At 68.9% G+C, this 55,718-nt stretch carries 50 protein-coding genes (1 of these 50 running past the window's edge); 24 read left to right on the top strand and 26 right to left on the bottom strand.

The genetic code is table 11. From position 1 onward, the window contains the following. The 5 genes from AruCF_RS22660 to AruCF_RS22640 form a co-directional block, all read left to right on the top strand. Nucleotides 1-1,116 carry the 3' portion of an ABC transporter substrate-binding protein gene (locus tag AruCF_RS22660; RefSeq protein ID WP_144419167.1) on the top strand. 108 nt of this gene lie to the left of the window's left edge, so the window shows 1,116 of its 1,224 coding nt (coding positions 109-1,224); its start codon lies beyond the left edge, outside the window; the stop codon is at nucleotides 1,114-1,116. Between the two features lie 10 nt (nucleotides 1,117-1,126). Beyond that, nucleotides 1,127-2,041: a beta-keto acid cleavage family enzyme gene (locus AruCF_RS22655; RefSeq protein WP_049076344.1), complete on the top strand. Its 915-nt coding sequence runs from the start codon at nucleotides 1,127-1,129 to the stop codon at nucleotides 2,039-2,041. 34 nt (nucleotides 2,042-2,075) lie between these two features. Continuing rightward, a complete protein-coding gene (locus AruCF_RS22650) occupies nucleotides 2,076-2,852 on the top strand; it encodes an SDR family oxidoreductase (protein ID WP_049076342.1) in 777 nt (258 codons plus the stop codon). Nucleotides 2,853-3,210: 358 nt separating this feature from the next. Then, a complete protein-coding gene (locus AruCF_RS22645) occupies nucleotides 3,211-4,518 on the top strand; it encodes an ATP-binding protein (protein ID WP_049076339.1) in 1,308 nt (435 codons plus the stop codon). A 150-nt stretch (nucleotides 4,519-4,668) separates the two neighbouring features. Next, entirely contained in the window at nucleotides 4,669-6,207 is a 1,539-nt protein-coding gene (locus AruCF_RS22640; RefSeq protein WP_049076337.1) for an argininosuccinate lyase, read from the top strand. Nucleotides 6,208-6,256: 49 nt separating this feature from the next. Here AruCF_RS22640 and AruCF_RS22635 read toward each other — a convergent pair whose 3' ends face one another. The 4 genes from AruCF_RS22635 to AruCF_RS22620 all read right to left on the bottom strand — a co-directional run bounded on the left by AruCF_RS22635 (nucleotide 6,257) and on the right by AruCF_RS22620 (nucleotide 12,909). Beyond that, nucleotides 6,257-8,209 carry a WD40 repeat domain-containing protein gene (locus tag AruCF_RS22635; RefSeq protein ID WP_049076335.1) on the bottom strand — a complete coding sequence of 651 codons (1,953 nt, stop codon included), beginning with the start codon at nucleotides 8,207-8,209 and terminating at the stop codon, nucleotides 6,257-6,259. 125 nt (nucleotides 8,210-8,334) lie between these two features. After that, nucleotides 8,335-9,519: a 2-methylaconitate cis-trans isomerase PrpF gene (gene prpF, locus AruCF_RS22630; RefSeq protein ID WP_049076332.1), complete on the bottom strand. Its 1,185-nt coding sequence runs from the start codon at nucleotides 9,517-9,519 to the stop codon at nucleotides 8,335-8,337. Nucleotides 9,520-9,583: 64 nt separating this feature from the next. Then, on the bottom strand, nucleotides 9,584-12,202 hold the full coding sequence (gene acnD, locus AruCF_RS22625) for a Fe/S-dependent 2-methylisocitrate dehydratase AcnD (protein WP_049076330.1): 2,619 nt from the start codon (nucleotides 12,200-12,202) through the stop codon (nucleotides 9,584-9,586). Beyond that, nucleotides 12,199-12,909: a GntR family transcriptional regulator gene (locus AruCF_RS22620; protein WP_049076328.1), complete on the bottom strand. Its 711-nt coding sequence runs from the start codon at nucleotides 12,907-12,909 to the stop codon at nucleotides 12,199-12,201. Before AruCF_RS22620 ends, acnD begins: the two co-directional genes overlap by 4 nt. A gap of 207 nt (nucleotides 12,910-13,116) precedes the next feature. On the opposite strand from AruCF_RS22620, the gene ykgO reads away from it, so the two are divergent. After that, complete coding sequence (gene ykgO / locus AruCF_RS22615) at nucleotides 13,117-13,257, top strand: type B 50S ribosomal protein L36 (protein WP_049076326.1); 141 nt, start codon at nucleotides 13,117-13,119, stop codon at nucleotides 13,255-13,257. 30 nt (nucleotides 13,258-13,287) lie between these two features. After that, nucleotides 13,288-13,548, top strand: coding sequence for a hypothetical protein (locus AruCF_RS22610; RefSeq protein WP_231891502.1), 261 nt, complete (start codon nucleotides 13,288-13,290; stop codon nucleotides 13,546-13,548). Here the strand turns inward: AruCF_RS22610 and AruCF_RS22605 are convergent. From AruCF_RS22605 to AruCF_RS22590, 4 genes are all read right to left on the bottom strand, one after another. Then, nucleotides 13,527-13,694, bottom strand: a complete 168-nt coding sequence (locus tag AruCF_RS22605; RefSeq protein WP_100505612.1) for a hypothetical protein — start codon at nucleotides 13,692-13,694, stop codon at nucleotides 13,527-13,529. The genes AruCF_RS22610 and AruCF_RS22605 overlap by 22 nt on opposite strands. Before the next feature lie 106 nt (nucleotides 13,695-13,800). Then, complete coding sequence (locus AruCF_RS22600) at nucleotides 13,801-14,853, bottom strand: alginate lyase family protein (protein WP_080977495.1); 1,053 nt, start codon at nucleotides 14,851-14,853, stop codon at nucleotides 13,801-13,803. Between the two features lie 161 nt (nucleotides 14,854-15,014). Then, the gene (locus AruCF_RS22595; RefSeq protein WP_049076321.1) at nucleotides 15,015-16,826 is read right to left on the bottom strand and encodes a M48 family metallopeptidase; all 1,812 of its coding nucleotides are present in this window, start codon (nucleotides 16,824-16,826) and stop codon (nucleotides 15,015-15,017) included. Beyond that, entirely contained in the window at nucleotides 16,816-17,673 is an 858-nt protein-coding gene (locus AruCF_RS22590) for an alpha/beta hydrolase (RefSeq protein WP_049076319.1), read from the bottom strand. Before AruCF_RS22590 ends, AruCF_RS22595 begins: the two co-directional genes overlap by 11 nt. Nucleotides 17,674-17,791: 118 nt before the next feature. Here AruCF_RS22590 and AruCF_RS22585 point away from each other — a divergent pair, with 118 nt between their 5' ends. Next, a complete protein-coding gene (locus AruCF_RS22585; RefSeq protein WP_049076318.1) occupies nucleotides 17,792-18,232 on the top strand; it encodes a hypothetical protein in 441 nt (146 codons plus the stop codon). On the opposite strand, the gene ertE is transcribed toward AruCF_RS22585, so the two are convergent. Together ertE and ertD are read right to left on the bottom strand one after the other, a co-directional pair. Beyond that, entirely contained in the window at nucleotides 18,229-19,491 is a 1,263-nt protein-coding gene (gene ertE, locus AruCF_RS22580; protein ID WP_049076316.1) for an N-carbamyl-l-glutamate amidohydrolase ErtE, read from the bottom strand. The two genes, AruCF_RS22585 and ertE, sit on opposite strands and share 4 nt — an antisense overlap. A gap of 5 nt (nucleotides 19,492-19,496) precedes the next feature. Then, a complete protein-coding gene (gene ertD, locus AruCF_RS22575; protein WP_049076315.1) occupies nucleotides 19,497-20,852 on the bottom strand; it encodes a hydantoin-5-propionate amidohydrolase in 1,356 nt (451 codons plus the stop codon). 101 nt (nucleotides 20,853-20,953) lie between these two features. Here ertD and AruCF_RS22570 point away from each other — a divergent pair, with 101 nt between their 5' ends. The 10 genes from AruCF_RS22570 (at nucleotide 20,954) to AruCF_RS22525 (ending at nucleotide 32,933) form a co-directional block, all read left to right on the top strand. Beyond that, nucleotides 20,954-21,850 (top strand): LysR family transcriptional regulator, encoded by an 897-nt coding sequence (locus tag AruCF_RS22570; protein WP_049076313.1) that lies wholly within the window; start codon nucleotides 20,954-20,956, stop codon nucleotides 21,848-21,850. Between the two features lie 213 nt (nucleotides 21,851-22,063). Further along, nucleotides 22,064-23,203 (top strand): thiohydantoin desulfurase, encoded by a 1,140-nt coding sequence (ertC, locus tag AruCF_RS22565; protein WP_049076311.1) that lies wholly within the window; start codon nucleotides 22,064-22,066, stop codon nucleotides 23,201-23,203. 50 nt (nucleotides 23,204-23,253) lie between these two features. Further along, nucleotides 23,254-24,594, top strand: coding sequence for an MFS transporter (locus AruCF_RS22560; protein ID WP_080977494.1), 1,341 nt, complete (start codon nucleotides 23,254-23,256; stop codon nucleotides 24,592-24,594). 279 nt (nucleotides 24,595-24,873) lie between these two features. After that, on the top strand, nucleotides 24,874-25,572 hold the full coding sequence (locus tag AruCF_RS22555) for a glutathione S-transferase N-terminal domain-containing protein (RefSeq protein WP_049076309.1): 699 nt from the start codon (nucleotides 24,874-24,876) through the stop codon (nucleotides 25,570-25,572). A 255-nt stretch (nucleotides 25,573-25,827) separates the two neighbouring features. Continuing rightward, nucleotides 25,828-27,180 carry a c-type cytochrome gene (locus AruCF_RS22550; RefSeq protein ID WP_049076306.1) on the top strand — a complete coding sequence of 451 codons (1,353 nt, stop codon included), beginning with the start codon at nucleotides 25,828-25,830 and terminating at the stop codon, nucleotides 27,178-27,180. After that, on the top strand, nucleotides 27,173-28,072 hold the full coding sequence (locus tag AruCF_RS22545; protein WP_049076305.1) for a c-type cytochrome: 900 nt from the start codon (nucleotides 27,173-27,175) through the stop codon (nucleotides 28,070-28,072). The genes AruCF_RS22550 and AruCF_RS22545 overlap by 8 nt, the downstream gene beginning before the upstream one ends. A gap of 120 nt (nucleotides 28,073-28,192) precedes the next feature. Then, the gene (locus tag AruCF_RS22540) at nucleotides 28,193-29,119 is read left to right on the top strand and encodes a LysR family transcriptional regulator (RefSeq protein ID WP_083036886.1); all 927 of its coding nucleotides are present in this window, start codon (nucleotides 28,193-28,195) and stop codon (nucleotides 29,117-29,119) included. Between the two features lie 145 nt (nucleotides 29,120-29,264). Then, nucleotides 29,265-30,680: an FAD-dependent tricarballylate dehydrogenase TcuA gene (gene tcuA / locus AruCF_RS22535; protein WP_049076301.1), complete on the top strand. Its 1,416-nt coding sequence runs from the start codon at nucleotides 29,265-29,267 to the stop codon at nucleotides 30,678-30,680. Beyond that, nucleotides 30,667-31,869, top strand: a complete 1,203-nt coding sequence (gene tcuB, locus AruCF_RS22530; RefSeq protein WP_049078120.1) for a tricarballylate utilization 4Fe-4S protein TcuB — start codon at nucleotides 30,667-30,669, stop codon at nucleotides 31,867-31,869. Before tcuA ends, tcuB begins: the two co-directional genes overlap by 14 nt. 86 nt (nucleotides 31,870-31,955) lie before the next feature. Then, complete coding sequence (locus AruCF_RS22525; protein ID WP_049076300.1) at nucleotides 31,956-32,933, top strand: Bug family tripartite tricarboxylate transporter substrate binding protein; 978 nt, start codon at nucleotides 31,956-31,958, stop codon at nucleotides 32,931-32,933. Between the two features lie 39 nt (nucleotides 32,934-32,972). Here AruCF_RS22525 and AruCF_RS22520 read toward each other — a convergent pair whose 3' ends face one another. The 13 genes from AruCF_RS22520 to AruCF_RS22460 all read right to left on the bottom strand — a co-directional run bounded on the left by AruCF_RS22520 (nucleotide 32,973) and on the right by AruCF_RS22460 (nucleotide 47,925). After that, a complete protein-coding gene (locus AruCF_RS22520) occupies nucleotides 32,973-33,449 on the bottom strand; it encodes a hypothetical protein (RefSeq protein WP_049076298.1) in 477 nt (158 codons plus the stop codon). 53 nt (nucleotides 33,450-33,502) lie between these two features. Further along, on the bottom strand, nucleotides 33,503-34,222 hold the full coding sequence (locus AruCF_RS22515; protein WP_049076297.1) for a hypothetical protein: 720 nt from the start codon (nucleotides 34,220-34,222) through the stop codon (nucleotides 33,503-33,505). A 106-nt stretch (nucleotides 34,223-34,328) separates the two neighbouring features. Further along, entirely contained in the window at nucleotides 34,329-35,738 is a 1,410-nt protein-coding gene (locus tag AruCF_RS22510; protein ID WP_049076296.1) for an aminotransferase-like domain-containing protein, read from the bottom strand. A gap of 25 nt (nucleotides 35,739-35,763) precedes the next feature. After that, nucleotides 35,764-35,904: a DUF2474 family protein gene (locus tag AruCF_RS22505; protein WP_080977493.1), complete on the bottom strand. Its 141-nt coding sequence runs from the start codon at nucleotides 35,902-35,904 to the stop codon at nucleotides 35,764-35,766. Further along, entirely contained in the window at nucleotides 35,904-36,911 is a 1,008-nt protein-coding gene (gene cydB / locus AruCF_RS22500) for a cytochrome d ubiquinol oxidase subunit II (RefSeq protein ID WP_049076295.1), read from the bottom strand. The genes AruCF_RS22505 and cydB overlap by 1 nt, the downstream gene beginning before the upstream one ends. 4 nt (nucleotides 36,912-36,915) lie before the next feature. After that, nucleotides 36,916-38,352, bottom strand: coding sequence for a cytochrome ubiquinol oxidase subunit I (locus AruCF_RS22495; RefSeq protein WP_049076294.1), 1,437 nt, complete (start codon nucleotides 38,350-38,352; stop codon nucleotides 36,916-36,918). 354 nt (nucleotides 38,353-38,706) lie between these two features. Next, nucleotides 38,707-39,453 carry an acetoacetyl-CoA reductase gene (gene phbB / locus AruCF_RS22490; protein ID WP_049076293.1) on the bottom strand — a complete coding sequence of 249 codons (747 nt, stop codon included), beginning with the start codon at nucleotides 39,451-39,453 and terminating at the stop codon, nucleotides 38,707-38,709. Further along, a complete protein-coding gene (locus tag AruCF_RS22485) occupies nucleotides 39,443-39,916 on the bottom strand; it encodes a hypothetical protein (protein WP_372363347.1) in 474 nt (157 codons plus the stop codon). Before AruCF_RS22485 ends, phbB begins: the two co-directional genes overlap by 11 nt. 44 nt (nucleotides 39,917-39,960) lie before the next feature. Beyond that, complete coding sequence (locus tag AruCF_RS22480) at nucleotides 39,961-41,088, bottom strand: ABC transporter permease (protein ID WP_049076288.1); 1,128 nt, start codon at nucleotides 41,086-41,088, stop codon at nucleotides 39,961-39,963. A 3-nt stretch (nucleotides 41,089-41,091) separates the two neighbouring features. Next, nucleotides 41,092-43,845 (bottom strand): ribosome-associated ATPase/putative transporter RbbA, encoded by a 2,754-nt coding sequence (gene rbbA, locus AruCF_RS22475; protein WP_049076286.1) that lies wholly within the window; start codon nucleotides 43,843-43,845, stop codon nucleotides 41,092-41,094. Then, nucleotides 43,845-44,912 (bottom strand): HlyD family secretion protein, encoded by a 1,068-nt coding sequence (locus tag AruCF_RS22470; RefSeq protein WP_049076285.1) that lies wholly within the window; start codon nucleotides 44,910-44,912, stop codon nucleotides 43,845-43,847. Before AruCF_RS22470 ends, rbbA begins: the two co-directional genes overlap by 1 nt. Further along, complete coding sequence (locus AruCF_RS22465; protein WP_049076282.1) at nucleotides 44,909-46,402, bottom strand: efflux transporter outer membrane subunit; 1,494 nt, start codon at nucleotides 46,400-46,402, stop codon at nucleotides 44,909-44,911. The genes AruCF_RS22470 and AruCF_RS22465 overlap by 4 nt, the downstream gene beginning before the upstream one ends. A 2-nt stretch (nucleotides 46,403-46,404) precedes the next feature. After that, nucleotides 46,405-47,925 (bottom strand): PHA/PHB synthase family protein, encoded by a 1,521-nt coding sequence (locus AruCF_RS22460; RefSeq protein ID WP_053086026.1) that lies wholly within the window; start codon nucleotides 47,923-47,925, stop codon nucleotides 46,405-46,407. A 227-nt stretch (nucleotides 47,926-48,152) separates the two neighbouring features. Between AruCF_RS22460 and AruCF_RS22455 the strand changes: the two genes are divergently transcribed. Next, nucleotides 48,153-48,755, top strand: a complete 603-nt coding sequence (locus AruCF_RS22455; protein WP_049076280.1) for a TetR/AcrR family transcriptional regulator — start codon at nucleotides 48,153-48,155, stop codon at nucleotides 48,753-48,755. 132 nt (nucleotides 48,756-48,887) lie between these two features. Further along, on the top strand, nucleotides 48,888-50,456 hold the full coding sequence (locus AruCF_RS22450; protein WP_049076279.1) for an EAL domain-containing protein: 1,569 nt from the start codon (nucleotides 48,888-48,890) through the stop codon (nucleotides 50,454-50,456). A 4-nt stretch (nucleotides 50,457-50,460) separates the two neighbouring features. On the opposite strand, the gene AruCF_RS22445 is transcribed toward AruCF_RS22450, so the two are convergent. Beyond that, nucleotides 50,461-50,703 (bottom strand): hypothetical protein, encoded by a 243-nt coding sequence (locus AruCF_RS22445; protein WP_049076277.1) that lies wholly within the window; start codon nucleotides 50,701-50,703, stop codon nucleotides 50,461-50,463. Between the two features lie 96 nt (nucleotides 50,704-50,799). Here AruCF_RS22445 and AruCF_RS22440 point away from each other — a divergent pair, with 96 nt between their 5' ends. The 3 genes from AruCF_RS22440 (at nucleotide 50,800) to AruCF_RS22430 (ending at nucleotide 52,157) form a co-directional block, all read left to right on the top strand. Then, entirely contained in the window at nucleotides 50,800-51,453 is a 654-nt protein-coding gene (locus AruCF_RS22440) for a hypothetical protein (RefSeq protein ID WP_049076275.1), read from the top strand. Then, entirely contained in the window at nucleotides 51,453-51,686 is a 234-nt protein-coding gene (locus AruCF_RS22435) for a helix-turn-helix domain-containing protein (RefSeq protein ID WP_049076273.1), read from the top strand. Before AruCF_RS22440 ends, AruCF_RS22435 begins: the two co-directional genes overlap by 1 nt. 90 nt (nucleotides 51,687-51,776) lie before the next feature. Continuing rightward, nucleotides 51,777-52,157, top strand: a complete 381-nt coding sequence (locus tag AruCF_RS22430; RefSeq protein ID WP_049076271.1) for a DUF4156 domain-containing protein — start codon at nucleotides 51,777-51,779, stop codon at nucleotides 52,155-52,157. A gap of 33 nt (nucleotides 52,158-52,190) precedes the next feature. Here AruCF_RS22430 and kch read toward each other — a convergent pair whose 3' ends face one another. Together kch and AruCF_RS22420 are read right to left on the bottom strand one after the other, a co-directional pair. Next, nucleotides 52,191-53,390, bottom strand: coding sequence for a voltage-gated potassium channel protein (gene kch, locus AruCF_RS22425; protein WP_372363346.1), 1,200 nt, complete (start codon nucleotides 53,388-53,390; stop codon nucleotides 52,191-52,193). A 435-nt stretch (nucleotides 53,391-53,825) separates the two neighbouring features. Continuing rightward, the gene (locus AruCF_RS22420; RefSeq protein WP_049076269.1) at nucleotides 53,826-54,641 is read right to left on the bottom strand and encodes a winged helix-turn-helix domain-containing protein; all 816 of its coding nucleotides are present in this window, start codon (nucleotides 54,639-54,641) and stop codon (nucleotides 53,826-53,828) included. A 732-nt stretch (nucleotides 54,642-55,373) separates the two neighbouring features. On the opposite strand from AruCF_RS22420, the gene AruCF_RS22415 reads away from it, so the two are divergent. Continuing rightward, a complete protein-coding gene (locus tag AruCF_RS22415) occupies nucleotides 55,374-55,715 on the top strand; it encodes a helix-turn-helix domain-containing protein (RefSeq protein ID WP_049076267.1) in 342 nt (113 codons plus the stop codon). The last annotated feature ends 3 nt before the right edge of the window (nucleotides 55,716-55,718 follow it).

Here is a 55,718-nt window from a genome sequence, read left to right as displayed (position 1 = left end):
CGGATCGGCTTCATCACCGACATGTCGGGCGTCTATTCGGGGCCGGACGGCCCGGGCGGGGCCGAAGCCATCAAGATGGCCATCGAGGAGATGGGCGGCGAGATCAATGGCAAGAAGATCGAACTGCTGACGGCGGACCACCAGAACAAGGCGGATATTGCCTCGGCCAAGGCGCGCGAATGGTTCGACCAGCGCGGCCTGGACATGCTGATCGGCGGCACCAATTCGAGCACGGCGCTGGCCATGTCGAAGGTGGCCGCCGACAAGAAGAAGCCCATCATCGTGGTGGGCGCGGGCGCGCCGGCCCTGACCAACGAGCAGTGCACCCCATACACGCTGAACTATGCCTACGACACCGTGGCGCAGGCGCGCGGCACGGGCGCGGCGGTGGTGAAGGCGGGCGGCAAGAGCTGGTACATCCTGACGGCGGACTACGCCTTCGGCCATGCGCTGCAGGCCGATACCACCAAGGTGGTAGAGGCGGGCGGCGGCAAGGTGATAGGGTCGGTCAAGCATCCGCTGTCGACCAGCGATTTCTCGTCGTTCCTGTTGCAGGCGCAGGCCAGCAAGGCCGAGATCCTGGCGCTGGCCAATGCCGGCGCGGACGCCACCAATGCGATCAAGGCGGCCAACGAATTCGGCCTGACCAAGACGATGCGGCTGGCCGGCATGATCATGTTCATCAACGACATCCACGCCATGGGCCTGGAGACGGCCAAGGGCATGTACCTGACCGACAGTTGGTACTGGAACGCGTCGGACGAGACGCGGGCCTGGGCGCGGAAGTTCTACGAGCGCCGCAACGCCATGCCGTCGTCGCTGCAGGCGGCCGACTATTCGGCCGCCATCCAGTACCTGCGCGCGGTCAAGGCCACCGGCACGGACGACGCCGACAAGGTGCTGGCGTATCTGCGCGAGAACAAGCTCGACGACGTGTACATCAAGAACGGCGTGGTGCGTCCGGATGGCCGCGTGGTGCACGACATGTATCTGCTGCAGGTCAAGACGCCCGAGGAATCGAAGGCGCCCTGGGACTACTTCAAGGTGGTCCAGACCATCGATGGCAACGAGGCCTTCACCACCAAGGCCGAGACCCGCTGCGCCCTTTGGAAATAAGAGAATCGCCATGGCAAAACGCAAAGTGATCGTGACCATTGCTCCCACCGGGGGCATGGCGTTCAAGAGCCAGAACCCGCATCTGCCGACCCAGCCGGCCGAGATCGCCGAGGACGTCTACCGCTGCTACAACGCCGGGGCCAGCGTGGTCGCGCTGCACGCGCGCCGCCCCGACGACCAAGCCACCTGCGACGCGGCCATCTACCGCGACATGAACCAGCGCATCCGCGAGCGCTGCGACATCGTGCTGAACAATTCCACGGGAGGCGGCGTGCACGGCGACATGGTCAGGGAAACCACGCCGGGCACCTGGGAGATCCTGTGGGAAGAGCGGCTCAAGGGCATGGACGCCGGCGCCGAGATGTGCACGCTGGACGCCACCACGCTCAATCTGGCCTTCGGCGACCGCGAATACCTGATGAACACGCCCTTGTCCCGCGCCCGTGAACTAGCGGCCGGCATGAAGGCGCGCGGCATCAAGCCGGAGTGGGAGGTGTTCAGCCCGACCCATATCCTGCAGGACGCGACCACGTTGATCAACGAAGGGCTGGATGAGGAGCCGCATTTCATCAACCTGGTGATGAATGTGCACCGCAATTTCCAGAACGCGATGCCGTTCTCGCCGCGCCATTTGCAGATGATGGTGGACCTGCTGCCCAGGAACAGCATCTTCTGCGTCAGCGGCATCGGGCCGTCGCAGCTCGAAGCCAACATCAGCGCGCTGCTGCTGGGCGGGCATGCGCGGGTGGGGCTGGAGGACAACCTGTATTACCGCCATGGCGAGCTGGCGACCAACGTGCAACTGACCGAGCGCATCGTGCGCATCATCCGCGAACTGGACATGGAGCCCGCGACGCCCGCCGAGGCGCGCGAGATCATGGGCCTGCCGCTGCGGGGCGGCGTGCGGCCGGCATTCGCGTTGTGAGACCCATGCGGCATTTTTCAAAGGACGAAGCCTGATGATCGAATCGTTGCAAGGCAAGCGGGTCCTGGTTACCGCGGGCGCCGGGGGAATCGGGCTGGCGATCGCGCGCAAGTTCCTGGCGTCGGGGGCGCAGGTGCATATCTGTGATGTGGCGGCAGAGGCGGTGCAGGCCGCCGTGCGGGCGCATCCGGGCCTGAGCGGCAGCGTCACGGATGTATCCGATGAGGCCCAGGTGCTGGCCATGTTCACGGACCTGGCCGCGCGCTGGGGCCGGCTCGATGCGCTGGTGAACAACGCTGGCGTGTCGGGCCCCACCAGCCGGCTGGAGGAGACGGACCTGGCGGCGTGGCGCGCCACGCTCGACGTCAACCTGACCGGCGCGTTCCTGTGCGCGCGCAGCGCGGTGCCGCTGCTGCGCGAGGCGGGCGGCGGGGCGATCATCAATATCTCGTCGGTCGCGGGGAGGCTGGGTTTTTCGCTGCGCAGTCCCTACAGCGCCAGCAAGTTCGGGCTGGCCGGACTGACGCAGACCTGGGCGATGGAGCTGGGGCCGTCGAACATCCGCGTCAATTCCGTGCTGCCGGGCGTGGTGGCGGGCGAGCGGGTCGAGCGCATCATCGCCGCGCGCGCGGCGGCGGGCGGCGTCGGCAACGACGTCTTGCGCGCGCAACTGGTGGAAAAGGTGTCGCTGCGCAGGATGACGCAGCCCGAGGATATCGCCAATCAGGTCGCGTTTCTGTGCTCGGACGAGGGGGCGATGATCAGCGGCCAGAGCATCTCGGTGTGCGGCAACGTCGAATACCTGGGGTGACAGGGCATGGCGGGCGCGGCGCCCGCCATGGCCGCGTGTTTCAGGCTTCCCGCGGGGTCGCCGGCGTCCAGGATCGCGACCTGCCATGATATCGAAGCGGACCGTACTGGCCGCCTGATCCGCGACATGGCCGCGCGGGTCGAGCGCCGCGACGGCACGTGGCGCCACTGCCCGCCCGCGTTTCACGCTTCTTCACAAATCCCACACAAAAGGCGGCGGAACGGCCGCGGGCTTGTTTTCTATCATCCCGAGGCGCGCGTCCGCTGCGGCCCGCACGATCCGCCCTCGGGCCATCCGCCCGTTTCCGTCCTCCCTCTCCGCCCGCCCTCGCCGCGCGCCGCCGGCCCGAAGGCTACTGATGCTCAGATTTCTCATTCGTATTGTTGTCGTGGTGCTGATCAGCCTCGGGCTGGCCTATCTGTTCGTGGACAAGGGGCTGGGGGCGCTGCTCAAGCCCATGGTGGAAGAGGTTGCCTTCCAATCGCTGCGCGGCCAGTTCCACGAGTTGCATGAGCGGCTGGATGCGGTGCCGCCGGCGCGGCGCGAAAGCGTGCTGCGCGACCAGGTGCAGCCGCATTACGGCATCGCGATGCGCTTGCTGCAAGCGCATCAGGTCCGCCTGACCGAGGACGAGCGCGAGCAATCGCAGACCCTGGGCGTCGTGATGCGCGACGATTTCGACACCTACCTGTTGCCGTTGCCGGGCGAGCCCGCGCAGTGGCTGGAGTTGCGCCTGCCCAACGTGTTCGACGCCGTGGTCGCCCTGTCCGTATGGCTCTGCCTGGGGATCATGATGGCGATCGGCCTGCTGGCGCTGTGGGCGCTGCCGATGTGGCGCGACATGGACGCGCTGCGCAATGCCGCGCTGCGCATGGGGCACGGGGAACTTAGCATGCGCGTGCGGCTGTCACGCATCGCCGGGATCCGTCACGTCGGCGAGAGTTTCAACCATATGGCCGAGCGCATCGCCGCTTTGATCGAGAATCAGCGCAGCCTGACCAACGCCGTCTCGCATGAGCTGCGCACGCCGCTGGCGCGGCTGTCGTTCGAGGTGGACCAGCTCGGGCGCGGCGGCCTGCCGCCCGCGCATCAGCCGGTCTTGCGCGACATGCGCGCGGACATTTCGGAGCTGGAGAGCATGGTGGCGGAGCTGCTGGTGTATGCGCGGCTGGAACGGCCCACCGAAGAGGCCGTGCGGCTGGAAACCGTGGACACGCGCGACTGGCTGGGGGAGGCCCTGGCGCAGGTGGCGCACCAGGCCCAGGCGCGTAACGTGCGCTGCGTCGTGGCGGAGGGCCATCCGCCCCACGTGTGCCTGCATCCGCGCTATATGAGCCGGGCCTTGCTGAACCTGGTGCAGAACGCGGTGCGCTATGCGCGCGGCCGCGTCGAAGTCGCGCTGACGCATACGTCGGCGGGGCACTTCGAGCTGATCGTGGACGACGACGGCCCGGGCATTCCGGTGGCCGATCGCGAACGGATTTTCGAACCCTTCATCCGGCTGGACGAAAGCCGCGATCGCGGCACGGGCGGCGCCGGGCTGGGGCTGGCGATCGCGCAGCGCGTCGCGGCCGGACACCGTGGCGCCATCAGTGTCACGGACAGCCCCATGGGCGGGGCGCGCTTCGTGTTGCGCTGGGCGGTGCCCGCGTCGACGGCGGCATAGCATTCAGCTGGCCGCCAGGCATACGGGTCAACCCGCAGGCGCGGGCGGTCGCGCCCGGCCTGGTGCGGGCCAGATTGCATTTTGTGGCACACGGGGCGCAAAAATGGTGTTTGATACAGGGGTTTGATTTCCCCTCATAACGAGAACACCATGAGACATTTCCTGCCCGCCCTGGGCGCAGCCCTCGTTTTGTCCCTCGGCGCCCATGCCGCCTCGGCCCAGCAGGCGCCCGCCGCCGCCAAGCCGCCGCACGATCCCTTCTTCTGGCTGGGCGAGATCAACAAGGCCACGGCCGTGATCAACACCGAGCAGGGACTGCTCGACAAGGCCATGGCGCCGCGCCTGGCGGCGGGCGTGGCCAAGGTGATCAATGACGGCAACCAGCCCGGCGCCAAGCGGCCGGCCAGCGTCATCACCTTCGAGCCGCTGCTGATCAAGGCCGCGGGCGAGGACGTGACGCTGCTGCATGCCGGCCGTTCCAGCCAGGACATGCACGCCACCTACCGCAGCGCCATCCTGCGCGACAAGCTGCTGGAACTGGCGGACCAGCTCAATGCCACGTCGACGACGCTGGTGGAGCTGGCCGCCAAGCACAGCGCCACCATTGTGCCCAACTACACCAACGGCGTGGCGGCCCAGCCGAACAGCTATGGCCACTACCTGCTGGGACAGGCCGCCGGCCTGGCGCGCGACGCCCAACGCATCCGCGAAGCCTACGCGCGCATCGACCGCTCGCCCATGGGCACCACCGTGCTCAACGGCACCAGCTGGCCGCTGGACCGCAAGCGCATGGCGCAGTACCTGGGCTTCACCGCGCTGGTGGACAACGCCTATGACGCCTCGCAGATCTCGTCGATGGACCAGCCGGTGGAAGTGGCGTCGATCGTCACCAGCATCGCGCTGCGCACCGGCAACTTCGTCGAGGACGTGATGACGCAGTATGCGCAGTCGCGGCCCTGGATCCTGCTGGAAGAGGGCGGCGGCAACACCTATGTGTCCAGCGCCATGCCGCAAAAGCGCAATCCGGGCCTGCTCAACGACACCCGCAGCGACGCGTCGACGGCGGTGACGCTGGCCATGGGGCCGGTGATCCAGACGCACAACATCACGCCAGGCATGAGCGATCCCAAGGACGTCAAGCAGAACTCGGCCATGGTCGACGCCGGCATCTCCGCGCTCAAGCGCTGGGATCGCGTGCTCAAGGCCATGGTGATCAGCCCGGACCGCGCGCTGGAGGAACTGAACAGCGACTGGACCGCTTCGCAGGAACTGGCCGACGTGCTGATGCGCAAGTACAAGCTGCCGTTCCGCGACGGCCACCACTTCGCCTCCGAGGTGGTGAGCTACGCCAAGGCCAACAACATCAAGCCGCTGGACTTCCCGTATGACCAGGCGCGCCGCATCTACGCCGAGGCGATGAAGGGTTCCAAGTACCCGAACGAACTGCCGATGAGCGAGGCCGAGTTCCGTTCGACGCTGGACCCGGTCGCCATCGTCAAGAACCGCGCCACCAGTGGCGGCCCGCAACCGGCGGAAATGGAGCGCATGATCAAGGAGGCGCGCGAGCAACTGGCCTCGCAGGACAAGTGGATCAAGGAACGCCGCGCCCACATCGCCGATTCGCTGGCCGCGCTGGACAAGGATTTTGACGCGCTGGTGGCCAGCGCGCCGAAGGACAAGGCCCAGTAGGCGGCCGCCCGGCCGCGCGATGCCGGGCGGCGCGCCGCGCCGGCCGGGGTCAGCGGCACGCCATCGAGTAGTCGCAGCGGATCTGGTCGGGCAGGTCGCGGCCCCGCGCGGGGTCGACCGCTCCGGCCGGCGCATCCCAGGCGATCAGTTGCGCCGCGTCGTTGTTGCCCACCGGCCGGGCGTAGATCCACAGCCGGTCTCCCGCCCACGAGAAGGCCAGCGCGCTGACGCTGTATTCCTTGGGCACGCGCAGGTTGGCCAGCAGCCGGCCCTGCGTCATGTCCAGGACAATCACCGTGCTGTCGGCGCCACTGACCGCCAACAGGCGGCCGTGGGCGCTGCGGGCCGCCGCCGAGGTGTAGTACACGGCGGGGGTTTCCAGGTCGAAGCGGGCCAGGCCCGTGCGCAGGTCGATGGCGCGCAGGCGCCGCCCATCGGGTGTTTCCGCCACGGCCAGGGCCCATTCCCCGCGCCGGCTGCCGAACAATAGCTTGGGGGTGGCGGTCGGGAAGCTGGCGACCACGCGGGCGCCACCGGGATCGATGCCGTAGCCGTCGCGGTCGGCGGCCCAGAACAGGCCGTCGCCGAACTGGATGGCGTCGCTCGGCACCCAGGGCAGGGCATGCTCCAGGGTGTCGACGGCGTCGCGGCGCAGCGCGCCGTTCCAGGACCGTTGGCTCCAGCGCCCTTGCGGCGTCACGGTGTACAGCTCGTCGCCGACGCGCAGCGCCACGCCGCCGGCGGCGGGCAGGGTCCAGTCGTCAATGTAGCGGTCCGGAAAGCGGGCGCTCAGCGGGTGGACGACCACGCCGCGCTGGCCGGGGCGCCATGCCAGCAGCGTGCGGGCGCCGTCCTCGCGCAGGCCCTGCGCCCAGACCTGGCCGTCGGCGGTGATCTTGAGCGCGCCCGCCAGGCCAAAGCCCGCGGCGGCCTCGCGGTCGACGGCGGTTACCGTGTTCTGGCCGGACCGCGGCGCGCCCTCGGCGGCGGGCGTGGTGCGCGGCACGAAGCGCTGCGTCGCCGCGCCGGAAGCGAGCAGGCTGCCGTCGGGCAGCGCCAGCAGGCGCCAGCTGTCGTTGTCGTAGCGCCGCAGGTCGGATTCGTCGGCGGGAAGGCGGATGCCGGACACGCTCGTCTGCGGCAGCGTGGCCGCCGCCACGGTGGGCGCGGCCGACGCGGTGGCGGTGGCGCGGCCGCGCGCGTACGCATCGAAGTAAGCCTGCATCACGCGGTCGGCATCGGCCTCGGGCAGGGCCTGCAGGCGTTGCGCCAAACCGTCAAGGTAACGGTCGAGCGCGGCGTCGGTGTGCTCGATGCGCTGCCTGTCGTACTCGAAATGCGGGTCGGGAAAACAGGTCACGCCGACCATGCAGCTTGTCATGCGGAAATGGCGTGTGACGGTGGTGTCGGCGCCGCCGTGCCAGACCAGCGTCAGCGCCTCGCGGCCGGTCACGCCGGAGAGATCCATGACGGTGCCGTAGTCGGCCTGCGTGCGGCGCGCTTTGCCGCGTTCGCGCTGGAAAGACCAGCGCGCCACCGGTTGCGAGAAGAACGGCAGCGACTTGATGTGTTCCTGGGCGTAGTCGGGCTGGCTCGCGATGGCCGCGCGGAACGCGTCGCGCTCCTGCGGGCTGACGGCGCCGGCCGCCAGGGCCTTGGCCAGGACCGGGTCCGCGGCCTGGCTGGCCTGCTGTTCCAGCGCCTGTTTCAGCGCGGGCAGATGGCGGGCGCCGATCTCGGCCCAGTAGAACTCCATGGCCGACAGCGGCCCGCTGTCGTCGCGGCCGTCGAAGCCGCCCAGGTCCTTGCCGGCAAGGCCTTGCTCGATGTCGGCCTTGACCTGCGCATAGGGTTGGGGAATCAGGTAGTAGCGGCCCGGCGTGTAGGGGGCGCCGGGCAGCGGTTGCATCAGGATCGGGGTGGCCGCGGCGCTGGCGGACAGCAGCAGGGCTGAGACGGCCAGGATGCGCTTGAATCGGCGTGGGGCGCCGGGGTGTGCCATGGACGGTTCCGTCGAGAAAGGAAGGGGCTGCGGCAGAGAATACCGCAGCCCGCGCCCGTCGGCGGCGGCTGCCTCGGATGCCCGTCGGCGACGGGCGCCCCGGGACCCGGTCGGCGGCGGTCGCCTCAGAAGCCGGTGGGCGGCACGTGCACCCGGCCTTCCATCAGCACGCGCGCGCTGCGGCTCATGATGGCCTTGGTGACGGTCCATTCGCCGTCGATCAGCTGGGCCTGGGCGCCGACGCGCAGCGTGCCCGAGGGGTGGCCGAAGTTGACCTGGTCGCGCTGGCCGCCGCCGGCCGCCAGGTTGACCAGCGTGCCCGGCACGGCCGCGGCGGTGGCGATGGCGACCGAGGCGGTGCCCATCATGGCGTGGTGCAGCTTGCCCATGGACAGGGCGCGCACCAGCACGTCGATGTCGCCGGCGCCGATCTGCTTGCCGCTGGAGGATGTGTAGGCCTTGGGACGGGCCACGAAGGCCACCTTGGGCGTGTGCTGGCGCGCGGCGGCTTCTTCCAGTTTCTGGATCAGGCCCATGCGCAGCGCGCCGTGGGCGCGGATGGTCTCGAAGCGCGCCAGCGCGGCGGCGTCGCCGTTGATGTCGTCCTGCAGCTCGGTGCCGGTGTAGCCCAGCGCCTCGGCGTCCAGGAAGATGGTGGGGATGCCGGAGTTGATCATGGTGGCCTTGAAGGTGCCGATGCCGGGCACTTCCAGGTCGTCCACCAGGTTGCCGGTGGGGAACATCGAGCCGCCGTCGCCTTCCTCGGCCGGGTTCATGAATTCCAGCTGCAGTTCGGCGGCCGGGAAGGTCACGCCGTCCAGCTCGAAGTCGCCGGTTTCCTGCACCGCGCCGTCGGTGATCGGCACGTGGGCGATGATGGTCTTCTGGATGTTGGCCTGCCAGATGCGCACCACGGCGATGCCGTTGCGCGGCACGCGGGCCGGGTCCACCAGGCCATTGGTGATGGCGAAGGGGCCGACGGCGGCCGACAGGTTGCCGCAGTTGCCGCTCCAGTCGACGAAGGCCTGGTCGATCGAGACCTGGCCGAACAGGTAGTCGACGTCATGTTCGGGGCGGCTGCTCTTGCCGATGATGACGGTCTTGCTGGTGCTGGAGGTGGCCGCGCCCATGCCGTCGATCTGCTTGCCATAGGGGTCGGGGCTGCCAATCACGCGCATCAGCAGCGCGTCGCGGGCCGGGCCCGGCACGCGGGCGGATTCGGGCAGGTCGTCGAGCTTGAAGAACACGCCTTTGCTGGTGCCGCCGCGCATGTAGGTGGCGGGAATCTTGATCTGGGGGGCATGGGCCATGGGGCAGTCCTGATGTCTTGGGTGGGGAAGGCGGGCGCCGCGGCGCCCGCCATGCTGTAGGGTGTCAGCTGGCCTTCTTGGCCGAACCGGCGGCCGATTCGGCTTCCAGGAAGTCCTGCGCGAAGCGTTGCAGCACGCCGCCGGCTTCGTAGATGGACACTTCCTCGGCGGTGTCGAGGCGACAGGTCATCGGCACTTCCAGGGTCTCGCCGTCGCGGCGGTGGATCACCAGCGTCAGGTCGGCGCGCGGCTTGCGCTCGCCCACCACGTCGTAGGTCTCGGTGCCGTCCAGGCCCAGCGTCTTGCGGTTCACGCCGGGCTTGAATTCCAGCGGCAGCACGCCCATGCCGATGAGGTTGGTGCGGTGGATGCGCTCGAAGCCTTCGGCGGCAATGGCCTCGACGCCGGCCAGGCGCACGCCCTTGGCGGCCCAGTCGCGCGACGAGCCCTGGCCGTAGTCGGCGCCGGCCACGATGATCAGCGGCTGCTTGCGGTCCATGTAGGTCTCGATGGCTTCCCACATGCGCATCTCCTTGCCTTCCGGTTCGACGCGGGCCAGCGAGCCCTGCTTGACCGTGCCGTCGGCGTTCCTGACCATCTCGTTGAACAGCTTGGGATTGGCGAAGGTGGCGCGCTGCGCGGTCAGGTGGTCGCCGCGGTGGGTGGCGTAGGAGTTGAAGTCCTCTTCCGGCAGGCCCATCTTGTGCAGGTACTCGCCGGCGGCGCTGTCCATCAGGATGGCGTTGGACGGCGACAGGTGGTCGGTGGTGATGTTGTCGCCCAGCACGGCCAGCGGTCGCATGCCGCGCAGCGTGCGCTCGCCGGCCAGCGCGCCTTCCCAGTACGGCGGACGGCGGATGTAGGTGCTCTGCGGGCGCCACGCGTACAGCGGCTCGACCGCGGCGTCGCGTTCGTTGCGCAGGCCGAACATGGGCGCGTAGACCTTGCGGAACTGTTCCGGCTTGACGGCGGCCTTGACCATGGCGTCGATCTCTTCGTCGCTCGGCCAGATGTCCTTCAGGCGGATCTCGCGGCCGCTGGCGTCGGTGCCAAGCACGTCGCGTTCGATGTCGAAGCGGATGGTGCCGGCGATGGCGTAGGCCACCACCAGCGGCGGCGAGGCCAGGAAGGCCTGCTTGGCGTAGGGGTGGATGCGGCCGTCGAAATTGCGGTTGCCGGACAGCACGGCGGTGGCGTACAGATCGCGGTCGATGATCTCCTGCTGGATCACGGGATCGAGCGCGCCCGACATGCCGTTGCAGGTGGTACAGGCAAACGCCACGACGCCGAAGCCGAGTTTCTCCAGGTCTTCGGTCAGGCCGGCTTCGTCCAGGTACAGGGCCACGGCCTTGGAGCCGGGCGCCAGCGAGCTCTTGACCCACGGCTTGCGCGTCAGGCCGGCGCGGTTGGCGTTGCGCGCCAGCAGGCCGGCGGCGATGACGTTGCGCGGATTGCTGGTGTTGGTGCAGCTGGTGATGGCGGCGATGATGACGGCGCCGTCGGGCATCAGGCCCGGCTGGTTCTCGACCGTGCCGGCGATGCCGCGTTCGGCCAGGTCGGCCACCGGCAGGCGGCGGTGCGGGTTGGACGGGCCGGCCAGGGTGCGCACCACGGTCGACAGGTCAAAGCGCAGCACGCGCTCGTATTCGGCGGTCTTGAGGCTGTCGGCCCACAGGCCGGCGGTCTTGGCGTAGGTTTCCACCAGCGCGATCTGCTCGTCCTCGCGGCCGGTCAGGCGCAGGTAGTCGATGGTCTGCTGGTCGATGGCGAACATCGCGGCGGTGGCGCCGTACTCGGGCGCCATGTTCGAGATGGTGGCGCGGTCGCCCAGCGTCAGGCTGGCGGCGCCTTCGCCGTGGAACTCCAGGTAGGCGCCCACGACTTTTTCCTTGCGCAGGAATTCGGTCAGCGTCAGCACCACGTCGGTGGCGGTGATGCCGGGGCCGGCGCGGCCGGTCAGTTCGACGCCGATGATGTCGGGCAGGCGCATCCACGAGGCGCGGCCCAGCATCACGTTCTCGGCTTCCAGGCCGCCCACGCCGATGGCGATGACGCCCAGCGCGTCCACGTGGGGGGTGTGGCTGTCGGTGCCGACCAGCGTGTCGGGGAAGGCCACGCCATCCTGCGTGTAGATCACCGGCGACATCCGCTCCAGGTTGATCTGGTGCATGATGCCGTTGCCCGGGGGCACTACTTCGATGTTGCGGAAGGCCTGCTTGGTCCAGTCGATGAAGTGGAAGCGGTCTTCGTTGCGGCGGTCTTCCACCGCGCGGTTCTTGGCGAAGGCGTCGGGGTCGTTGCCGCCGTATTCCACGGCCAGCGAGTGGTCGACGATCAACTGCACCGGCACCACCGGGTTGACCTTGGCGGGGTCGCCGCCCTTCTCGGCGATGGCGTCGCGCAGGCCGGCCAGGTCGACCAGCGCGGTCTGGCCGAGGATGTCATGACAGACCACGCGCGCCGGATACCACGGGAAGTCCAGGTCGCGGCGGCGTTCGATCAGTTGCTTGAGCGCGTCGGTCAGCATTGCCGGATCGCAGCGGCGCACCAGGTTCTCGGCGTGCACGCGCGAGGTGTAGGGCAGGCGGTCGTAGGCGCCGGGGGCGATGGCGTCCACGGCGGCGCGCGCGTCGAAATAGTCCAGGCGGGTGCCTTGCAGGGGCTTGCGATAGGATTTGTTCATGCCTCGGTGCGCTTCAGGTTGCCCTGAGCGATCTGTTTTTCAATGTTGAGACGGGATGCGCGGATGTGGCGGCGCATCAGGAGTTCAGCCAGCTCGCCATCGCGGTCGGCGATGGCGTCGAGAATGCGGTGATGCTCGGCATACGACTGCCGCGGGCGGTTGGGAGTGGTCGAGTACTGGATACGGTACATCCGCGCCAGTTGGTAGAGCTCGTCGCACAGCATGCGGAACAGCATCTGGTTGCCGCTGCCTTTGACGATACGGTAGTGGAAATCGTAGTCGCCCTCCTGCTGGTAATAGCCGGTGCCGGCCTGGAAGGCCTCGTCCTTTTCGTGGGCGTGCAGCACCTGGCGCACCTGCTCGACTTCGGCCGGCGCCATGCGCTCGGCCGCCAGGCGGCAGGCCATGCCTTCGAGCGATTCGCGGATTTCGTAGAGTTCGGCCAGTTCCTGCGGGCTGAGCGAGACCACGCGGGCGCCGGCGTGCGGCACGCGCACCAGCAGCCGTTGGCCTTCGAGCCGGTGCAGGGCCTCGCGCAGCGGGCCGCGGCTGACGCCGTGGATGCGCGCCAGTTCCGGTTCGGAGATCTTGCTGCCGGGGGCGATTTCGCCCTTGACGATGGCGGACTGGATCTTGCGGAAGATGTGTTCCGCCAGGGTCTCGCTATCGCCGGAGGCGGCGCCGGGAAGCGTCAGCACTTTGCTCATTGTGTCAACAATCTGATGATTTTTCCGGTGAAAAACCGATTCAAATCGCGCTTTGGCGATTGATTGTCAACAATTTACCTTCCGTCTGATCCTGGCGCAAGCGTCACTGCCTGGCTTTGCGTGACAAAGGTAATGTTATTACATATCATTTGCGTTGACCCGCGCTGCGCGCGGTCGGTTTTCCCTTTGCCCATTGCCGGAGTCCGCATGAAAGTCCTTTCCTCCCTCAAAGACGCCAAGACCCGCCACCGCGACTGCCAGGTGGTCAAGCGCCGCGGACGCATCTATGTGATCTGCAAATCCAATCCGCGCTTCAAGGCGCGCCAGGGCTGGGCCAAGCACAAATAGGCGCGCGCCTTCATCCGATGACCCGGAGCAATGAGCGTGATCCCTGACACCTACGCGCAATGGCATCGCTGCATCACGGTCGACTGCGGCATTGCGCTGACCCCGACCTTCATCGCGCAGCGCCTGGCGGCGATGGCGGACCCGAAGACCGAAGAGAATCTGCGCTTTCGCCGCCTTTACGGCGACGCGCATTGGCAGCGCGTGCAACGCTGGTTCAGGCTGGCGAACGATCCGGCGGCCGCGTTGGGCGTGGCCGCCGGCCAGGGCGCTCAGGGACCGGTGTCGGGATAGTTCGGGCCGGCGTCGCGGAAGCCGCCGCTGCTGTAGGGGTTGGCCGCGCCCGGGTGCGGCGGGCCGCCGGGGCCCAGGGAGGAACAGCCGCCCAGTATCAGCAAGGCGGCCAGCAAGGCGAATGCGCGAGTGGCGGTGGTACGCATGGTGATCTCCGGCGGCTGCCCCTCGGCGGCCGCATGCAGCATATGGGTATGAATCGAGTTTACGCCTGACGCGGCCCGGCGGCATCCTCCACCGGGCGGGTCGGTATCAGTGCCGCGGCACGATGCCCTGGGCGGCCATCAGGGTCAGGTTGCCGCCCAGGCGGGGATCGTCGAAGGGGCCGGCGGCATGCAGGGCGGCGAAGGCCGGCGTGTCGGGTGCGTGCAGGCGGTAGAACTCGATCCAGCCGCTGAAGCCATGCGGTTGGCGGTCCTGTTGCGCCACGCCGGCCCGTTGGGCGAACCAGGCGCTGTCGCGGTAGCCGTCGGCCACGCGCCGCGCCAGCCGGCCCAGCACGCCTTCGCGGTACGCATACCAGTCCTGGCCGCTTTCATTGGCGAGCTGCGCCATCATCACCAGCGGCGCGGCGGCGTAGTCGTGATAGTGCAGCGCGCGGGCGCCGCGCGCCATTTCCATGGGCAGGCTGCCGTCGGCCTGGATGTCATCGACGCCTTTGCGGTAGATCGCCTGCGCGCTGTGGCGCAGGCCGGCGTCGTTGTTGGCGATGGCGGTGGCCAGGATGCCGACGCCGGTCCAGTAGTAGTGGTTGTTACGTTTGTGCCGGGGGTCGTCCCAGTAAGCGAGGTTGGCGCGCGACAGCTGTTCGAGCCAGGGCCCGATGATGCCGCGTTGCGCCGGCGTGGCCAGCGGCAGCGTCTTCAGATAGGCCAGCGCGGCGGCGCCGTGGGTCCATTGGCGCAGGTAGTCGGCCTGGTCGTTGTTGCCGTGGATCATGCGGCCGAGCATGGCACCGTCGCCGGCCCACGCCGCCAGCCAGGTCAGCGCGCAGCGGCCGGCGGCGGTATCGCCGTCGGCCAGGTAGGCGTCCGACAGGTCGGCGATGCGCCGGGCGTAGTCGTTCAGGGGCCGGGTCTGGGCCTGGTTGCGGGCCTGCAGCGCGGGGTCGATCTTCGAGTGGGCGGCGTCGGTGTAGTAGCCGGTGCCTTCCAGATCGCGCGGGCCGGGCGGCGGCGTGTCGCACTGCCGCGGCGCGGCCAGCGCCTGGGCGCACAGCAGCATCAGCGGCAGGCAGGCGGCGTAGCGCCAGCGCGCGGCGGCGGGCAGGGCGCCGCCACGGAAGGGGGAGGAAAGAGAACGCATCGCGGGTGCCTTTCGCTGGTCGGCCGATTGCCGTTCACGCGTCTGCCGGGGGGGGCGGTGGCGACCGCCGGCCTGCCGGAGGGCGTGGTGTGGTGAATCGACCGCGCGCCGGGCGGAAAGTTGCAGGGCGCGCCGCGTGTCAGTCGGGCTTCAGGTGGACGTCAGGCGGGACGGCGCACGCGCGCCTGCTCGACGCACCACGCCAGCCGGGGATCGCCGGCGGCCATGATGTCGGCCTCCACGTCCAGGCGCAGGCGCGGCAGCAGCCGGCCCAGCAGTTGTTCGCAGTCGCGCCGCAGGTAGCTGGGTTCGCCGGTGAGGCGGCCGATGAGGCGCAGCAGGGCGGCCTCGCGCGCCAGCACCAGCAGCCGATAGCGGCCGCCGACGGCCGGGCGCAGCAGCCAGGCGCCGGTGGCGATGCGCAGCAACGGGTCGAGCGTGTCGGCCAGCTTGCCGAGCTCGGCGGGCGACAGGTCGTGCGGATGGTAGCCGTCCGCCGCGTCCGCGCGCGGGGGGGATTGCTGCAGGGCGTCGGCCCGGCGGCGGTAGTCCTCGGCCAGTGCATGGTCGCCCGCGCGCAGGGCCGCCAGGCTGAGCTGGCGCAGGCTGGGCAATTGTTCCGGGCCGGCGTGGTCCGCGACGCGAAGCCAGAGGTCCGCGGCTTCCCGTGGATGCCCCTCGCGCTGGCGGCAGCGCGCCAGTTGGGCCAGCAGGCCGGGATGGCCGGGCGCCAGCCGCAGGCCGTCTTCGGCCAGCAGGGCGGCGCCCGCGACGTCGTCGTCCAGGGTGCACCGCAACCAGGCGCAGCGCGCGGTCTCGTCGGCCGACAAGGCGCGGATGCGGCGTTTGCGCAGCAGGTCGTGGTACTGGGCGGTGAGCGCTTCCCGCTCCTGGCGGACCTGCGCGGCCTCGTCAGCCGATTGCGCCGCGCAGCACGCGTCGAGCCGGGCCGCCAGGGACGCGCGCTGGCCGGACAACCAGGCCTGCGCGGCGGTGGGGGCGGCGCGGCGCCACGGCAACGGCCGGGCCGGATCGGCCGCCAGCGCGGCCAGGCGATGCGCCAGTGACGGGTGTGTATCGCCGTCGCCGGTCGTGGCGCAGAGGGCGGCGTGCAGCCAGACGCGGGCTTCGGCTTCGTCGGCAGGCGCGGCCAGCGCGTCCCGCGCCGCCAACGCCGCGTAGGGCCGCGGCGGATCGCTGGCGGCGAGCAGCGCCGGCCAGGCGTCGCGCAACGCCCGCCATTGCAGCGCCATGGCCGACAGCGCCTCGGCCATGGCGGGCTGGCCGCAGACGCGCGCGGCTTCGGCATCGGCCTGGACTTCGCACTGCCGGGCGAAGTCCAGGCTGACCGCCAGGAAGCGCGGCGCGTACCAGGCCACGAACAGCCGCAGCGGCGCGCTGGACAGGCGCCGGCGCCGGTCCAGCCGGCGGGCGACTTCCTGCCATTGCAGACGCGCGAAATACACGCGGCTGGCGTAGCGGCCATGACGTTGCGCGATGTGGGCGTATTCATGTGCCAGGATGGCGCGGCAGGCCGATGGCGACAGCATGTCGAGCAGCGGCAGCCCCAGCCACAGGACGTTGCGGGTCTTGCCGCCCAGCCTGCGGTGTTGGCGGATGGCGGCGTTGAATTCGCCGTCGAGATAGATCGCATCCAGCGGCGGCGCGGCCATCGCGTCGCGGATGCCGTCGAGCGCTTCGAACAGGCCGGGCGCGTCGTCACGCCGCAGCGGCAGGCCTTCCTCGCGGGTGTCAGGGGCGGCGCTGAACGGCGTCCTGAGCATGATGACGCCGGACACGAGCGCGGGCAGCGTGAGCGCCACGCCCGCCAGGGCGGCCGCGCCCGGCAGCAGCGCCCAGGCCAGCAGCGGCAGCGCGCACAGCGCCGCGCCGCCGGCCAGCAGCACGCCGTCGCCCAAGGCCAGCCAGGCGCCGATGCGCCAGCGTTGCGGGTTTGCCCGTCTATTGTCCATGGGTGTCCGCGCGGGCGGGCTGGCGCCGCAATTGCGCATCGATAAATGCGATGATCGCCCGGGTCTGTTCGTTGTCGCTGCCGACATCGGTATTGATTTGTCCGTGATTGCGCGCCACCGGCAGCACCTGCGCCTGGCCGCCGTGCTCGATCAACCGCTGCGCATAGTCGCGCGAACGCTGGCACGACTGCGGCCGCAAGGACGAGCAGACCAGCAGCGTCGGCGGATTGGGGCCGCTCAGTTGCGCGGCGGGCGAGGCGGCGCGCCAATAGGCCGGATCGCTGCCGAATGCCTTGTCATAGAACGGCGCGTGCTCGGCGGCCATGATGCGCGGCAGGTCGAAGGGCGTGCCGTCCAGGATGATGTTGGCCAGCCAGGGCCGGGCGCCGGTGCGTTCGCGCAGCGGGGCGTCGGCCGCCAGCAGGGCCAGCAGATGGCCGCCCGAGGAGTGGCCCATGAGCAGGATGCGCGCCGGATCGGCCCGCCAGGCGGCGGCCAGGCGCTGGATCCAGGCGAGGGCCAGGCCCAGGTCCCCGGCCTGTTCCCGCGGCTCCGCGTCGGGCAGCAGGCGGGTATTGACGGAGACGACCACGAAGCCCAGCGGCAGCCAGCGCGCCAGCTTGTCCCGGATGAAATCGGGTTCTGCCTTGTCGCCCTGCAGCCAGGAGCCGCCATGCACCAGCACCAGGATCGGGGCAAGCGGCGCGCCGGGCGCGGCGGGCAGATAGACGTCGGCCAGTTGCGCGGCGTCCGGACCATAACGCTGGTCCGTGAGCGTGACGGCCGACGCCAAACCGGGCGGCAGGCAGAGCAGCGCAAGCAGGCAGAACAGGCGGAGGGCGGACATGGCGGTGGCGCGGGTGGTCGGGATGCCGGGTAATGTAGCCCGGCCGGCGCATGCGTGGGCGACGCGGAGCGGCTCTGTGGCATGCTGTGGGCTGCCCGCCGTCTCCCGACTATCACGCATGTCCAGATTCCTGTCGCGCCTGTGCGATTTCCTGTTGTTCTTCGCCACCGCGTCTTTGTTCGGCGCCTGCCTGACCGCCAAATTGCGCACGGGCAGCTATGGGTTGGAAATTCCCGAGGCGCCCTATATGTACGAGCGCGTCGATTTCTTCCTGCACGCGGCATTCGCTGGGCTGGCCGCGACGGCGGCCCTGGCGCTGGCGGAGCGATGGGCGCGCAGCCGTCTCCCGGCGCTTGGACGCGCCGGGCTAGTCGCGGTGGCCGCATTGCTCGCCATCTACCTCGGGCCGCCGGACCCACAGGTATTCGGCACCACCTGGGCGCGCTGGGAGGCGACCTTCGAGTTGTTCCTGGGCCAGTGGGATATCGCGCTGCCGTTGGCGCTGGCCGCCGCGGCCGTGCGCGGCGTCCTGCGCGGGGCGGCCGGATCGCAGCGCTAGCCGGGCAGCCGGCGATCCAGCTCCAGCACGGTCTGATACAGCACGCGGGTGCCGTCCAGCAACTGCGCCGGCTCGATCCACTCCTCGGGGCAGTGGCTGCGTCCGTTCAGGCAGGGGATGAAGATCATGCCGATGGGGCCGGTGGGCGCCATGTAGACGGCGTCGTGGCCGGCGCCGCTGGGCAGGCGCATGCTGGCGTAGCCGAGCTGGTCGGCGGCGGCCTGCACCGCGTCCATCACCAGCGGCATGCAGTCGGTGGGCTGGGCGCGGCTCAACTGGACGAAGCCGGCGGTCAGGCGCAGGGCCTTCAGGTCGGCGGCCACGCTGGCCATCAGGGTTTCGGGGAAGGCGTCCAGCACCGCGTTGCTGTCGCTGCGCATTTCCAGCGTCAGCTCGACGCGGCCGGGCACGGCGTTGGCGGCGTTGGGCGTCATGGCGAGCTTGCCGACGGTGGCGACCACGTAATGCGGGTTGCCGCTGGCGGCGCTGGCCTGGCGGCTGGCGGCGTCGATGATGCGGGCCGCGCCGACCAGCGCGTCGCGGCGGATGTCCATGGGCGTGGTGCCGGCGTGGTCGGGCTGGCCTTCGACCGTGATCAGCACGCGGCGGATGCCGACGATGTTGGTGACCACGCCGATGGGCAGCTGGCGGCTTTCCAGCACGGGGCCCTGCTCGATGTGCAGTTCGACGAAGGCGGCGGTGCCGTCCGGGCCGCGCAGGGGCCGGGTCAGCGCGCTGGGGTCGCCGCCGATGCGGGCGATGCCCTGCGCCAGCGTCTCGCCGTCGGCGTTGCGGGCTGCCAGCATGTCGGCGTTCAACTGGCCGCTCAGGGCGCGGCTGCCGACGCAGGAGATGCCGTAGTCGCTGGGTTCTTCCGACAGGAAGTCGATGACCTCGAACGGGTGTTCCAGTTCGATGCCGTGTTCCCGCATGGTGTGGGCGACCTCGATGCCGGCCAGCACGCCGATGATGCCGTCGAAGCGGCCGCCGCTCATCACGGTGTCGCAGTGCGAGCCGGTGGCAATGGGCTTGCGGTGCGCGTTGCGGCCGGCGCGCGTGCCGATGAGGTTGCCGCCGGCGTCCAGGCGGGTGGCCAGGCCGGCGGCCTCGAACTCGCCGCGCAGCCACTCGCGCGCTTGCAGGAACAGCGGCGAAAAGGCGCGGCGGGTCCAGGGTTGGTCGGGCAGGGTGTAGCGCGACAGGGTCTCGACGCGGGCCCAGAGGCGTTCGGCGTTCAACGGCGGAAAGGACATGGCCATGCCGTTCATGCCTTGCGCGGGCGCAGGAAGCGGCCGTCGCCCGGGTTGTTGACGATGCGGCGGCCATCATAGACCTGCTGGCCGCGGCACCAGGTGCCGGCCACGCGCACGGTGAACTCGCGGCCCTCGAACGAACTCCATTGCACCGCCGACAGGCTGGTGGACGGATCGTAGGCATGGCGTTCCGGCGTCAGGATGACGATGTCGGCGTCCTTGCCGACCTCCAGCGTGCCCTTGCGGTCGTCCAGCAGGAAGTGGCGCGCGGGGTTGTCGCACAGCTGGCGCACCACCATCGACGGCGAGATGCCGTGTTCCTCGCAACCGGTCCAGAAGGCCGGCAGCAGCGTTTCCAGGCCCGGGCCGCCGGACGAGTTCTTGAAGACGTTGGGGTTCTGCTTGCGCTCCAGGCCCCAGCTGACGTGATCCGACGACACGAAGGTGCATTCGTCGTTGGCGATGTGGGTCCACAGCAGGTCGACCTCGGCCTTGGGACGGATCGGCGGGTAGTGCTTGGTCTTGGCGCCGAAGCGGCGCGTGTGTTCCTCGTGATTCAGCATCAGGTACTGCACGCAGGTCTCGATGCTGGCGCGGTGGCCGTTGCGGCGGTACATGTTGCAGATCTCGAAACCGCGCGAGGTCGACACGTGCACCGCGTGGGCGCGGGCGCCGGTCTCGGCGCCGATCTCGTAGATCAGCGCGGTGGCCAGGTTCTCGATCAGCGGCGTGTGGGCGCGCATGAAGGCGTCCCAGCCGGTGTCGTCGGCCTCGATCAGGCGGGCGATGTTCTTGCGCGTCATTTCCTGCATCTGGTTGTGCACGCCGCACACCAGGCCGGACGGCGCGATCAGGCGGAAGGCCTCGTACAGGTCGTCTTCCTCGATGCGCGGGAAGCGCCCGGGCGTGGCTTCGAAGGTCGAGAACTTGAAGGCACAGACGCCGCCTTCGATCAGGCCGGCGGCGGCCGCCAGGCCGTGTTCCTTGTTCAGGGTGCCGAACAGCCCCACGTCGACGTGGCAGTCGCGCTCGACCTCGGCGATCTTGGCGTCCAGGTGCGGGCGCGAGGCGACCGGCTCGGGATCGTCGTAGGGCATGTCGACCATGACCGTGACGCCGCCGGCGGCGGCCGCGCGCGAGGCCCAGCCCAGGCCTTCCTGGTTGGCCTGGCTGCCGGAGTGCACCTGGCCGTCGACCACACCGGGAATGATCCACTGCCCGCTGGCGTCGACGCTGTCGCGCGCCGCGGGGGCCGCGCCGATGCCGCGCGCGGCGATCCTGCCGTCCCGCACGGCCAGCCAGCCGTTTTCCACGATGCCGTGCGGATCGACGATATTGCCGCGCACCACCCAATCGAAATCGCTCATGACCCCTTCCATCCAATGAAGAACTGTAGGGCAGTGTAGTAAGCGCGATTCAAAACGTCTTATGCTTATATGTGCATGGGAATTAACATCAGGTTAAGCATATGAAATTGAATCTGCGCCAGATCGAGGTCTTCCGCGCCATCATGTTGAGCGGCTCGATCAGCGGCGCTTCCAAGCTGCTGTTCGTGTCGCAGCCGGCCGTCAGCCGGCTGATCGCCTACACCGAGCAGCGCCTGGGCCTGATGCTGTTCGAGCGCATCAAGGGGCGGCTCTACCCCACGCCGGAGGCGCGTCGGCTGTTCGTCGAAGTGACCGCGCTTTACCAGAACGTGCAGCGCGTCAACGAGGTGGCCGACAACCTGGCCGAGAACCGCGAGGGCCAATTGCGCCTGGCCTGTAGCCCGAGCCTGGGCCAGTCGCTGCTGCCGCGCGCCATCGCCCGTTTTCGCCAACTGCATCCGGAAATCCGCATCGTGCTGCAGACGCAGATTCCGGCGGCGATGGAACAGTCGCTGCTGACCCAGCAGGTCGAGCTGGGCGTGGCCTACATGCCCGTGAACCATCCCAGCCTGGCGACCCGGCCGCTGTACGAGAACCGCATCGTCGCGGTGCTGCCCGCCGGCCATCCGCTGGCAGGACGCCGCCAGGTCACCGCCGCCGAACTGGCGCGCGAGCCGCTGATCGGCTACAGCGCCGACATTCCCTTCGGCATGCTGGTGCACAAGCTGTTCGGCGCCGAGGACGCGCAGCCCGAGCCGCGCATCGAGGTGCAGCAGGCGCACGTGGCCTGTGCCCTGGTGCAGGCCGGCGCCGGCGTGGCGCTGGCGGACGAGATCACCGTGGCCGGGCCGATCTGGTCGGATGTGGTGACGGTGCCGATCGCCGACACGGTCAACGCGCCGGTCAACGTGTTCCACCTGCAATTGCAGCCGCTGTCGCGGCTGGCGCAGGCCTTCATCGACGTGCTGGTGACGCTGGATCTGCCTGCCGGCGCCTGATCTTCCCCCTGCCGCCGCCTGGGGATATCCCTAGGTCTGTTCCGTCCCGGGATTGCCGCTCGCCCGGGGCGCGCCCCGCCATTAACCCAATGTTATGAACAAGGCATAAAAGGTAATACGACATTAAAGGGATTGGTTCCTATGATGCGCTCGTCTGTCCAGCGCGCACGCCGCTGGCGCGGCTAACGCAATCGGGAAAGGAAGGGCGCAGCAATGGGAAGAATCTTGACGATGCAGGACGTCGAGGCCGCGGTCAGGGGCGGTTCGGTGTTCGCCTGTGGCGGGGGCGGCTGGGCCGAGCATGGCCGCGAACTGGGATCGCTGGCCGTGACCATCGGCCGGCCCGAACTGGTGTCGATGGACGAAGTGCCCGATGACGCCTGGATTGCCACCGCCGCCGCCATCGGCGCGCCGGGCGGCCTGACCGACTGGCAGATGCTGGGCATCGACTACGTCAAGGCGGCCGAGCGCCTGCAGGACGCGCTGGGCGCGCGCCTGTATGGCCTCATCATCGGCCAGAACGGCATGTCCAGCACGCTCAACGGCTGGCTGCCGTCGGCGGTGCTGGGCACCAAGGTGGTGGACGCGGTGGGCGATATCCGCGCCCATCCCACCGGCGACATGGGCTCGCTGGGCCTGGCCGGCAGCCCCGAGCCGATGATCCAGTGCGCCGTGGGCGGCAACCGCGCCAACAACGCCTATATGGAACTGACGGTGTACGGCGCCACCGGCAAGGTCTCGCCGGTGCTGCGCCGCGCCGCCGACATGGCCGGCGGCTTCATCGCCAGTTGCCGCAACCCGATCCGCGCGTCCTACGTGCGGCGCCACGCCGCGCTGGGCGGCATCAGCCGCGCGCTGGCGCTGGGCGAAGCCATCCTGGCGGCGCAACCCAAGGGCGGCAGCGCCGTGATCGACGCCATCTGCAAGGCCACGCAGGGCGAGATCATCGGTTCCGGCAAGGTGGTGCGCAACACCCTCAAGTACACCGAGGAAGCCTTCGACATCGGCACGGTCGAGATCGGCGAGGGCGCGGGCAAGCGCGTCATCCACGTCATGAACGAACACATGGCCGTGACCGACGCGCAGGGCGTGCGCATCGCCTGCTATCCGGACGTGATCACCACGCTGGACGCCGACGGCAATCCGGTCAGCGCCGGCAAGCTGCGCGAGGGCCTGCAGGTGTCCATCCTGCACGTGTCCAAGCAGCACATCCCGCTGTCATCGAGTGTCACCGACGCGTCGGTCTACCCCATCGTCGAGAAGGCGCTGGGCATGGATTTCACCGGCTACGCGCTGGGTGGAGTCGGCAGAAAGGACATCGACCGCATCGACACGATGGCGACGCGGGTTTGAAAGGCAACACATAACAGCCCCGGACACGGGGCGAATCAACGGGAACGTCAATGAAGAACATCGCAATCAACCCGGGCGCGGGGATGGCGGGGGGCAATGCCGCCCACGCCGGCGCCGATGAACACAAGGGCGCCAAGAAGGCGGTCATCGCCGCCTCCATCGGCAACGCGCTGGAGTGGTACGACTTTTCGGTCTACGCGCTATTCGCGGTGTATATCGGGCAGAACTTCTTCCACAATGCCGATCCGACGGTGCAGCTGATGGCCTCGTTCCTGGCCTTCGGGCTGGGCTTCGTGGTGCGGCCGCTGGGCGCGCTGGTGCTGGGGGCCTATGGCGACCGCGCCGGCCGCAAGGCGGCGCTGACCATGACCATCATGTTGATGGCGGCGGGCACGCTGCTGATCGCCATCGCGCCGCCGTATGCCGCCATCGGCGTGGGCGCGCCGTTGCTGATCGTCTGCGGCCGCATGCTGCAGGGCTTCTCGGCCGGCGGCGAAGTGGGCGGCGCCACCGCCTTCCTGGTCGAGCACGCGCCGGCCGGCAAGCGTGGCCAGTATGCCTCGTGGCTGCAGGCCAGCATGGGTATCTCCAATCTGCTGGGCGCGCTGGTCGCCACGCTGGTGACCACGCTGCTGACCGAAGACCAGGTGGGCGAATGGGGCTGGCGCATTCCGTTCATCGTCGGCCTGTCGATCGCGCCGGTGGGGCTGTGGATGCGCCGCACGCTGGACGAGACGCCGCATTTCCGCGAGGAACAGCAGCGCCAGGCCGCCAGCGGCAAGCCCGTCAAGGCGCCGCTGTTGAGCGTGCTGCGCGATTATCCGCGCGAGCTGTTCACCGGCCTGTGCATGTCGGTGCTGTGGGCCATCGGGCCATATGCGCTGATCATCTTCATGCCGATCTACGTGCAAAAGAGCATGGGCTTCACCAGTTCGCAGGCGTTCCTGGGCGCGCTGATCGGCAACCTGTTCCTGATCGGCGGCTGCTTCTTCTCGGGCACCCTGTCCGACCGCTACGGCCGCCGCGCCGTGCTGCGCGCCTCGGCGCTGTTGCTGCTGATCGCGGTGTATCCGCTGATGATGTGGCTGCAGGCCAACCACACGCAGCTCGCGCTGATCGTGGTGCAATCGTCGTTCTGCCTGCTGGTGGCGCTGTACGTCGGCACCGCGCCGTCGGCGCTGTCGGAGGTGTTCCCGACGGCGGTGCGCTCGTCCGGCATGTCCCTGGCCTACAACACCGCCGTGACGGTGCTGGGCGGCTTCGCGCCGGCCATCCTGACCTGGATCACCTACACCACCGGCGTGGCCTTCGCGCCGGCGTTGTATGTGATGGGCGCCTGCGTGGTGGCGCTGGTGGCCTTGACCGTGCTGCCGCAGAAGCGCCACGTCTGAGGCCGACGCGCGGGGCGCGGCCGTGGATGGCGCGGCCGCGTGCCGCCCAGGGCGTTTTGGGGCTGGCTGCCGCCTTCGCCGTGTGGGTCGCTGACAGTGCGCTTTCCGGTGAAACACTGTGTTGCGCCGTGGGCGCCCGCGGCGCGGCCGGCCGGCGTTTGCTTGCGGGCGATTTGCGCTACATTTGCCCGACGCCCCGCGGGCGCCGCAAGACGGCGCCGCGATCGCGGCGTCTCATCGGCCCTTCATCGACACCCGGATCTCCAGGAGCTCCCCCGCATGTCCTCCCTCGACGCGTTCGCCATCACCCGGAAATGGCCGGCCCAGCATCCCGACCGCATCCAGTTGTATTCGCTGCCCACGCCCAACGGCGTCAAGGTGTCGATCCTGCTGGAAGAGCTGGGCCTGCCCTATGAGCCGCATCGGGTCAGTTTCGACTCGCAGGACCAGTTCTCGCCGGAATTCCTGTCGCTCAGCCCGAACAACAAGATCCCGGCCATCCTCGACCCCAACGGCCCGGACGGCAAGCCGCTGGCGCTGTTCGAGTCCGGCGCTATCCTGGTGTACCTGGCCAGCAAGACCGGCCAGTTCATCCCGGCCGACACCGCCGGCCGCTACGAGACCCTGCAATGGGTAATGTTCCAGATGGGCGGCATCGGCCCGATGTTCGGCCAGTTGGGCTTCTTCCACAAGTTCGCCGGCAAGGACTACGAGGACAAGCGTCCGCGCGACCGCTACGTGGCTGAATCCAAGCGGCTGCTGGGCGTGCTGGACAAGCGCCTGGAAGGGCGCGACTGGGTCATGGGCGAGCAATACACCATTGCCGACATCGCCATCCTGCCGTGGGTGCGCAACCTGGTCGGTTTCTATGGCGCGGGCGAGCTGGTCGAGTTCTCGCAATTCAAGAACGTCGCGCGCGTGCTGGAGGCCTTCGTGGCGCGTCCGGCGGTGGTCAAGGGCCTGACGATCCCGGGCTGAGGGCGGTCATTGGAGCGGGTCGGCGCGGCCGCCAGGGTCCGCCGCTCCCGCCCAAAATCTGACCGTTTTCCGATTCTTTCCCTGTTAATGAGTCGGAGGACGCGCCGTGGTTTGCGCCCCGTCAAACAACCCCGATCCTTTCATGCTTTTCGGTAATATGGTTATTACCGAAAGGCGTAAGCTGCCTCCATAAGCTGGACGACGCAGTACGAACCCCCGACGTGCGCGCTGCCCGGCACGCAACGGAGGGTCAGAATGAAGCATTTCGGGATCAAGGCGGTGGCGCTGGTGGCGCTGCTGGGAATAGGCGGCGGCATCGGCGGCGCCCACCTGTTGACCGCCATCCGCAAGACGGACGCCACCGCCGCCGTCGATCCGCAGGATCGCCGGCTGGCCGAAGCCGGCGCCTACCTCGCGCGCACCGCCGACTGTGTCGCCTGTCACAGCGTGCCGGGCGACAAGCCCTTCGCCGGCGGCCTGGCGATGCAGACGCCGGTCGGCACTATCTACTCTTCCAATATCACGCCCGACAAGGCCAGCGGCATCGGCGCCTATAGCTACGCCGATTTCAAGAACGCGGTGCAGTACGGCATCCGCAAGGACGGCGCGGCGCTCTATCCGGCCATGCCGTATCCGTCGTACGCCATCATGCCCGACCGCGACATCCAGGCGCTCTATGCCTACTTCATGTCGCAGGTCGAACCCGTGGACAAACCCAGCGCCGACTCCACCATCCCGTGGCCCCTGAACATGCGCTGGCCCATGGCCTGGTGGCAACTGCTGTTCGCCGGCAAGCGCGACTTCGCCGCGCCAGCGGGCGCCGACGAGCAGGTCAGGCGCGGCGCCTACCTGGTGGAAGGCCCGGGCCACTGCGGCGCCTGCCACACGCCGCGCGGCCTGGCCTACCAGGAAAAGGCGCTGTCCATGGCGGATGGCGACGCCTTCCTGTCGGGCGCCGTGATCGACGGCTGGCGCGCCAAGAGCCTGCGCGGCGAGGCCCGCGGCCTGGCCTCCTGGAGCGCGGCCGACATCGCCCTGTTCCTGAAGACCGGCCGCACCGACCGGGTGGCGGTGTTCGGCGCCATGGCCGACGTGGTCGAGCACAGCACGCGCTATTTCACCGACGACGACCTGGCCAGTATCGCCGCTTACCTGAAGCAGCTGCCGCCGGTGCCCGGCAAGGCGCCGGCCTTCCCGGCCAAGGCGGATGTCACCACGGCGTCGCTGCTGGCCGGCCGCTACGACTCGCGCGGCGCGGTGATCTACATGGAGCATTGCGTCATCTGCCACCGCGCCGATGGCCAGGGCATGCCGCGCATCTTCCCGGCGCTGGCGGGCAACTCCGCGATCTTCGCGCAGAACCCGCAGTCCATCATCCAGATCACGCTGGAAGGCGGCAAGATGCCCGCCAACGACCATGACGCCATGGCCTTCGCGATGCCGCGCTTCAACCACCTGAGCGACCAGGACATCACCGACGTCATCAATTTCATCCGCACGGCCTGGACCAACCAGGCGCCGCCGATCGCCAGCGACGAGGTCGCGCACATCCGTGGTTTCCTGGCCAGCAAGAAGCCGAACATCGTGTCGGGAGGCAAGCATGAATAAGCTCTACAAGATCGCCGCCGCGGCGGCGCTGCTGGCCGGGGGCGGCCTGGCCGCGCTGGCGGCGCCGCCGACGCCGGCCGGCGAAACCAGAACCTTCGCCGTGCTCGACAAAGACGGCAAGCGGCTGGCCGACTACACCATTCCGTCCGACACCCTGATCGACAAGGCGCCCAACGCCGAGCAGATCCGCTACGGCCAGCGCCTGCTCAACGAGACCCGCCGGCTGCTGCCGGATAACACCGGCGCCAGCCTCAATTGCAGCAGCTGCCATGTTCAGCAGGGCAAGAAGCCGCTGGGCGCGCCCTACATCAATTCGGTCAATTCGTTCCCGCAGTTCAATCCGCGCGCGGGCCGCGAAGTGACGCTGGCGGACCGCATCAACGGCTGTTTCCAACGCTCGATGAACGGCAAGCCGCTGGACAAGGAGTCGCCGGAAATGCTGGCGATGCTGGCCTACATGAAGTGGCTGGCGCAGGACGTGCCGCACGGCGCCCAGGTGCAGATCAAGAATGCCTGGCCCATCGACGCCAAGCTGGTGCCCGACGCGGCGCGCGGCAAGACCCTGTACGCGGCGCAATGCGCCGCCTGCCACGGCGCCAATGGCGAAGGCAAGCGCGACGGCGCCGGCAATATCGTGTTCCCGCCGTTGTGGGGCGAGGAGTCGTTCAACATCGGCGCCGGACTGGCCCGCACCTACAAGGCGGCGGCCTTCATCCGCAACAGCATGCCGATGGGCGTGAACACTCATGGCAACTGGGGCGAGGGCAAGGTGCTGTCGGACCAGGACGCGGTCGACGTGGCCGAGTACTTCACCCACATGCCGCGGCCGGACTTCCCGCCCAAGGACAAGGACTGGCCGGACGGCAAGAAGCCCAAGGACGCGCGCTATTGAGCAACCGAGCCGGGCGCACGGGCCTATCCCGTCCGGGGCGGCCCGGATCCGGGCCGGGTGATGGCGCGCTCCACACCCTACAATCGGCGAGTCTTCCCTCGTGATCGTCCCGGGCCCGCCATGGAACTGCGCCAGCTTCGTTATTTCGTTCGCGTCGTCGAAGCCGGCAGCATCGGCCGCGCGGCCATGTCGCTGGGCATGGTGACGTCGGCGCTCAGCCAGCAGATCAGCCGGCTCGAAGGCGAGCTGGCCACCCGGCTGCTGCAACGCAGCGCCAGCGGCGTGGTGCCCACCGATGCCGGGCTGGCGTTTTTCCGCCAGGCCCAGCTGGCGTTGCGCCATGCCGACGACGCCGTCCATGCCGCGCAGCAGGCGCGCCTGGCCGGCCACGTCAGCGTCGGCCTGTCGTCCACGACCGCCTCCATCCTGGGGGCGCCGTTCGTGCAGGCCATGAACGCGCGCTATCCGGACATCCGCCTGCACCTGGTCGAGGCGTTGTCGGGCCACCTGGCCGAAATGCTCAACGGCCGCCAGCTCGACCTGGCCATCGTGTTCCATGCCGAAGCGGCGCGCCGCTGGAGCGTGACGCCGTTGCTGGACGAGCCCCTGTACCTGTGCGCCGGGCGCGGCATGACGGGCCTGCCCGCCGGCCCCGCCACCCGCCTGGAGGAGATCGCGGGCCTGCCGCTGGTGCTGCCCAGCGGCCGCCACGGGCTGCGCGCCCTGGTCAGCCGGGGATTCCAGCAGCGCGGGTTGACGCCCCGCGTGGTGGCCGAAGTCGATGGCCTGGCGTTGTTGATGGAGGTGGTGCAACTGGGCTACGCCGCCACCATCCAGCCCAGTTCCGCCACCGCCCGCATCGCGCCGGGGCAGTTGGCCATGGCACGGATCGACGACGCCGACCTGTTCCGGCCCAACCTGCTGGCCAGCCTGTCGGACGACGAATTGTCGCCGGCGGCGCTGGCCGCGAGGTTGGTGCTGGCCGACGTCTCGCGCACCCTGGCGCGCGACGGCAAATGGGCGGTGACCGCGCTGCATGCGTCGTGAGCGGGCGGCGCTTTCCGCCCATGCGCGATGCCACGCACCGGCGCAATACCGGCCTTCACGAATCATGAAGACCCGTTGACGGCGCGCTGATATCGCGGCGCGCGGCGCCGGCCTACAGTCCGTTCCTTGATCCGGGAACGATGACATGGTCGATGTATTGGTGATAGGCGGAGGCAACGCGGCGCTGTGCGCGGCCCTGATGGCGCGCGAGGCGGGCGCCAGCGTGTTGCTGCTGGAAGCCGCGCCGCGCGAATGGCGCGGCGGCAATTCGCAGCACACGCGCAACCTGCGCTGCATGCACGACGCGCCGCAGGACGTGCTGGTGGACGCCTATCCGGAAGAGGAATACTGGCAGGACCTGCTCAAGGTCACCGGCGGCCAGACCGACGAGAAACTGGCGCGGCTGGTGATCCGCGAATCCGCCACCTGTCGCGACTGGATGCGGCGCCATGGCGTCAATTTCCAGCCGCCGCTGTCGGGCGCGCTGCACGTGGCCCGCACCAATGCCTTCTTCATGGGCGGCGGCAAGGCGCTGGTCAATGCCTATTACCGCAGCGCCGAGGCCCTGGGCGTGCGCATCCGCTACGACGCGCCGGTGGACGCGCTGGAACTGCGGGACGGCCGCTTCAAGGCCGCCCGCATCGGCGCCGAGCGCATCGAGGCGCGCGCCTGCGTGCTGGCGGCGGGCGGTTTCGAGTCCAACCGCGACTGGCTGCGCGAGGCCTGGGGCCAGAACGAGCGCGGCGAATGGCCGGCCGACAACTTCCTCATCCGCGGCACCCGCTACAACCAGGGCGTGCTGCTCAAGTTCATGCTGGACGCGGGCGCCGACCGCATCGGCGATCCGTCGCAGTCGCATTGCGTGGCCATCGACGCGCGCGCGCCGCTGTACGACGGCGGCATCTGCACCCGCATCGACTGCGTCTCGCTGGGCGTGGTGGTCAACCGCGACGCGCAACGCTTCTACGACGAGGGCGAGGATTTCTGGCCCAAGCGCTACGCCATCTGGGGCCGCCTGACGGCCATGCAGCCGGGGCAGATCGCCTACTCGATCATCGACGCCAAGGCCGTGGGCCGTTTCATGCCGCCGGTGTTCCCCGGCGTCACCGCCGATTCCGTGCCGGAGCTGGGGCGGCGGCTGGGACTGGACCCGGCGGCGTTCGAGCACACCATCCGCGCATACAACCAGGCCTGCAGGGCCGGCACCTTCGACCACACGACGCTGGACGACTGCCGTACCGAGGGCCTGGTGCCCGCCAAGACCCACTGGGCCCGGCCCATCGACACCGCGCCGTTCCACGGCTACGCGCTGCGGCCCGGCATCACCTTCACCTATCTGGGCCTGAAGGTGGACGAGACCGCCGCGGTCCGTTTCAACGGCGTGCCCAGCGACAACCTGTTCGCGGCCGGCGAGATGATGGCGGGCAACGTGCTGGGCAAGGGTTACACGGCGGGCGTCGGCATGTCCATCGGCACCGTGTTCGGCCGGATTGCCGGCACGCGCGCCGCGGCCGCCGCGCGCCAATCGCATCACGCAGGAGCACAGCATGCGGCAGCTTGAAACCCTGGCCCGCGAGGCCCAATCGTTCCCGCAGGCCGCGCCGGCAATGGTCGAACAGCCGGTGCGCTGGCATGGCCGTGGCGCCGCGCTCAGCACCGACGAAGCCGAAGTGGCGCGCGTCATGCAGATCTGCAATGCCTGCCGCTATTGCGAAGGCTTTTGCGCCGTCTTCCCGGCCATGACCCGGCGGCTGGAATTCGGCAAGGCCGACCTGAACTACCTGGCCAACCTGTGCCACAACTGCGGCGCCTGTCTGCACGCCTGTCAGTACGCGCCGCCGCACGAGTTCGCGGTGAACGTGCCGCGGGCCATGGCCAAGGTGCGGCTGCAGACCTACACCGAGTACGCGTTTCCGGCCGTGCTGGGCAAACTGTACCGGCGCAACGGGCTGGCGCTGTCGCTGGCCACGGCGGCGGGACTGGCATTGTTTCTGGCCTTGACGGTGATGCTGACGGGCGGGCTGTTCCACGCGCCCATGGCGGGCAATTTCTATGCGGTGTTCCCGCACAACACGCTGGCGCTGATGTTCGGCGCGGTGTTCGGCTTCGCCATGCTGGCGCTGGCCATCGGCGCGGCGCGCTTCTGGCGCGACGTCAGCCCGGGCGCGGCCAGCGGCGCGGCGGTGGCCGAGGCCGCGCACGATGCGCTGCGCCTGCGCTACCTGGACGGCGGCCACGGCAAGGGCTGCAACAACGCCGATGACGCCTTCACCCTGTGGCGCCGGCGCTTCCACCATTTCACGTTCTACGGCTTCATGCTGTGCTTTGCCGCGACCTGCGTGGCCACGCTGTATCACTACCTGCTGGGGCAGCAGGCGCCGTATCCGTTCTGGAGCGCGCCGGTGCTGCTGGGCACGGCGGGCGGCATCGGCCTGTTGATCGGGCCGGCAGGCCTGCTGTGGCTGAACCTGAAGCGCCATCCGCTGCAGGGCGACGCGGCGCAGAAGCCGATGGACCGGGGTTTCATCGCCTTGCTGCTGCTGACCAGCGCCACCGGCCTGGCGCTGCTGGCCGGCCGCGATACCGGCGCCATGGCCCTGCTGCTGGCAGTGCACCTGGGCGTGGTGATGGCGCTGTTCCTGACCTTGCCCTACGGCAAGTTCGCCCATGGCATCTATCGCTCGGCCGCGCTGTTGAAGTGGTCGATCGAGAAGCGGCAGCCCGACAAGCTGCAGTTAGGCGCCGATTGAGCCGTGGAGCGGCCGTCCGCCGGCCGCTCCGCGCATGACGGCGTCCTCGAAGACGCCGCGATCCCAATATTCCCCAGGAGACTTGCATGATCCCTCATCGCCTTGCCCGCGCGGCATTCGCCGCCGCCTGTCTGCTGCCGGCGCTGCCGGCCGCGCACGCGCAGACCTTTCCCGCCAAGCCCATCACGCTGGTCGTGCCGCATTCGGCCGGCGGCACCTCCGACATCCTGGCCCGCACGGTGGCGGCCGAGGCGGCGAAGACGCTGGGGCAGACCATCGTGATCGACAACAAGGGCGGCGCCAACGGCACCATCGCCGCCAAGCAGGTGGCATCGGCCGCGCCCGACGGCTATACGCTGCTGCTGGCGACCGCCAGCACGCACGGCATCAACCCGTCGCTGTATTCGCGCATCTCGTATGACGCGGTCAAGGATTTCGCGCCGGTCACGCTGCTGGCCACCGTGCCCAACGTGCTGGTGGTCGGTCCCAACGTGAAGGCCGCGACCGTGTCCGAGCTGATCGCCTACGTCAAGGCGCAGGGCGATCGCAGCAACATGGGTTCTGCCGGGGCGGGCACGCCGGGCCACCTGGCCGGCGAGATGTTCAAACGGGCCGCCGGCCTGCAGTTCACGCATGTGCCGTACAAGGGCGGCAGTCCGGCCATCACCGACCTGATCGGCGGTCAGATCGACTTCATGTTCACCACCATTCCGGGCGTGCTGCCGCACGTCAAGGCGGGCACGCTGCGCGCGCTGGCGGTGACCTCGCCGCAGCGCTCGCCGGCATTGCCCGAGATTCCGACCATGGCGGAGTCGGGCCTGGCGGGGTTCCAGGCGCTGTCCTGGCACGGCGTGGTGGCGCCGGCGGGCACGCCGGACGCCGTCGTGGCGCGTTTGAACGAAGCCTTGGGCGGGGCCTTGGCCGCGCCGACGGTCCGGCAGCGCCTGATGGAAGAGGGGGCGCAGGCATCGACCCTGCATACGGCCGCATTCGGCGCGTTCATCGACCGGGAGATCGCGGCCTGGGCTCAGGCCGTGAAGGATTCCGGCGCCACCGCGAACTGAGCGCGTTGCGCGGCGGCGCCCCGCCTCGGCGGTGAGGCGTCAACCCGCCTGGTAGGCGTCGCACAGGGCCAGGTATTCGTCGCCGCTGATCGCCAGCGCCATGGCCGGGATCAGCACGCGCTTGCGATCCGGCAGCGAGGTCTTAAGCTGGATCTGGCGGCCGATCGGAATGCCGACATAGGTCTGGTTGACGTAGGTGTTCTCGTTGATGGCGCGCCACGGGATGAGCGTGCCGTCCGTCACGCGCAGGCCTTCGCGGGTGAAGGTGATGACGGGCTTGGGGGCGCCGAAGGCGCGCATCAGGCAGCGGATCACCAGCCACACGCCGATGGCCGCGATGGCGGCGAAGAACGCCATGCCGCCCAGATTGCCGCGGGCGCGCGCGGCCAGCGCGCCGAATGCCACCGCGGCCACTGTCCAGATGACGGCGCCAGCGATGAGGCGGTTGCGCGAGTGGTAGACCGGGCGATCGGCCAGGGTCTGGGCTTGGTGCGAGGCGGAGCTGTAGATTTCCATGTCTGGGTTGAAGGGCTAAGGGTGAATGGCCGCCATGCGGGCGGGCGTTGGAATCAGGCGGGCAGGTAATGCCGCAGGCAGGCCAGCAGCACCGGCTCGTTGTCGATGCCGGAGCGGTCGACCTTGTGGGTCTTGCCGCGCGCGACGATGATCAGCGTCTCGTCGGTCTCCATGCCTTCGCTGTCCGATTGCGTGCGGATGGTGTCGATGCTGGCCCACGGGATCGGCCGGCCCTTGTGGACCAGGCCGGCCGCGTTCATGCCCAGCGCGCCGAAGGAGACCGTGGCGCCGGCATCGATGCGGCGCCGGACGTCGGCTTCGAGATGGCCGCCCACGCGCGCGTCCAGCAGGTCGAGCAATGCGTCGGCATGGTCCCAGATCGCCAGCCGCAGCCGCACGCGCCGGCCATTGCCCAGCGTCAGCAGCAGGTGATCGCGGTTGTGCCGATGGCGCATCGAAGCGACGTCGCCGTAGGGCACCGTGAGCGCGCCCAGATGCAGCGCCCGCTCATCCAGCGTCAGCGTGGCGGGCGCGCGCCACCAGGCGACCAGGTCCGAGCCGCGCCACAACAGGTAGCCCACGGTCGGCAGGGTCAGGAAGAAGATCAGCCACATGGCGCGATAACGCAGCATCTCGACCAGCAGCCGGCGCGGCAGCAGCCAGATGTCGACGGTGGCCAGCAGTTGCGCGGCGAACAGGTAGAGCAGCGCAGCCGCGCCGAGGTAGCAGCCAAGCGCGTAGCGCGGCAGGATGCGAGGAAAGGAAGCCGTCATGCGAGCAGCGGGCCGCGACGCGGCACCGTCCTGAACTTTGAAGGCTTGGCACTCTAAGGCGATGTCCGGCGGGCCGGGGTTTCCATCTGTATCAATATCGCGTATTTCATGTCGCCATCAGCTTGCCCAGCGTCGCCATGCCTTGCTCCATCGCCTCGTTCCAGGGATGGCCGCAGTTCAGCCGCAGGAAGTTGCCGAACGCGCCTGAGCTGGAGAACAACGGCCCCGGCGCGATGCTGATGCCATGGTCGAGCGCCGCGCGGTGCAAGCGCAGGGTGTCGACGCGCGCCGGAAGCTCGACCCAGGTGAAGTAGCCGCCCAGCGGCCGCGTGGCGCGCGTGCCCTTGGGGAAGTAGCGCGCCACCGCCTGCAGCATCTCGCCCTGCTGCAAGGCCAGCGTCTGGCGGAACTGGCGCAGGTGGCGGTCGTAGCCGCCCTGCGCCAGATAGGCGGCAATCGCCGCCTGCGTCGGCGCGGCGGTGGCCAGGCTGGTGGTGAGCTTGTTGCGCATGATGGCGCGGGTGTAGCGCCCGGCCGCGACCCAGCCGACGCGATAGCCCGGCGCCAGCGTCTTCGAGAACGACGAGCAGTGCATCACCATGCCCTCGGTGTCGAAGGCCTTGGCGGGACGCGGCCGCGTGGCGCCGAAGTACAGTTCGCCGTAGACGTCGTCCTCGATCAGCGCCACGCCGTGGCGCGCCAGCAGCTTGACCAGCGCTTCCTTCTTGGCCTCGGGCATCAGGCTGCCCAGCGGATTCTGGAAGTTCGTCATCAGCCAGCAGGCGCGCGGCTGGTGCTGCACGATGGCCCGCTCCAGCGCCTGCAGGTCGATGCCTTCGCGCGGATGCGTGGCCACCTCGATGGCGTGCAGCTGGTTGCGTTCGAGCGACTGCAGGGCGGCGTAGAACGTCGGCGATTCGACGATCACCGCGTCGCCGGGCCGCGTGACCGCGCTCAGGCACAGGTTGAGCGCGTCGAGCGCGCCGTTGGTGATGATGATGTCGTCCACCGGCACCGTCAGTCCGTCGGCCAGGTAACGCAGCGCGATGGCGCGGCGCAGCGCGGGGTCGCCGGGGCTGAGATCGTCGATCGACCCCCACGGGTCCAGTTGCTGCACCGTGGTCGCCATGTAGCGCGCCAGCCGGCCGTAGGGCAGCAGCGACGGGCTGGGAAAGGCCGAGCCGAACGGCAGCATGTCGCGCCGCAGGGTGGCGTTGAGCACTTGCAGCACGTTGTCGCTGACATCGACCGGATGGCGGCCGGCGGCGGCGCTGGACAGGCCGTCGGGCTCGGGCAGCGCGGCCTGCGAGGCGCGCAGCACGTAGTAGCCCGAGCGGTCGCGCGCGCGGATCAGGCCGCGCGCTTCCAGCAGGTAATAGGCCTTGAACACCGTCGACGGACTGACGCCACGGCTGGCGCTGGTCTGGCGCACCGAGGGCAGCCGGTCGCCCGCCTGCAGCAGGCCCGACAGGATCGAGGCGGTGATTTCTTCGGTCAGCCGTTCATAGCGCTTCATGGGGGGATCCGTGGAAGACGGCGGTTCAGGTCGACATGCCGATGGCGCGCATCACCAGCCGCAGCGCGCCGGCGGCCAGGCCCAGGGACGCCACGCCGCCGGCCCAGATCAACAGCAGCCACAGCAGCCGGCTGCGCCAGGAGGGCAGGGAGGTCGGCGCGGCCATCAGTGAAACGCCTCGCCGGTGCGCACCTTGCCGCGGAACACGTAATAGGACCAGGCGGTGTACATCAGGATAATCGGAATGATGGCGAGCGCGCCGACCAGGGCGAAGCCCAGGCTCTGCGGCGGCGCGGCCGCGGTCCAGATCGACACGTCGGGCGGGATCACGGCCGGCCAGATGCTGATGCCCAGGCCGCTGTAGCCCAGGAACACCAGGCACAGCGCCAGCACGAACGGTCCCGCGGCGGGCGCGCCGCGCACGCGGCGCATCAGGTCGATGCCGGCGGCCGCCACCAGCAGCGGCACCGGCAGGAACCAGAACATGTTGGGCAGGCTGAACCAGCGCTGGGCGATATGCGGCTGCGCCAGCGGCGTCCACACGCTGAGCGCGGCGATCACCGCCAGCAGCGCCAGCGTCAGCGGCCGCGCCAGCGCGCACATGTGGCGATGCAGCCGGCCCTCGGTCTTCATGATGAGCCAGGTGCAGCCCAGCAGCGCATACGCCACCACCAGGCCCGCGCCGGTGAACAGCGAGAACGGGCTGATCCAGTCCCACGGCCCGCCTTGGTAGACGCGGTCGACCACCGGGATGCCTTCGATGTAGGCGCCCAGCGTCACGCCCTGGAAGAAGGTGGCGCAGAGCGAGCCGAGCACGAAAGCGCGGTCCCACAGCGCGCGGTGGCGCGGGTCGGCCTTGAAGCGGAACTCGAACGCCACGCCGCGGAAGATCAGGCCCAGCAGCATGAACACCAGCGGCAGGTGCAGCGCGCTCAGGATCACCGAATACGCCAGCGGAAACGCGGCCAGCAGGCCCGCGCCGCCCAGCACCAGCCAGGTCTCGTTGCCGTCCCACACGGGGGCGACGGTGTTGACCATGGCGTCGCGTTCCTCGGCGTCGCCGATCAGCGGAAAGAGGATGCCGATGCCCAGGTCGAAGCCGTCCATCACCACGTACATCATCACGCCGAACAGGATGATGACGGCCCATATCAATGCAAGGTCGATGCCCATGGCCTCAGGCTCCTTTGAATCCAGGTTGCGCGGACGGGGCGTCCGCCGAGGTGGAGGCGGCCGACAGCGGCCGCGACGGCTGGCGCGGTTCGCCCGGGCCGCCGGACAGCGGCGCGTGGCCGGGCGCCGGCGTCGGGCCCATGCGGATCAGGCGTAGCATGTACGACACGCCGGCGCCGAACACGAACAGGTACACCACCACGAACAGCGCCAGCGTCAGCGTCAATTCGCCCAGGCCGTGGCGGGTGGCGGCGTCGGCGGTGCGCATCACGCCGTAGACGACCCAGGGCTGGCGGCCGATCTCGGTCACGTACCAGCCCGCCAGTATCGCCACCAGCCCCGACGGCCCCATCCACAGCGCGAAACGCTGCAGCGCGCGCGACTGGTACAGCCGTCCGCGCCAGCGCGCCCACAGCGCCCAGCCGGCCAGCAGGATCATCAGCATGCCCAGCCCCGCCATCACGCGGAACGACCAGAACACCACGGTGGCGTTGGGGCGGTCTTCGGGCGGATACGACTTCAGGCCGGGGAACTGGCCATCCCAGCTATGCGTGAGGATCAGGCTGCCCAGGCGCGGCACGTTGAGCGCGTAGCGGGTCTCTTCGCGCTCCATGTCGGGAATGCCGAACAGCGTCAGCGGCACGCCCGCGCCCGGCTCGTTTTCCCAATGGCCTTCGATCGCGGCGATCTTGGCGGGCTGGTGCTTGAGCGTGTTCAGGCCATGGAAGTCGCCCACCACGGCCTGCAGCGGCGCCGAGACCGCCAGCATGGCCATCGCCATCGCGAACATCTTTTTCACCGCCGGGCTGCGGTCGCCGCGCAGCAGGTGCCAGGCGCCGGACGCGCCCACCATCAGCGCGGTGGCCAGGAACGCCGCGATGCCCATGTGCGCCAGCCGGTAGGGGAACGAGGGATTGAAGATCACCGCCAGCCAGTCGGTCGGCACCACGCGGCCGTCCAGGATCTCGTAGCCCGCGGGGGTCTGCATCCAGCTGTTGGACGCCAGGATCCAGGTGGCCGACACCAGCGTGCCCAGCGCCACCATGATGGTCGAGAAGAAGTGCAGCCCCGGGCCCACGCGCGACCAGCCGAACAGCATCACGCCGAGAAAGCCGGCCTCCAGGAAGAAGGCCGTCAGCACCTCGTAGGCCAGCAGGGGCCCGGTGACGCTGCCGGCAAAATCGGAAAAGAAGCTCCAGTTGGTGCCGAACTGGTACGCCATCACCAGTCCGGACACCACGCCCATGCCGAAATTGACGGCGAAGATCTTGGTCCAGAAGTGGTAGAGGTCGCGGTAGACGGTGTTGCGGGTGCGCAGCCAGCAGCCTTCGAGCACGGCCAGGTAGCTGGCCAGGCCGATGGTGATGGCCGGAAAGATGATGTGGAAGGAAATGGTGAATCCGAACTGTATTCGGGCAAGCAGTAGCGCGTCGCTATCCATGGCGGGTGATTCCTGACTTCAAGGCCCGCGCGTTCCTGCCGCCACCGGGCGGCGCGCGCGGACAGGCTGGTGCCTGTAGCGTCAAGATAGGCCGGCCCTGTTGAGCAGTACAGATTCAGAAGGTGGCGAAAAAAGCGGATCAGTTTGGCGGGCGCTGACGTGGAAATGGCGCGTCGTCATAGGGAAGACCGGCCGTTTTCATGAAAAGGGCCAGATCCCGCCGTTACAAAAAAGACAGCACAGCGGGACCGCTGTGCTGCCTGATCCTGCCGCCGGGGCAGGGCAAAGGGCATTCGTGTCCCGCCGCGCGCGGCGCGCGCAATCCGCGGCGCCGGCCTGCGTTGCGCCGCCCAGTCAGTACATGTGCTGGCCGCCGTTCATGGCGACATTGCTGCCGGTCATGAACGCCGCCGCGTCGCTGCAGATGAATGCCACCAGCGCGGCGATCTCGTCGGGCAGGCCCAGCCGGCCCAGTGGAATCTGCGGCAGGATCTTCTCCTTGAGCACCTCCTGCGGCACCGCCTCGACCATGCGCGTGGCCAGGTAGCCCGGCGACACGGTGTTGACCGTGACGCCTTTACTGGCCAGTTCCAGCGCCAACGACTTGGTGAAGCCGTGGATGCCGGCTTTGGAGGCGGCGTAGTTGGTCTGGCCGAAGGCGCCCTTGGATCCGTTTACCGAGGAGATGTTGACGATGCGTCCCCAGCCGCGGTCGGCCATCGGCCCGCACAGCGGCTGCGTCATGTTGAACATCGAATCGAGATTGCTGCGCAGCACGTCGTTCCAGTCCGCGTAGCTCATCTTGCGCAGGCTGGCGTCGCGGGTGATGCCGGCGTTGTTGACCAGGATGTCGATCTGGCGGCCCTCGTCCGCCAGGCGCTGGGCCAACGCCTGGCACGAGTCGTAGTCGGCCACGTCGACCTTGGCCATGTCGTAGCGGCGGCCGGCGGCCGCCTCCTCGTCGAGCCATTCGCGCGTGGCCGCCTCGTTGGAGTGGCAGGTAACGATGACGTCATGGCCGGCGTCGAGCAGGGCCCGGGCGATGGCGCGTCCCAGGCAGCCGGTGCCGCCAGTCACGAGCGCGGTGCGTTTATTCGCCATGGCGCGCTCCGAACTGGCTGGCTTCCCGCATGGCCGAGCAGGCCGAGGTCATCTGTTCGCAATACGATGACCACATGCGCGTGAGCGGCGACTCCGCCAGGCCGCCGCTGGCCGCGGCCGAGGCGTTGCGCAGCCAGCCGCTCACCGCCTCGCTGACGCCCGCGGCCAGCGCCGCCTGGTCTTCCAGCGCGGCGTGGGTGATGGCCTGGCTGGCCTCGAGTTGACACTGCCATTGCTTGCGCGTGACCTCGCCCAGCGCGGGGGCGATGTTCTGCCAGTTGCCGTCGAGCTTGAGCGGCGCCAGGGTCGACAGGTACTGGCCGGTGCCGTCGCTGGCCAGGCGCTGGCCCAGCTGCAGCCAGCGCTGCTGGCTTTCGCGCGCCAGTTCGCCCAGGCGCTGGCAGTAGGCGGCATTGGCGCCAGCGAGGTCCTGGGGCGTGGAAGCGGTGGTCTTCTTCATGATGCGTCCTTTTAAAAGAGTGGTAAGGGGCAACGAATGCACAGGCCTCACGCCATCTGGCTGAGGGTCTTGCGGAAACGGGTCAACGAGAAGGCGAACAGGACGCTGCCGATCAGCGCCAGCGCCAGGAACGGTTGCCATACGACGCCAAGGCCGGCGCCACGAAAGAGAATTGCCTGGCCGAGTTCCACGAAATGGGTGGTGGGCGCGGCCAGCATGATGTTCTGCACGAAGTCCGGCATGCTCTCGCGCGGCGTGGTGCCGCCGGACAGCATCTGCAGCGGCAGCAGCACCAGCACCAGCAGCATGCCGAATTGCGGCATGCTGCGCGCGAGGGTGGCCATGAAGATGCCCATGGAGGTGGTCGCGAACAGGTGCAGCGCCACCCCGGCCAGGAACAGCGCCACCGATCCCTCGACCGGCACCTGCAGCAGGCCACGCACGACGAATGTCAACGATAGCGCAGCCGACACCAGGACGACCAGCCCCATGGACCAGACTTTCGCCAGCATGATCTCGGTCGGCGTAACCGGCATGACCAGCAGGTGCTCGATGGTGCCATGCTCGCGCTCGCGGATCAGCGCCGCGCCGGTCAGGATGATGGACAGCATCGTGACGTTGTTGATGATCTCCATCAGGCTGCCGAACCAGGCCTGCGTCAGGTTGGGGTTGAAGCGCATGCGCACCGCCAGGTCCACCGGCAGCTCGGTCGGCTTGCGGTAGCGCTTGACGAATTCGCTGATCTCGTCGGTGATGATCTGCTGGATGTAGCTGCTGCCGGTGAACGCCTGGCTCATGCGGGTGGCGTCCACGTTCAGCTGGATCTCGGCCGGCCTGCCGGCCAGCACGTCGCGCTGGAAGTTCGGCGGCACGTTGACCACGAAGGTGTAGCGCCCGGCGTCCATGCCCGCGTCGGCCTCGGCCGAGGTGACCATCGCCGGCCGCGTGAAGTGCGGCGGGTAGAACGCCGAGGTGATGCGCGCGGACAGCGGCGAGACGTCCTCGTCCACGACCGCGATGGCCGCGTTGTGCAGCGACTCGGGCACGGCGGTGGCGGCCGTGTAGATCATCAGCGTGAACGACACGAAGATCAGCGCCAGCATCATGGGATCGCGCGCCAGGCTCCACAGTTCCTTGACGCCCAGGCGGAAAATATTGGCGGCATGTCGCGGCATGGTTCAGGTCTCCTGCTTTCTCAGAAGCAGCACCGACGCGCCCAGGATCACGGGGATCGCGACGATCAGGGGCCAGAACGACCCCTGCAGGTTGGAGAAATCCAGCGCCTTGCTGAACACGCCGCGGCTGATGGTGAGCATGTGGGTGGCGGGGTAGACCTGGCCGATCAGCTTGCCGCCGCCTTCCAGCGACGACACCGGGTTGAGCAGGCCGGCGAACTGCACCGCCGGCACCAGCGTGCCGATCATGGTGAAGAACAGCGCCGCGATCTGGCTGCGGGTGAAGGTGGAGGCCAGCAGCCCGATGGCGGTGGCCACCACGTTGTAGATCAGCGCGGCCGCCAGCAGCGTGAGGAAGCTGCCGGTGATCGGCACGCCGAACAGCGTCACCGCCAGCAGCGTCATCAGCAGGAAGTTCAGCATCGCCAGCGCCACGTAGGGCGCCTGCTTGCCCAGCAGGAATTCCAGCCGCGTCACCGGCGTGACGTACAGGTTGATGATCGAACCCAGCTCCTTTTCGCGCACTACCGCCAGCGCGGTCAGCATGGCCGGCATCATCAGCAACAGCAGCGGGATCACGGCCGGCACCATGGCCGGCAGGCTGCGCACGTCGGGGTTGTAGCGAAAGCGCGTCTCGATGCCGACCTGCTGCGTGGCGCCGGCCCCCAGCCGTTCGCGCGCCTGCTGTTGCAGCCAGCCCTGGTGCATGCCCAGCACGTAGCCGCGGATGGTCTCGGCGCGCTGCGGCATGGCGCCGTCGATCCAGACGCCGATCTGGGCATCGCGGCCGCGCGCGGCGTCGCGCGCGAAACCCTGCGGAATCTCGATCGCCAGCGACAGTTCGCCGCTGCGCATGCGGGCATCCATGTCCTGGTAGCTGGTGATCGGCGGCTGCTCGATGAAGTAGCGCGAGCCGGCCAGGTTCAGGCTGTAGTTCTGGCTCAGCGCGGTCTGGTCGCGGTCCATCACCGCGTAGCGCAGGTCTTCCACGTCCAGGCTGATGCCAAAGCCGATCACGAACATCAGCAGCAGCGAGCCGGCCAGCGCCAGCGTGGCGCGCACCGGATCGCGGCGCAGTTCCAGCGCCTCGCGCCACATGTAGCTGAACATGCGCTGCAGGCTGAAGCCGCGCGGCGCGTGCACCGGTTCCGGCGCTTGCGCGACGGGCGCCGGTTCGATCGCCGGCGACGCGTCGGGCGCCGTGCCCGCGCCCGCGTCGATCAGGTAGGCGATGAAGGCTTCCTCCAGCGTCTTCGCGCCGCGCATGCGGGTGATTTCGTCGGGAGCGGCGCTTACCAGCACCTTGCCGGCGTGCATCAGCGACATGCGGTCGCAGCGCTGCGCCTCGTTCATGAAATGGGTCGAGATGAAGATGGTGACCTGGTCCTGCCGCGCCAGCGCGATCAGCAGGCGCCAGAAGTTGTCGCGCGCCACCGGGTCCACGCCCGAGGTCGGCTCGTCCAGGATCAGCAGCTCGGGCTTGTGCACCATGGCCACCGCCAGCGACAGGCGCTGGCGCACGCCCATCGGCAGCTTCTCGGGCAGATCGTCCAGCGCTTCGCCCAGTTCGAAGCGCGCCACCATTTCGTCCACGCGGCCGGGGATGTCCGCTTCGGGCACGTGGAACAGGCGCGCGTGCAGCACCAGGTTCTGGCGCACGGTCAGCTCGCCGTACAACGAAAACGCCTGCGACATGTAGCCGACCCGGCGGCGCGTGTCGAGGTTGCGCGGATCGACCTCGGCGCCGAACAGCCAGGCCTGGCCTTCGCTGGCCGGCAACAGGCCGGTCAGCATCTTCATGGTGGTGGACTTGCCGCAGCCGTTGGAGCCCAGAAAGCCGAAGATTTCGCCCTTGCGGATGCGGAAGTTGACATGGTCCACGGCGACGAAATCACCGAAGCGCATGGTCAGGTCGCGCGCCTCGATGGCGATGGGCGCGTCATCGCCCAGCGCCAGCGGCGTGATCTCGACCGGCTTGTGCCCGCGCCGCTTCTCTTCGGGCAGCAGCGCGATGAAGGCGGCCTCCAGCGAGTCGGCCCCGGTGCGCTGGCGCAGTTCGTCGGGCGTGCCGGTGGCCAGCACCCGGCCGTCGTCCATGGCGATGAGCCAGTCGAAGCGCTGCGCCTCGTCCATGTAGGCGGTGGCGACAATCACGCTCATGCCCGGGCGTTCGCGCCGGATCTGATTGATCAGGTCCCAGAACTGGGCCCGCGCCAGCGGGTCGACGCCGGTGGTGGGTTCGTCCAGGATCAACAGGTCGGGGTCGTGGATCAGCGCGCAGCACAGGCCCAGCTTCTGCTTCATGCCGCCGGACAGCTTGCCCGCCGGGCGCGACAGGAACGCGGCCATGCCGGTGCTGCGCGTCAGGCTGTCGATGCGGCGGCGGCGCTCGGCCTCCCCATGGCCGAACAGGCGGCCGAAGAATTGCAGGTTCTCTTCCACCGACAGGGTGGGGTAGAGATTCTTGCCCAGGCCTTGCGGCATGTAGGCGATGCGCGGGCAGACGTCATCGCGGTGGCGCTTGTCGGCCATGTCGCCGCCCAGCACCTCGACGGCGCCTTCCTGCACCGCGCGCGATCCCGCGATCAGCGCCAGCAGGCTCGACTTGCCCACGCCGTCCGGGCCGATCAGGCCGACCATGCGGCCGGCGGGGATGTCCAGCGAAATGGCGTCCAGCGCCAGCGTCTTGCCGTAGCGCAGCGATACCCCCGACAGCTTGACCACCGGAGCGGGGGAGGCCGTCGTGGTCGCGGCCATCACGGCACCTTGACTTCAAGGTTGGCGGGCCACTGCGCGTCGGCATCCAGTTTCAGCCAGGCCACGCCGGGCAGGCCGGTCTTGACCTGTTGCAGGTGCTGCCGCAGCAGGTCGGGATCGATCTGCGCCTTGACGCGGAACATCAGCTTCTGGCGCTCGGTGGCGGTCTCGACGGTCTTGGGGGTGAACTGCGCGGTGCTGGCCACGAACGACACCTTGGCGGGAATCACGTACTGTGGCGCCGCGTCCAGCACGATGCGCACGTCCTGGCCCAGCGCGACGCGGCCGGCCGCCTGTTCCGGCAGGAAGAAGGTCATGTAGACATCGGCCAGGTCGACCATGTTCAGCACCTTGCCGCCCGCGCCCAGCACTTCGCCGGCCTGCGCCACGCGGTACTGCACCCGGCCGTCGCGCGGGGCGCGCAGCTCGCTGTCGGCGATGTCGGCCTCGATGCGGGCGATGGTGGCCAGCGCCGCGTTGACCGCCGACTGGGCGCCCACCTGAGCCGCCTTGGCGGCGTCGATGGCCGCTTGCGCCGCCTTGACCTGGGCGCGCGCGGCGTTGACGGCGGCCTGCGCGCTGCGCATGCGGGCGCGGTCGTCATCCAGTTCCTGGATCGACGAGGCGCCCTCCCTGGACAGGGTCTCGGAGCGCGCCAGGCGCCGGCGCGCGGCGTCCAGCTCGCTTTCGCGCTGCGCCACCACGGCCTCGGCCGCCAGCTTGTCGCTCTCGCGCTGCGCGATCTGGGCGCTGGCGCTGGCGGCGTTGTTGATGGCCTGCTGGTGTTGGGCGCGCGCTTCCTCGCGCTGGGCCTGCAGCGTGTCGATCTGCATGCGGGCCAGCGGCTGGCCGGCGCTGACGAAATCGCCCTCGGCCGCCAGCACGTCCTGGACCCGTCCGGCCAGCTTGGTGGCGACGTCGACCTCGGTGGCCTCGATGCGGCCATTGCCGCTGACGAAGCCCGCGCCGGGGCCGGTGTCGGACAGCAGGCGCCAGCCGTAGTAGCCGGCGGCCGCCACGGCCACGATCGCGAGCAGGGGAATCAGTTTTCGGGTGGGCAACTTCATGATGCGGATCCTGTGTTGAGCGGCAGGGGGCCAGGCGGGGTCGCGGGCTGGGCGGCGGCGCGCGCCTGCGTGCCGCCGCCCAGCGCGGCATACAGGCCGACGCGGGCCGACAGCAGGGCGCGGCGGGTCTGCACCAGCGTCTGCTGCGCGGCCAGCAGGTCGCGCTGCGCGTCCAGGACCTCAAGATAGGGCGAGGCGCCGTGGTCGTAGCGCAGCTTGGCCAGGCGCGCGCGTTCGGCCTGCGCGTCCACGGTGGCGCGCAATACCTGGACCTGTTCGGCCAGCCACCGGCGCGCCGACAGGGCGTCTGCAACGTCCTTGAAGGCGCCCTGGATGGCGCGCTCGTAGCTGGCCACGGCCTGATCGCGCCGGACTTCGGCCAGGTCGAGATTGGCGCCGCGGCGTCCGGCGTCGAAGATCGGCAGGTCAATGCTGGGCGCGAAATTCCAGGCGCGGCTGCCGCTGCCGAACAGGCCATCCAGTTCGGCGCTGGCGGTGCCGAATGCGCCGGTCAGCGTGATGCGCGGAAAGAAGGCGGCGCGGGCCGCGCCGATGTTGGCGTTGGCCGCGTGCAGCTGGTGTTCGGCGGCGACGATGTCGGGCCGGTTGGTCAGCAGGTCCGACGGCAGTCCGGCCGGCAGGTCGCGCATGACGCTGTCGTCGTCCAGGCCGGCGCGCGGCAGCGGCAGCGTCAGGGGCTGGCCGGTCAGCAGCTCCAGCGCATGGGCCTGGGTGGCGCGGGCCTGTTCCAGATCGGCGCCCAGCGCCCGGGCCTGCTGCCACAGCGTCTCGACCTGCGTCAGGTCCAGCTTCGAGATCGAGCCGACTTCGTAGCGCCGGCGGAATATGCGCAGCGACTCCTCGCGCGAAGCGATCGTCGCGCGCGTCAGCGCCAGTCGCTCATCCAGTTCGCGCAGCGACAGATAGCTGTCGGCAACCTGCGCGATCAGGGTCAGCGTGGCGGCTTCGGCGGCGGCGTCGGACGCCAGGTAGTTCTCCAGCGCGGCGTCCTTGAGGCTGCGCACGCGGCCCCAGAAGTCCAGCTCCCATGTCGCCATGCCGACGCCGGCCTGGTATTGGCTGGCCACTTGCGGCTGGCCGGTGACGTTCAGGTCGCCCGGGGTGCGGGCGCGGGTGCCGTCCGCGCGCAGGCCGATGGTGGGGAACTGGTCGGCGCGTTGAATGCCATAGAGCGCGCGCGCCTCCTCGACGCGCAGCAGGGCCACGCGCAGGTCGCGGTTGTGCGCCAGGGCGTCGCCGATCAGCCCTTGCAGCACGGGATCGGTGAAGTAGCCGCGCCAGTCGATCCGGGCCGCGCTCAGCGCCGCGCCGCCGGGCGTGGCGGCCTGATCGGGGTAGGTGGCGGCCACCGGCGCCGCGGGCCGCGCGTATTGCGGCGCCATCGACACGCAGCCCTGCGCCAGCAGCACGGCCAGGGCCACCGGCGCCAGCCGGGCGGCGCGCCATCGCGAAAGGGGGCGGCGGGTCATGCTCATTTCTCCATCACATAAGCGCCGGGCGCGTCGTCCAGCGCGGGATAGCCTTTGCGCGCGGCGCCCAGGGCGGGGGGGCGGACCGGCTGGCCGGACAGCGCGTCGAGCCAGTCGCGCCAATGCGGCCACCACGAGCCTTCATGCGGCGTGGCCGCCGCCAGCCAGGCCTCCGGGGTCAGCGCCGGCTGTCCCGCCGCGCGCAGCAGGCTGCGAAAGCGCCGCCGCGGATGGCCCGGTTCGCTGACGATGCCGGCGTTGTGGCCGCCGCTGGTCAGCACGAACGTCAGCGCGGCCGGCGACAGGCCGTGCAGCTTGTAGACCGAACGCCACGGCGCCACATGGTCCGTCTCGGTGCCGACGCAGAAGATCGGCAGGCTCAGGTCCTCCAGTCGCACCGGTCGGCCATCCACGGCGAAGCGGCCGGCGGCCAGGTCGTTGTCCAGGTACAGGTGGCGCAGGTACTGGCCGTGCATGCGCGCGGGCATGCGGGTGGCGTCGGCGTTCCAGGCCTGCAGGTCGGTCATGGGGCGGCGCTGGCCCAGCAGGTATTCGCTGGTCATGCGCGACCACACCAACTGGCGTGCGCGCAACAGCTGGAACGCGCCGCTCATCTGGCGCGCCGGGAAATAGCCCAGCGCCGTCATTTCGGCCTCCATCAGCGCAACCTGGAAGGCATCGATGAACAGGCCCAGCTCGCCGGGTTCGCTGAAGTCGGTCTGCGCCGCCAGCAGGCTCAGGCTGGCCAGGCGGCGGTCGCCGTCGCGCGCCATGGCGCTGGCGGCCATGGCGAGCAGGGTGCCGCCCAGGCAGTAGCCCGTCGCATGTACCCTGGCGCCGGGCACGATGGCCTCGATCGCCGCCAGCGGCTCGCGCACGCCCAGGCGCAGGTAATCCTCCAGGCCCAGATCGCGATCGGCCGCCGTGGGGTTCTTCCATGACACGCAGAACACCGTGTAGCCCTGGCCGACCAGATAGCGGATCAGCGAGTTGTGGGGCGACAGATCGAGCACGTAGTACTTCATGATCCAGGCCGGCACGATGAGGATCGGCTCGGGCCGCACCCGGCCGGTCGCGGGCCGGTACTGGATCAGCTCGGCCAGGTGATTGCGCAGAATTACCTTGCCGGGGGTGGCGGCAACCTCGTGGCCAGGGCGGAAGTGTTCGGCGCCGGCGGGCGGCAGCCCGGCCCACTGGCGCAGGCCGTCCTCCCAGGCGTGGCAGGCGCCGCGCAGCAGGTTGGCGCCGCTTTCTTCCAGCGTCTGGCGCCACACCAGGGGGTTGGTATAGGGATTGTTGTCGGGCGCCAGCGGTTCCAGCCACTGGCGCGCGGCGAAGGCCGCCAGCGCGCGCTGGTGCGGGTCGGCCAGGGGCAGGGCGCGGGCAAACGTGTCCCAGCCCTGCTCGGCCTGCATGAAGCCCTGGCACCACAGCGCAAAGGGCCACTGCCGCCAGGCGTCGTCATCGAACCGGCCTGCGTGCGCCGCATTCTGCTGGGGGGCTGGCGGGGGCGTGATCGGCATGAGGGCTCCGGGGCGCACGGGGGCGGGATTGCCTCGCGTGGGGACGGATCGTCGCGCAACCGGGCTTGTGGCCTGGCGTCGGACAAATCCGACTTCGAAACCATTGTGCCGCCGCCTGCCTGATCAATCCTTGATCAGGATCAAGCTAACGACTGACCGGTCGGTTTTTAATGGAGCGGTTGGCCGGCGGTGCGTCCGCGCGCCAATTCGCACAGGGAGCAGTGGTGATGAGCACGCAACGTCTGCGTCTCCCTCCGACCGTGCGCGTCGGGCAGATCCTCGACGCCGCGCTGCAGGAGTTCTCGGCCGCCGGCTATGCCGGCGCCCGCATGGACGACATCGCCTTGCGCGCGGGGTTGTCCAAGGGAGGCCTGTACGCGCACTTCGCCAGCAAGGAAGAGGTCTTCGAGGCGCTGCTGGCGCGCTACCTCTGTCCGCCCCGTCTCGACGCCCGCGCCCTGGTCGAAGGCTCCTCCAGCCCCCGCCACCTGGCCGAGCGGCTCGTCAATCATCTCTATGCCAGCCTCGCCAACCCCGCCATGATCGCCGCCATGCGCCTGCTGCTAGCCGAAAGCCTGCGCGTGCCGCACCTGGCGCGCCGCTGGCGCGAACAGACCGCCGACGCCCACCAGGCCGACATCGCGCAATTGCTGGAACTGGCCCGCGCGCGCGGCCTGTGCGGCGACGGCGCCGCGTTGCGGCACCCGTGGCTGCTGTTGTCGCCGGTGGTCCACGCCATCTTCATGGCGATCCTGCTGGGACCGGATGAACGCCTCAACCTGCCGCAGCGGCGCGAGGCGCACGTGGCGCTGATCTGCGATCTGCTGTAGCGACACGCATGGAAATCCGCCCGGCATGGCCGCCGGGCGACGGTGCCGTCATGATGCGCGGGGTGCGGCCTCCCTGTATCCTTGCGTCACCCCCACGACTGACGCTGCGAGGACGATGTGCCCACTTCAGGAATGACGGTCCGCGTGCCGTCCTGGCGCTATTTTCCGGTGGCGCTGGCCCTGGTGCTGCCCGTGCTCGGCTGCATCGGCTGGACCTGGCTGCACGCGTTGAGCACCGAACGCGCCGAGGCCGCCACGGCGGGGCGGATCGTGCGGGTGCAGACCGAGCAGATCCTGGCCCGCGCCCTCGATATCCTGCCGCGCGTCACGGCCCTGTCGGCGCAGCCCTGCCAGACCGCGCGCGCCGACCTGTATCGCTGGGGCACGCTCAATCCGTATTTCCGTTCGCTGTTGCTGGTCAAGCAAGAACACATCTATTGCTCGTCGGCCCTGGGCGAGGTGGACTATGAGACCGGCGCGTTCCACCGCTGGCCTGTCGGCACGCCGCCGACGCAATGGTTCGTCAGCGTGGCCGGCACACCGCTGGCGCCGGAGCGGTCGGCCCTGCTGCTGGGCATGGCCGGCGAGGACGGCCGGGGCGGCGTGGTGGTGGTCGACGGACGCTACGTCCAAGACCTGCTCAATGCAGTGTCGTCGCTGGGGGCTTACCAGCTGGAGGTCTCGTTGGGCGGCGGCGCGCCCATCCGCAATGACGCATGGGGAGCGGCCGCCGTCGAGCGCTTGTTCGAGTCGGCCGAGCCGGTGGCCGGTCACGGCGACCTGGTCGTCAGGGTGATGGCGCCCGCCGAAACCGTGGTGCGCGCCTGGCAGCAGCTGCTGCTCACGTATCTGCCCGTCGCCATGCTGTGCGGCGCATTGCTGGCCTTCGGCGCCTACCGGCTGCAGGTGAACCGGCAATCGTTCAAGGAACAGCTGCGTCGCGCCATGCTGGCCGACGAGTTCCATGTCGAGTACCAGCCGGTGTATGGCCAGGCCACCGGCCGCTGCGAGGGCGCCGAGGCCCTGATGCGCTGGGACCGGCCCGGCGTGGGGGCGGTGCGGCCCGACATCTTCATCGCGGCGGCGGAGGCCGAGGACATGATCGTGCCGCTGACGCAGCATCTGCTCAAGCTGATCCAGCGTGACATGCAAGGCTGGGCGACGCCGCCGGACTTCCATATCGCCGTGAACGTGGCGCCCGAGCACCTGTCCTGCCCGACGCTGGTGGCGGACGTGCAGGCCTTTCGCGCCGCCATCCGGCCGTCGTTGATGGTGCTGGAAATCACCGAGCGCAGCCTGATCACCGACAACGGCCAGGCCCGCGCCAACATCGACGCGCTGCGCGGACAGGGCGTGTTCGTGGCCATCGACGATTTCGGCACGGGCCATTGCTCCCTGTCGTACCTGCAGAAATTTCCGGTCGACTATCTCAAGATCGACAAAGGCTTCGTGCAGGCCATCCAGGCCGATGGCGAAGAGGCGCCGGTACTGGACGTGATCATCACGCTGTCGCACCGGCTGGGCCTGGCGGTGGTGGCCGAAGGGGTGGAAACGCCGCAGCAGTTCGATTACCTGACCAGCCGCGGCGTGGCCTTCATCCAGGGCTACCTGTTCGCGCGGCCCATGCGGTCGGCCGATTTCGTGCGCTGGTATGCCGAGAATGCGGGCGCGCCGCGCATGCGCGGCGCGCCGCCCGTTTGAGGCGCTAGCGCCAGCAGGCGCAGTCCGCGCCGTCGTGGACGAACGGCACCGTCAGGCGCGGCAGGGTCAGCAGCGAGAAGCGATTGCTGAACGACCACGGGCCGGCCGCGCGCGGGGCGTCGGCCTGGGCGTCGCACCGGCACGCGTGCTCGCGCGCATCATCGCCATTGCCACAGGCGCAAGCCACCGCCACCCCCAACAGCAGTAGCGCGGCGAGCAGCGCCAGCGCCGCGAGAGTGAGTTTCATGATTTATCTTTCGTGATAAAAAATTATTGTGAAACGATAATTTATTGCTACACTACAGCAACCTAATCATCCGAGCAACGTGTTCCGGAGCCTCCCTTGGCCGCAGCGCTGACTTCCTCGCCGACCCATGAATCCGCCATTGCCGCCGAGGGCGGCGCACGGCTCGACCGCATCCGCCGCCTGTCGCGTTGGATGCGCGGCCTGCTGATCGCGGCCGCGGTGCTGCTGGTGACCGCTCTGGTCGCCATGTGGTTCTTCACCTCCGAGGCGGTGCTGGCCCGGGGCATCTATTCTTTCCTCGGTGTCACGGCGGCGGTGCCGGCGTCCGAGGGCGTGCACATCGGGCTGGCCTCGCCGGCCAGCGTGCCGCGCCTGCAGTTGGGGCCGGGCTACCGGGTGCTGGGTTTCGCGCTGTTCGGCGTGCTGGCGGGGCTGGCCTTGCGCGGCATCGCCCATGCCTATGCCATGTTCGCCGACTTCGGTCGCGGCGACGTGCTGACCGTCGCCAGCGCGCGCCGCCTGCGCGGCATCGCCTTGTTGGTCACCGTGTTCAGCGCGGCCGTGCCGGTGCTCAAGACGGTGCTGGTGCTGGCCCTGACGCTGGCCAACGGGCCGGGCGGACGCCACATGCTCATCGACATCGATGTCAGCGACATCCTGCTGGCCCTGCTCGGCGGCCTGTTGTTCTCGCTGGCCTGGGCCATGGAAGAGGCGGCCCGGGTCGCGGAAGAGAATCGGGGTTTCATCTGATGGCGATCATCGTACGGCTGGACGTGATGCTGGCGCAGCGCAAGATGAAAGCGCGCCAGCTGGCGCAGGAGATCGGTATTACCGAGCCGAACCTGTCGCTGCTCAAGTCGGGCAAGGTCAAGGGCATGCGTTTCGATACGCTGGAGCGCATCTGCGAAGTGCTGCAATGCCAACCCGGCGACCTGCTCGAATACCAATCCGGCCCGGCGCCGGGCGATGCAGAGCCCGACTGACGTCATTCCCCTTTTGTGGCTTTCCGTTCCAGCGCCCGGTTTGCGGCCAGGCGCCGGCTTTCCACGTCCTTTTGATGGATGCCTGCTGTCATGCAAACTTTGTCCGCGCTGTCCCGCGATACGTTGCGCCTCGCTTCCCTCCTGGCCTGCGTCGCCACGCTGGCGGCCTGCGCGCCAACCGCGCTGGCGCCAGGCGCCGCCGCCAGCGTGCGCATCACCCACAACGAGCCCGGCAAGGAGTGCGTATTCCTGGGCGACGTCACCGGCAGCCAGGGCAATTTCCTGGCGGGGGCGATCACCTCCAACGCCGATCTTGAGACGGGCGCGCGCAACGACTTGAAGAACCGCGCCGCGGCGATGGGTGGCAACGTGGTGTATCTGTTGACGCAGCGTGCCGGCCAGACCGGCGGCAAGGATCACCTGGAGCAGACTAACGTCACGCTGTCGGGCAACGTCTACCGCTGTGGTTGACGCCGTGGGGAACGGCGCGCCGCGCCGGCCGGATCAGCCGGCCTTGGCCTGCGGCGCGGCCTTGGCGAAGAACAGGTCTGTGATGGACTGGCTGTCCAGGGGTTCGCCGTTGATGGTGCGCGTCAGCAATTCCGCGCCCAGCAATTGCACCGAGAACACCAGGTCGGGCTGCACCCGGCGGATTTTTTCGAGGTGCTTGCTGGTGTTGACCAGGGCCACGGTCTTGGCGCCCTGTTCGCCGGTGGCCTCCTTGGCGGCCAGCACGATGAAGGCGTTTTCGGCGTCGTCCTCGCGCAGCGCCAGCACATAGCGCGCGCGGGCCACGCCCGCGCTGCGCAGCACCTCGACGCTGGACGGATCGCCTTCGATCAGGTCCGTGGCCGCCGGGTATTCCTGCGGCGCGCCGGCGGGCACGATGACCGTGACCTCGTCGCCGCGGCGGCGCAGGCCGTCGTAGACGCTCAGGGCCAGTGGCGTGGCGCCGGCGATGATGATGTGGTTTTTTCTCATGGCGTTGGAAAACCGGCCCTTGACCAGCCGCTTCAGGTTGCCGCCGATCACCGGGCCGGCGATCGCGCTGACGGAGGTGGCGAAGACGGTGATGCCAAGAATGATAATCGACGCGGTGAACAGCCGCGCCGCGTTGCTGTGCGGCGTGATGTCGCCATAGCCCACCGTCGACATCGAGACGATGGAGAAATACAGCGCGGTCGCCGCGTCCTTGATGGGCGGGTTGAATTCCTCGCCCAGGTACAGCGTGCCGAACACCGCGTAGATCAGCAGCGAAACGATGCTGACCAGGGCGAAGAGCGAACCCGCGGTCACGCTGGCGCGGTCGAAGCGGCGCCAGTAGGCGACTAGCGCGACCACCAGCACCAAGGTATAGATGCCCAGCCCGGCCCGTCCGCCCTCGCCGAGGATGGCGAAGGTGCCGATGCCGATCAGCAGCACCAGCGAGAAGGCCCACGCGATGCGCGCCTTCAGGATCAGCCCGATGGCGATGATCTGCAGGCCCACGCCCAGCACCAGCCGCGGGATCTCCAGCAGGCCCACCACCTGCATCACGTCATGCCAGTTGTCCAGCGCCAGCCAGAAGGAATATTCGCGCGCGCGCACTTCGCGCAGCACCGGATGCATGAAGGCATACCCGTCCAGAGCCACCAGGATGGCAAGGCACCAGTTGGGCGGAACCAGGGAGAACACACGGCGCACGCGGCGCGCGAGACCGGTCAGGGGATTGAACATGGCGGGGGCATCCTTTGCCTGCATTCTATAGGCGCCCGCGTGGAGCTTGCTATATCCAATATGTATAGAAGGCTATCAACAAAGAATTACTTGAATCGGGCCCGACGTCCTAAACTTCTTTCATCACGCGGCTATCCGAAAGGAACGCCGCTGATACGGGCGATAAGCCCGCCAGCAGCCAGGGCGGACAAATCCCCGGGCGTTATCACGCTGCAGCTTGGGTGGGGACTAGAGACCCCGGCCGGGCTCACGGCCAGTCCGTGCGTGAGTAGTATGAGGCACGAATGTTGGAATCGCGTGATCTAGGTAGAAGGCATCAGTGCCGGCTGATGACTCCAGGCTCACGTGTTGTTTTAGCGCGGCGTCTTACCTTCGGGGCAGCGCCGCGTTTTTTTCGCCTCGCGCCAGCCGCCCCATAGCGTATCAATAAGATGGCGCGTTCGCATCCACCGTGTCGCGGCGCCAATCCTCCTGTCCTTCCGGACGACCTTCCTCCCCAGCCTCCCGCGGATCCAGTTCCAGCGCGATATCCGCCGCGAACATGTAGCCCCAGCCATGCACGGCGCGGATCGGCAGCGTCATGTGGTGGGCGGTCGCCTTGCGCCGCAGGCGGCTGATCATCACATCGACGAAGCGGCGCCGCGTGATGACGCCGTCGGCATCCTCGGCCCCGTCTGGATAGAAGGCATCGCGGCTGACCTTGCGGTCGGGCGCCTTGACCAGCCGTGTCAGGAAATCCCGTTCGCCCGTGGTCAGCCCCAGGCTGCGGCCGACGGGGCTGATCAGGGTCCAGCCCTTGTTGGCCAACCGCCAGGTTTCCTGTTGCGGTTCGTCGTGCGCCGGCTCGACCACCGGGTCGGACAGGTCCAGGCCGACGGCGCGCCGCACCAGCGCCTGCAGCACCGCCGCCAGCTCCAGTCCCGTCACCTCCGGCGGCAGGCAGGCATCGGCGCCGCACAGCAGGGTGCGGATGCGGTTTTCCTGGGAGCCGAACGGCGCGATGGCGACGATGCCCAGGCTGCGGTCGATGGCGCGCAGCCGCACGGCGGCGTTGTGGATATCCGGCAGGGGCGCTTCCAGGATGACCAGCGGACTGGGGCGGCGCGAATAGCGGTCGTAGACGTCGGCCAGGTCGTGGCAGCGCCGCACGCTGAAGCCCAGATGCGACAGGGCCTCGACCAGCCCGATGTGGTGGGCGCCGTCGCGGCCGAGAAAGATGACATCGAGGGTGTTGTTCATGGATGCCCGCCTGCGCCTGCGACCGCGTGATTCCTGCGTGTCATGCCCCTCTCCCTGTGCTGCGCCATGATGTGGCGGCATCTGGCGGTGTTGTCTGGTGGCGGGCGAAGGTCTGAACTGTGTTGATCCGCGTCTGGGCCGCGGCCGCGGTCGGGGTCTGGGCGGCGCTTGGCTCGGGCGCGTTGCGCCCTGGCCGCCGAGGATCCGATTCCGCATGGAAGTCACGCCCGTGTTTCATTTAAACACGGGCGTGTTTTTTTGTGAAGATAAGTTTCTGTAGTTTCTGCTGGTAACAGTGGCGGTCGGGCGTATTGCCGCGAAGCGCTTGAAACGCTGTTCGTTTGCGCCGCTGCGACAATAAGATATTAAGTATTACCGATACATTATTTTCTATTTTCAATCCCGGAAAGCACATAAACTCGCCCGGATTTATCCCCGTCGTGTGGCCATCGGGCGTGCGAGGAGAGCTCGGGCGCGCATCGCGGGCATGGACGCAAGCCGATGATAGCAATGGTTTTTTTGCGGTGCCGCGAAGCGGGTCGCGATGGCGCGGCGGTGGGGACGGGCGTGGGCCGCGGGGCTTGCCGCGATTTACGGATTAGCCACGGAATTGGGGTGTAATCCGTTTATTTGACGGCAGTATTGAGATGTTTTAATCAAATAAATAAATTCATATTAATGTCTCAGGTTGATCGATTGGACACGTTTAGCCATCGTCTGCGCAATGCAAGAATGCTTCAGGGATGGACACAGAAGGACCTGGCAGTCGCGAGCAACCTGTCGCAAAGCGCCATCGGCAACTATGAAAGCGGCCAGCGCCTGCAACCCTCCAGCGATGCGCTCATCAAGCTGACCCGCGCGCTGAGGGTCAATCCCATGTGGCTCAGCACCGGCGAGGGGCCGATGCTCGACGCCGGTCATGTCGAAACCGTCGCCAGCGCCGACGGCCGCGCCGAAGCGCCGCCCTGGCCCTTCGAAACGGTGTCGTACGCCACTTATGCGCGCCTGAGCCTGCAGGAGAAGCGCCAGATCGAACAGGTACTGGCGGCCTACATCAAGGCGCGCGGCGAATAGTCG

The sequence above is a fragment of the Achromobacter ruhlandii genome, assembly GCF_002082135.1.
GTDB lineage: Bacteria > Pseudomonadota > Gammaproteobacteria > Burkholderiales > Burkholderiaceae_B > Achromobacter > Achromobacter ruhlandii.
This window is presented reverse-complemented; position numbering and strand designations above follow the sequence as displayed.

What these genes read in the sequence shown, in the direction of transcription:
- AruCF_RS22655 (WP_049076344.1), top strand. Translation starts at nt 1,127, where the DNA reads ATGGCAAAACGCAAAGTGATCGTGACCATTGCTCCCACCGGGGGCATG.
- AruCF_RS22650 (WP_049076342.1), top strand. Translation starts at nt 2,076, where the DNA reads ATGATCGAATCGTTGCAAGGCAAGCGGGTCCTGGTTACCGCGGGCGCC.
- AruCF_RS22645 (WP_049076339.1), top strand. Translation starts at nt 3,211, where the DNA reads ATGCTCAGATTTCTCATTCGTATTGTTGTCGTGGTGCTGATCAGCCTC.
- AruCF_RS22640 (WP_049076337.1), top strand. Translation starts at nt 4,669, where the DNA reads ATGAGACATTTCCTGCCCGCCCTGGGCGCAGCCCTCGTTTTGTCCCTC.
- AruCF_RS22635 (WP_049076335.1), bottom strand. Translation starts at nt 8,209, where the DNA reads ATGGCACACCCCGGCGCCCCACGCCGATTCAAGCGCATCCTGGCCGTC.
- prpF (WP_049076332.1), bottom strand. Translation starts at nt 9,519, where the DNA reads ATGGCCCATGCCCCCCAGATCAAGATTCCCGCCACCTACATGCGCGGC.
- acnD (WP_049076330.1), bottom strand. Translation starts at nt 12,202, where the DNA reads ATGAACAAATCCTATCGCAAGCCCCTGCAAGGCACCCGCCTGGACTAT.
- AruCF_RS22620 (WP_049076328.1), bottom strand. Translation starts at nt 12,909, where the DNA reads ATGAGCAAAGTGCTGACGCTTCCCGGCGCCGCCTCCGGCGATAGCGAG.
- ykgO (WP_049076326.1), top strand. Translation starts at nt 13,117, where the DNA reads ATGAAAGTCCTTTCCTCCCTCAAAGACGCCAAGACCCGCCACCGCGAC.
- AruCF_RS22610 (WP_231891502.1), top strand. Translation starts at nt 13,288, where the DNA reads ATGAGCGTGATCCCTGACACCTACGCGCAATGGCATCGCTGCATCACG.
- AruCF_RS22605 (WP_100505612.1), bottom strand. Translation starts at nt 13,694, where the DNA reads ATGCGTACCACCGCCACTCGCGCATTCGCCTTGCTGGCCGCCTTGCTG.
- AruCF_RS22600 (WP_080977495.1), bottom strand. Translation starts at nt 14,853, where the DNA reads ATGCGTTCTCTTTCCTCCCCCTTCCGTGGCGGCGCCCTGCCCGCCGCC.
- AruCF_RS22595 (WP_049076321.1), bottom strand. Translation starts at nt 16,826, where the DNA reads ATGGACAATAGACGGGCAAACCCGCAACGCTGGCGCATCGGCGCCTGG.
- AruCF_RS22590 (WP_049076319.1), bottom strand. Translation starts at nt 17,673, where the DNA reads ATGTCCGCCCTCCGCCTGTTCTGCCTGCTTGCGCTGCTCTGCCTGCCG.
- AruCF_RS22585 (WP_049076318.1), top strand. Translation starts at nt 17,792, where the DNA reads ATGTCCAGATTCCTGTCGCGCCTGTGCGATTTCCTGTTGTTCTTCGCC.
- ertE (WP_049076316.1), bottom strand. Translation starts at nt 19,491, where the DNA reads ATGGCCATGTCCTTTCCGCCGTTGAACGCCGAACGCCTCTGGGCCCGC.
- ertD (WP_049076315.1), bottom strand. Translation starts at nt 20,852, where the DNA reads ATGAGCGATTTCGATTGGGTGGTGCGCGGCAATATCGTCGATCCGCAC.
- AruCF_RS22570 (WP_049076313.1), top strand. Translation starts at nt 20,954, where the DNA reads ATGAAATTGAATCTGCGCCAGATCGAGGTCTTCCGCGCCATCATGTTG.
- ertC (WP_049076311.1), top strand. Translation starts at nt 22,064, where the DNA reads ATGGGAAGAATCTTGACGATGCAGGACGTCGAGGCCGCGGTCAGGGGC.
- AruCF_RS22560 (WP_080977494.1), top strand. Translation starts at nt 23,254, where the DNA reads ATGAAGAACATCGCAATCAACCCGGGCGCGGGGATGGCGGGGGGCAAT.
- AruCF_RS22555 (WP_049076309.1), top strand. Translation starts at nt 24,874, where the DNA reads ATGTCCTCCCTCGACGCGTTCGCCATCACCCGGAAATGGCCGGCCCAG.
- AruCF_RS22550 (WP_049076306.1), top strand. Translation starts at nt 25,828, where the DNA reads ATGAAGCATTTCGGGATCAAGGCGGTGGCGCTGGTGGCGCTGCTGGGA.
- AruCF_RS22545 (WP_049076305.1), top strand. Translation starts at nt 27,173, where the DNA reads ATGAATAAGCTCTACAAGATCGCCGCCGCGGCGGCGCTGCTGGCCGGG.
- AruCF_RS22540 (WP_083036886.1), top strand. Translation starts at nt 28,193, where the DNA reads ATGGAACTGCGCCAGCTTCGTTATTTCGTTCGCGTCGTCGAAGCCGGC.
- tcuA (WP_049076301.1), top strand. Translation starts at nt 29,265, where the DNA reads ATGGTCGATGTATTGGTGATAGGCGGAGGCAACGCGGCGCTGTGCGCG.
- tcuB (WP_049078120.1), top strand. Translation starts at nt 30,667, where the DNA reads ATGCGGCAGCTTGAAACCCTGGCCCGCGAGGCCCAATCGTTCCCGCAG.
- AruCF_RS22525 (WP_049076300.1), top strand. Translation starts at nt 31,956, where the DNA reads ATGATCCCTCATCGCCTTGCCCGCGCGGCATTCGCCGCCGCCTGTCTG.
- AruCF_RS22520 (WP_049076298.1), bottom strand. Translation starts at nt 33,449, where the DNA reads ATGGAAATCTACAGCTCCGCCTCGCACCAAGCCCAGACCCTGGCCGAT.
- AruCF_RS22515 (WP_049076297.1), bottom strand. Translation starts at nt 34,222, where the DNA reads ATGACGGCTTCCTTTCCTCGCATCCTGCCGCGCTACGCGCTTGGCTGC.
- AruCF_RS22510 (WP_049076296.1), bottom strand. Translation starts at nt 35,738, where the DNA reads ATGAAGCGCTATGAACGGCTGACCGAAGAAATCACCGCCTCGATCCTG.
- AruCF_RS22505 (WP_080977493.1), bottom strand. Translation starts at nt 35,904, where the DNA reads ATGGCCGCGCCGACCTCCCTGCCCTCCTGGCGCAGCCGGCTGCTGTGG.
- cydB (WP_049076295.1), bottom strand. Translation starts at nt 36,911, where the DNA reads ATGGGCATCGACCTTGCATTGATATGGGCCGTCATCATCCTGTTCGGC.
- AruCF_RS22495 (WP_049076294.1), bottom strand. Translation starts at nt 38,352, where the DNA reads ATGGATAGCGACGCGCTACTGCTTGCCCGAATACAGTTCGGATTCACC.
- phbB (WP_049076293.1), bottom strand. Translation starts at nt 39,453, where the DNA reads ATGGCGAATAAACGCACCGCGCTCGTGACTGGCGGCACCGGCTGCCTG.
- AruCF_RS22480 (WP_049076288.1), bottom strand. Translation starts at nt 41,088, where the DNA reads ATGCCGCGACATGCCGCCAATATTTTCCGCCTGGGCGTCAAGGAACTG.
- rbbA (WP_049076286.1), bottom strand. Translation starts at nt 43,845, where the DNA reads ATGGCCGCGACCACGACGGCCTCCCCCGCTCCGGTGGTCAAGCTGTCG.
- AruCF_RS22470 (WP_049076285.1), bottom strand. Translation starts at nt 44,912, where the DNA reads ATGAAGTTGCCCACCCGAAAACTGATTCCCCTGCTCGCGATCGTGGCC.
- AruCF_RS22465 (WP_049076282.1), bottom strand. Translation starts at nt 46,402, where the DNA reads ATGACCCGCCGCCCCCTTTCGCGATGGCGCGCCGCCCGGCTGGCGCCG.
- AruCF_RS22460 (WP_053086026.1), bottom strand. Translation starts at nt 47,925, where the DNA reads ATGCCGATCACGCCCCCGCCAGCCCCCCAGCAGAATGCGGCGCACGCA.
- AruCF_RS22455 (WP_049076280.1), top strand. Translation starts at nt 48,153, where the DNA reads ATGAGCACGCAACGTCTGCGTCTCCCTCCGACCGTGCGCGTCGGGCAG.
- AruCF_RS22450 (WP_049076279.1), top strand. Translation starts at nt 48,888, where the DNA reads ATGACGGTCCGCGTGCCGTCCTGGCGCTATTTTCCGGTGGCGCTGGCC.
- AruCF_RS22445 (WP_049076277.1), bottom strand. Translation starts at nt 50,703, where the DNA reads ATGAAACTCACTCTCGCGGCGCTGGCGCTGCTCGCCGCGCTACTGCTG.
- AruCF_RS22435 (WP_049076273.1), top strand. Translation starts at nt 51,453, where the DNA reads ATGGCGATCATCGTACGGCTGGACGTGATGCTGGCGCAGCGCAAGATG.
- AruCF_RS22430 (WP_049076271.1), top strand. Translation starts at nt 51,777, where the DNA reads ATGCAAACTTTGTCCGCGCTGTCCCGCGATACGTTGCGCCTCGCTTCC.
- AruCF_RS22420 (WP_049076269.1), bottom strand. Translation starts at nt 54,641, where the DNA reads ATGAACAACACCCTCGATGTCATCTTTCTCGGCCGCGACGGCGCCCAC.
- AruCF_RS22415 (WP_049076267.1), top strand. Translation starts at nt 55,374, where the DNA reads ATGCTTCAGGGATGGACACAGAAGGACCTGGCAGTCGCGAGCAACCTG.